Consider the following 57,671-nt stretch of genomic DNA (forward strand, 5'->3'; position numbering starts at 1 on the left):
TCAAGTAAGAAGACAGGATTTAGAAGCCAGTTACCTACCTACACGACATTTAAGAATTCCGGTAAACAAAGAAAACGCCTTAAAATCGGGTATTGTAAAACCAAAAGACGCCAATAAAATTGTACCATATATTGATATTAACATTACTGGCAACGCACTTTACAAAAACAGACTATTAATGCTAGATGTTATTGCCAACAACGATTGGAAACGACCTATATATTTTACGGGTGGAAGTTTTGGTGACGACGACTATATCTGGATGAAAGATTATTTACAATTAGATGGCCTCTGCTACAAACTGGTACCTATAAGAACGCCTGTTAGTAAATCTAACCCATTCGATATGGGACGTGTAGACACCGAATTAATGTTTAAAAAAGTCAAGCAATGGGATTGGGGTAATAGTGGAAGTCCTGATATTTATCACGATCCTGAAACTCGTAAAAATGCGATTACCTACAGAAGTAATTTAGCTCGATTAATTGAACAATTAATTAATGAAAATAAATTAGATAAAGCCGAAGAAGTAGCTGATATTGCCATGACCAATATGCCAGTTGATTACTTTGGCTACTACACCCTGTTAGAGCCTTACATAAGCGCTTACTATGAAGTTAACAGTAAAGACAAAGCTCAAAACCTATTTAAAGAGGTTGCAAACAAATACCAAGAAAGCTTAAACTATTACAGCAAGTTATCGATAGATAACCAGAACAGAATGTTTGAAGAAATCTACACTGACATTCAACGTTACAAGGCTTTAATTGATGTACTCGTGATATACGATCCTGAGTTTGCTAAAACCGAAGGAGAAATCTTCAACAACCATCTCATGTTATTTAAGCATTTTTATGGTGAGCAACCCGATGAAGACGTTTACACACCAGAACAGGATTCAACATTTCCTACGTTAGACAGTACGGCTGACATCTTAAATTAAGATATGCCGTTATCCTTAGTTAAAATACCAGAAGTTGTTAAAAAGATGTTCCCAAACTATGTTTGGGACATCCCGACTTCCGATAAGGTAATTTACCTGACTTTTGACGACGGACCAACCCCTGAGATAACCGATTGGACTCTAAAAATATTGAATGATTTTGAGGCAAAAGCCACATTTTTCTGTATTGGAAACAATGTTGAAAAACACCCTGAAATTTTTCAAAATATTATAAAAACAGGTCATGCTATAGGCAATCACACCCACAATCATCTAAAAGGCTGGAAAACAAAGAAGCAAGACTACCTTAAAAATATTAAGTCCTGCGACAACGCATTTAAATTGCATTTAGCCAATTCAAATCAGGTTGAAGAAAACGAAAAGGAAGACAAAAATAAAAACATAAAACTTTTTAGACCGCCTTACGGAAGACTAACTCCTGGTCAGGGTAAAGCGCTTTTAGCGATGCATTATAAAATTATTATGTGGGATGTATTATCGTTTGATTGGGACATTAAAACCAGCAAGGAAGATTGTTTAAGCCATGTTATTAATAACACAGAAAAAGGAAGCGTTGTGGTGTTTCACGATAGTATTAAGGCTTCTAAAAACATGCAATACGTCTTACCTAAAGTTTTAAAACACTTTACAAATTTAGGCTACAGTTTTGAATCAATACCTCATTAAATAAACTGCTGAACGATTCCAATAAGCGTATTGGCATCTTGCTCTCCGCTCTGTCGCCACTTCATTTCCCCTCCTTTGTAGATTATTAAAGTTGGAATCGCCTTTACACGTAAAGCTTCGGCAAGCTCCGCATTTTTATCAACATCTATTTTTATTACTTTAGCCTTATCGCCTAAGGCTGCCGCAACATCTCTTAAAACGGCATGCATGGTTGAAGACTGTTCATTCCAGTCGGTAAAAAAATCTAACAACACCGGAATTTCTACATCAATAAGTTCCCCAAATTTTGACATACTTTATTGTTTATGAGTCAAATATACTTTTACAAACCTACACATTTTTTTCAAATTTTTGATATACGTGTTTTTTTGTAGCATATTTTACCACGTCCTAATATAAAAATACGCAATTTCTATAGGAATTACAACATTTAATAAATAATAGAAATATTACCGTTCACGATTAAAAAAATAAGCGTTTTATTATTATGCCGTTACAGTACCCTTTTTAAGTTCTATAACGGTAATTTCTGGCCATATTCCAACGCGACCAGGAAACGCTAAATAACCAAAACCTCTATTTACATTAAGATATCTACCTGCTTCATTATACATTCCTGCCCAATATTTATAACGCCATTTAGCAGGACTCCATTTAAACCATCCCGGAATTTCGATTCCAAATTGCATACCATGAGTATGACCGCTTAGGGTTAAATGATAATGATTGTCGTCATTTTTAACTTTCTTTTCCCAATGGGTCGGATCATGACTCATTAAAATTTTAAAATCATTTGCTTCAACCTGTTTCGTAGCCTTTTGTAAATCACCAGCTTTTTTAAATCCGCCTGTTCCCCAATTTTCTACACCTACCAAAGCCAAACGCTGGCCGCCACGTTCTATAAATCGACTTTCATTTAACAATAAATCAAAACCTATTTCCCTTTGAAGTGCTTTTAAATCTTCTAAATTTTGATGTTTAGCTTCTTCCGATTCCCATGCCACATAATCACCATAATCGTGATTACCTAATACGGAATACAAACCGTCTTTAGCTTTTAGGTTACTAAATATTTTCTGGTAAGGCTTTAATTCATCAGCCTTGTTATTTACCATGTCGCCTGTAAACAAAATAACATCGCTATTTTGTTCGTTAATTAAATCTATCGCATATTCAACCTTATCAACATTATCAAAACTACCTGAATGCACATCACTTATTTGAGTGACTTTATACCCATCGAAAGCCTCTGGTAAATCTTCAAATGTCAAGGTATATTTTAAAACCTTAAAATTGTATTTTCCTTTATAAATACCGTATAATATGGAAGCAAACGGAATCGCTGATATACCTAAAGCGATTTTACTTATAAATTGACGACGCGACGCAAAATAATTGCCTTCGGCAGAATTTCCTTCTGTAAAATATCTATAAATTGCCTGTGGCACCCTGAAAATGTCTTCACCTAACATGGCTATCAACAAAATCATTTTTGGCACGAGTAGCGCGATAAAAAACCCAAATGCAAAAGCGTGTCGATGTGTAAAACCATCGCTTCGGTTAAACCCGTAATAATTATATACAAAATTACCGATAACCAATAAAGACACTACCCAATACAAGGCTTGCACCCAATGGTTTCTGGTGACAGTTTTTAATGCCTGGAAGCCGTAAATATCGACAACTAAATAAAGTATTAAAAAGATAGCCCAACGCAACATAAATGGTTTTTTACCAAAGATAAGGGATTTTAAAGAGTATTATAAGCACCACAATATATTTAACGGAACCTTAAGAACATACCATTCTCTGTTATTTCTCCTCCCCTTAAAGTGTGGTTGCTTTTAAAATACTTTGAATCGTCCTTATATCAGAATACGACTTAATGGTTTCATCAAAAAATTTAGAGCTGTTCATGGTAATTTTAGGTTGTTCAATAACCGTTTCAATAGTAGAAGCTGACACATGTATTTCATCAAAGCCAGCTTTTGCAAACAATGCAGCATTTTCTGGTTTTATGCCACCACCGGGTAAAACAGACAATTTTTGTTGTCCAAGTTCTTTAAGTTCTTTTAAAAAATGGAGTGCTAAAGCAGCCGATGTTTGTTGACCAGAAGTAAGCACACGATCAACTCCTAAACGCTTTAATTCTTCAATCGCATCTATCGGGTTTGGCACCCAATCAAAAGCGCGATGAAACGTAAATGGTAATGGTTTCGCGAGGTCTACAAGTTGCTTTGTTTTTTCAATATCTACTGTATTATCATCATTTAAAACTCCCGAAACAATTCCGGCACACCCTAGCTCCTTACACAGTTTAATATCGTGCTTCATAATATCCATTTCATCGTCGGAGAACGTAAAACTCCCACTTCTTGAACGAATTAAAACAAACACCGGAATGGACAAAGTTTCTATAACTTTTTTGATCAAACCAAAAGAAGGTGTTATTCCTCCAACAGCTAATTCCGAGCATAATTCGATACGATGAGCACCCGCTTTTTCAGCATTTAAAGCCGATTCAAAAGAGTTAGCACAAACTTCTACTATCATAATTTTCAATTAAAAAAACAAATATAGTAATACCTAGATAGAAATCATTCTTGTAAAAATATGCAACTTATTTAAATATATAATTCAATTCATTTTTTCGGCAGTAAAAACCTCTTTAAAACCATTTAATTACAACTTTATAACCGAATTATTTTGTTAATACTATAGTGCCTAAAAACATTTAAATCTCAATTATCGCGTAAGTTTTTGTAGTTTTGAAGTTCTTATCAAAACAACACATATGTCTGATCAAAAACGTCTTTTTTTAGTTGATGCTTATGCCTTAATTTTTCGCGGATACTACGCCTTTATTAAAAACCCCAGAATAAACAGTAAAGGCATTGACACCTCTGCTATTATGGGATTTATGAATTCGCTTTTAGATGTTATAAAACGTGAAAAACCAGATCATTTAGCTGTATGTTTTGACAAAGGTGGAAGTACCGACCGCGTGGAAATGTTTGAAGCTTACAAAGCGAATCGAGACGAAACACCGGAAGCTATAAAAGTAGCTGTACCCTACATTCAAAATATATTACAAGCCATGCATATTCCGATTATGGTAAAAGAAGGCTATGAGGCCGACGACGTAATTGGAACACTGTCCAAACAAGCCGAAAAACAAGGCTATCAAACCTACATGGTTACTCCCGACAAAGATTTTGCTCAGTTAGTAAGTGAAAACATTTTTATGTATCGCCCTAAGTCCTTTGGTGGTGGTTATGAAACCTGGGGTATTGAGGAAGTGAAGAAAAAATTTGAAGTTGAAAACCCATTACAGGTTATAGACTTTTTAGGTATGATGGGCGACTCGAGCGATAATATTCCTGGGCTTCCCGGAGTTGGAGAAAAGACAGCCAAAAAGTTCATTGCTCAATACGGTAGCATGGAGGGGCTTTTAGAAAACACGCATGAGCTAAAAGGTAAAATGAAGGAGAAAGTTGAAGCCAATAAAGAACTTGGTTTGCTATCTAAAAAACTAGCAACAATTATGCTTGATGTTCCTGTAGAATTCGACGAACACGACTTCGAAATGTCGGAACCAAACATAGAAAAAGTCACTGAAATTTTTCAGGATTTAGAATTTAGAAATCTGCTAACTAATTTCTTAAAAACCTTTTCCGCAAATACGGAAGCCGCGAAAGAATCTCCAAGTCCATCTAAAGCATCAGACACTAAAACGGAAACTATAAAAGAACCAACTTCAGCCGGAGCAGGTCAATTTTCACTTTTTGGAGGCGGCGATGAAACACAAAGCGAAAGCACAGCATCTTACACAAGAAAAACTGCCGAAACCACATCTCACTTTTACCAAAGTGTTGCATCGGGCATGGCTACAAAATTATTCGTTAAAAAATTAATGCAACAAACATCGGTATGTTTTGATACTGAAACTACCGACCTGAACCCACTCGCAGCCGAATTAGTTGGTATTGCTTTTTCATGGGAAACTGGCAAAGGATTTTATTTACCATTTCCGGAGGACAAAAGCGAAGCACAGAAACTTATCGAAGAATTACGACCGTTTTTTGAAAGCGAAAACATTGAAAAAATAGGTCAGAATTTAAAATACGACATAAAAGTATTAGCAAAATATAATATAGCCGTAAAAGGTAAATTATTCGACACCATGCTGGCTCATTATCTTATTAATCCAGATATGCGCCACAATATGGATGTTTTAGCTGAAACTTACCTGAATTACTCTCCGATTTCTATTGAAACTTTAATTGGCAAAAAAGGCAAGAACCAATTATCAATGCGCCAAGTACCTTTGGAAAAGCAAACAGAATATGCCGTAGAAGATGCCGATATCACGCTCCAACTTAAGGAACATTTCGAAAAAGAATTAGGCGAAGCCAGTACTCAAAAGTTATTCGATGAGATTGAAATTCCACTTTTACGGGTATTATCAGCCATGGAACTGGAAGGCATAAATCTGGACAAAGCCTTTTTAAACAGTTTATCTGATGCTTTAACCAACGATATCAAAACGCTTGAAAGTAAAATTTACGAAGCTGCCGGTGAGGAATTTAATATCGCCTCACCAAAACAGTTAGGTGTTATATTATTCGAAAAATTAAAACTGGTCGACAAACCTAAAAAAACCAAAACAGGACAGTATGCAACAAGCGAAGATATTTTAAGCTATCTGGCCAAAGACCATGATATCATTCAAAATATTTTAGACTTTAGAGGCTTATCGAAACTAAAGAGTACATATATTGATGCCTTGCCACTTCAAGTGGATCCTGTAAGTCATCGTGTACACACCGATTATATGCAAACGGTTGCCGCTACGGGTCGATTAAGTAGTAACAACCCTAACTTACAAAACATTCCTATTCGTACCGAACGCGGTCGTCAGGTGCGTAAAGCATTTATACCCCGTAATGATGACTATATTTTACTGGCCGCCGATTATAGCCAGATAGAATTACGTGTTATTGCAGCTTTAAGCGAAGAAGAAACCATGATTAATGCTTTTAAAAACGGTGAAGACATTCACGCCTCGACGGCATCGAAAGTATTTAATGTACCTATTAACGAAGTAACACGCGAACAGCGTAGTAATGCCAAAACGGTAAACTTCGGAATTATTTACGGGGTTTCTGCTTTTGGATTAAGTAACCAAACTAATTTATCGCGCAGTGAAGCCAAGGAACTAATTGATACTTACTACGAAACGTACCCGAAGCTAAAAAATTATATTAGCCAGCAAGTCGATTTTGCCCGCGACCACGGTTATGTGCAAACAGTTTTAGGGCGTCGTCGTTATTTAAAAGATATTAACTCACGTAATGCTGTAGTTCGTGGAGCTGCCGAGCGTAATGCAGTAAACGCACCAATTCAAGGTAGTGCTGCCGATATTATTAAAATTGCCATGATTAACATTTATAAAAAATTAGAATCTGGTGATTTTAAAACAAAAATGCTTTTACAAGTGCATGATGAATTGGTCTTCGATGTTTACAAACCAGAACTTGACAGCATTAAAACATTAGTAAAAACCGAAATGGAGAACGCTTACCAGTTGGCAGTACCTTTAGATGTAGATTTAGGCACTGGTAACAACTGGCTAGAGGCGCATTAAGTCAATGACACCCCTATAGTCCCCTCAAGGGGACAAGTCTTAATAATGTTGACTTTAGAGGAAATTTGAAAGTCCTCCCTTTGAGGGAGGATTTAGGTGGGTGTTTTTTAAATTGCTCGTATTTTCTTATATTTAAAAATATGAGAAATAAAATTATTCCTTATAACCCCGAATTAAGAGCATTAGCAAGACAACTTCGAAAAAATAGCACCTTACCTGAAATCCTGCTATGGCAAAATATAAAAAATCGAACTTTAGGGTTTCAGTTTCACAGACAAGTTCCTATGTTAAATTACATCGTTGATTTTTACTGTCATGAAATTGGTTTAGCTATTGAAATTGATGGCCGTAGCCATGACCATTCATTTTTATATGATGCTAAACGACAACATGAATTAGAAAAATATGGCGTACGCTTTTTAAGAATTTCAAACGAAGAAATCATGAAAAATATGTTTAGTGTTTTGTTGGTTATTGAAGAAAAAATTAAAGAAATACAAACGCCCCTATAGTCCCCTCAAGGGGACAGGTCTTAGTAATGTTGACTTTAGAGGAAATTTGAAAGTCCTCCCTTTGAGGGAGGATTTAGGTGGGTGTTTTAAAATACTTAAACAAAATTTTCTACACATCTAATTACATACCCATCCAAGATTTTATTTCGGATTGGTAACTTCTACCGCTTTTTAAAACTGTTTTAAACTTATCATCCATTGTAATATTATAACAACTATTAAAATGTGTAAACACTTCAGAAACCATATTCGTATTAATTATAAGGGAGCGATGAATTCTTAAAAACTCATTTGGAAGTTGACGACTTAACGCTGTTAAACTTTGGTCTGTGATATACTCTTCGCCTTGCTTTGTAAAAATAGACACATACTTGTCTGTTGCTTTAAAGTATGCCACCTCTGCAAGTTTGACGAAACTTATTTTCTTTCCTACCTTTATTGTTATTGAAGTTAATTGACGTTGTTCCTGTTGAACTCCATTAAAACTTCTCAAAATATTTAAAATTTGTTCAGACTGCTCTTCTTTATTAAAGAAAGCAAGCTTGTTTATTGTTACCTCTATACGCTCTTTTCTAACAGGTTTTAACAAATAATCCAAACTGTTGGTTTCAAAAGCCTGTAACGCATAGTCATCAAAAGCAGTACAGAAAACCACGATTGGTATTTCCTCTAGTTTTTGAAGCATTTCTAAACCATTCATTTCAGGCATTTGGATATCTAAAAAAATAACATCTGGTTTTAATTGGTTTATTTTCTCAATGCCTTCTACTCCATCACAAGCTTCATCAACGACTTGAAAAGTTTCTGAAAAATCCATCAATAATTCTTTTAAACGTTGTCTTGCCGGTGGTTCATCGTCAATAACAATAGTCCTATAAAGTTTCATTTTCAAATCGTTTCATATTATTAAATCCTTTTTTACTTATAGTAATCGAAATACGTTTTTCAGGTTCGTTTTCCCAATACAGGTAACCTTCGCCTTCAAAACTTAATTTTAAAATATCATTAATACTTTGCAACCCATAACCTGTAATAAATCCTTCAGGAAAATCAGGACCATTGTCTAATACATTAATTTCTACACTATCATCTTTCTTATAAATAATCACTTTAATTATACCTTCTCTTTTTATTTTTGAAATACCATGTTTAATAGCATTTTCTACTAGCGGTTGAATAATATTTCTTGGAATTTCAAATGATTCTAATCCTTTTTCAACTTCAATTGAGAACGTCATGCGTTCCCCAAAACGAATTTGTTCTATTTGTAAATATGCCCGAACGGCTTCAACTTCCTCTTTTATAGTTGAACTCAAGGCATTATTTCGATTAATGTTATAACGAAATAAATCGGACAAAGACAAAGCCATTTGCTCAGTCTTTTCGGGATTACTTCTTACCAAACCTGCTATCGAATTTAACGAATTGTATAAAAAATGTGGATTAATTCTAGCATTTAACGAAGCAATTTCAGCCTGCGCCTTTAAGGCTGTCATTTTAATGAGTTCTAAATCTTTTTTTCGTAATTGCATTTCAGTTTGTTCTCTTAGGTACAAAAATGCTACACGCATTAAAAAAACGGAAACTCCAATAAGACTCAAAATAAATTTAAATTTAGAATCAATATTAAAAACAAATAAAGCAATTAATATCCCTAAAATCACTAAAAATGTAAACCCTATTTTCAACTTTAATTGCTTTGCTATGGTCCATTCTTTATTAATAATATTCTTCTCTAAAACATAAAGTAAACTTAATACAATTAACCAAATTATCATATATACAATTAAAGTTACCAGCAATGGAGAAAGATAAAAACTAGGTTCTGCTGTACTCGTTAAATAATCAAATGAATGAAATACAACATATGATATAATCATTAAAACCATTCCTGGTACTAAATAGTTTAAATATCTAAATTGAAACTGTCTTGTAAAAACTTTTCGATAAGAAATCAAAAGAATTGAGAAAGCGATAAAAACGGATAAAATTGTAGCAAAAAATTTCATTTCATTTTTATAGAAAAAATTCAAATAATACCTTTTAGTATAATTGCTGAGTATATAACTTTTAGCTTCCTTAAGTAAGTCTTTTGAATATAATTTCTGAAGCAAAAACCTATCCGACAAACTAAATTTTGTTAAAATAGGATCAGGATCATAGTCATCAAATATTGCATTTCCCGTTTTTGTACGATATTTGACATTTTGAATACCACACAACGATCTTATCACAAAAAACTCCAATATTCGTTTTCTGCTCTCGACACTATCAGAATCATTAAAACCTATTTGATATTCCTTAAATACTATCCCAGATTTTCCTATTTTTGATCTACTTCCAAAACGAGTACCGTTAGCGACTATTTCAATAATAACATTTCCTTTTTTTTGAGTTGAGAAATTGATGTTATTAGGAATAATTCCCTTTAACTCTTGTATTAGATTGCAAATAATTATTGAATCATTCTCATTAATTGAATTTTTTAATTGGATACTGATATCACTACGAAACTTAATAACATCCCTGTTAACCCCGTTAAAAATTCTTTCTTTCGTCCAAAACCAAAAAGTTTTATAAAAAGGTGACGATTTATCAAACTGAACGTACTTTTCCCAGACTGTGTCTGTCATCATTTTTCGTATTTCTTCCTGAGCGTTTAATTTTAATAAACCAGCAAAGAGTAATAAAATAATTATTTTTTTCATTTATGTAAATTTAAAAGGTTGATTAACGTTCACAAATAAATAATTATCATTTGCACCAAAACAGTTAATTCTGACCAACTGCGAAACGAGCTGACGAACGCCACATTGTGTTAAACTTTACGCAATATCTACCTCAAATTGATAAGTTTAGTTATTTTTATCTCCTTTAAATTTTAAAAAATGAAATCTAGCTTTACCGCCTTATTTATTCTTATATCATTTTCTGTTATAGCTCAAAAAAAAACATTAGAATTTTCAGATATCCAACAATGGAATTCAATTAAAAATGAAGCTATTTCACCAAATGGCGCGTTCGTAGTTTACGACCTGACCCAGGATAATTCCGATAGTCATTTACATTTAACTTCTAATAAAGGTAAAACGATTTTAGACTATTTTAGAGCTACAAACGGACAATTTACCTACGATTCTAACTTTTTAACTTTCACTATAAAACCACTAAAAGATAGCATCGACGATTTACGAAGACAAAAGGTGAAAAAGGATAAATTTCCCAAAGACACTTTAGCCATCTACAATTTAAACTCAAATACATTAGACAAAATTCCTCATGTAAAATCGTATCAAATTCCAGAAAAATGGTCAGGATTTATTGCCTATTATTTAGAAGATTTAAAAAAGCCTAAACAAAAATCAGACAGTACCAACATTTCGAATGAAGACGAAAAACCAAAAGAAAAAAAGGTAAGTAGTAAAAATGGATTTCATCTTGTTATTAGAAATTTAAACACAAAAGCTCAGGATACGTTCAAATATGTAACACATTACACTTTCGCTAAATCGGGAAAAGCATTAGCTTTTACTTCAACAGGAGATAGTAGCGATAACGGTGCTGGGGTTTATATTTATAATTTTAAAAACCAACAATTAACTCAAATCTACCAGCAAGAAAAAGCAAAGTACAACAGACTTAGTTTTAGTGAAAGCGGTAACCGGTTTGCATTTATTGTCGATGCCGATACTACTAAAGCACAAATAAGACCCAATGAACTATACACATGGACAGCAGGCTCTAATTTAGCAACCAAGCTTTACGACAATTCCCAAACACCTGAGGGCTTTTTGGTTTCAGGTAATGGCAACATAAGGTTCTCGAAAGACGAAAACAAATTATTTTTTGGCTTAAGAACGCCGCCAATTGTTAAGGACACTACTCTTTTAGATGATGAAATTGTTAATGTTGAAGTTTGGACCTATAACGAACCACGACTATACACCGTTCAAGAACTACAAGTAAAAAATGACACCCTTAAATCGTATCAAACGGTTTACGATTTTAAAACAACAAAAACGTTTCAGATAGAAACTGAAGACTTCCCTGAATCTGAGTTAACCGATAATGGTAATTCCAACATTGCCCTAATCAACAACCCAACACCGTATGCTTTAGAAACGCAGTGGACAGGACAAAGCTATAAAGATTATGCTTTAATCAACATAGAAACAGGACATGAAAAACTGATATTAAAAAAGTTTACAGATGCTAAATTAAGTCCGAAAGGTGCATTTGTATTTGGCTACAAAACTCAGGACAGCACGTGGTTTACCTATAATACAAAAACTAACAATTATCTGGAAATCACAAAAGGAAAGGTGTTTTATGACGAACTAAACGACACACCTAATTTTCCACGTTCATACGGTTTTGCTGGCTGGACGGGAAACGATGAGCACCTAATAATTTACGATCGTTACGACATCTGGAAGTTTAATCCAATAACAGGCGAAGCAACAAATGTAACAAACGGCAGAGCTAACAACACGGTTTACAGATATATCAAATTAGATAAAGAAGAAGAGTATATCAACTCAAAAAACAAATGGCTTTTATCTACTTTTAATGAAACTTCAAAACAGGCTGGATTCGCTGAATTTAATCCAAACAATAATACCTTAAAACAAATTGAAATAGGTGATTATAAATATGGTAATCCTGTAAAAGCTGAATTAAGTGATGCCTTATTATTTACTCGTGAATCGTTTACCGAATTCCCAGATCTTAGGCTCACAAATTTAAGCTTCAAAAAACAGATTGTTTTAAGCCATGCCAATCCGCAACAAAACGATTATAATTGGGGAAGCATTGAATTAGTTAAATGGACTTCGTTAGATGGCGAAGAACTGGAAGGCCTTTTGGCAAAACCTGAAAACTTCGACCCAAACAAAAAATATCCCATGATTGTAAACTTCTATGAACGAAGCTCAAATACAATTCATTCACACCGACCACCTTCTTTTGTTCGCTCTACAATTAGTTACAGCTATTACACAAGTCGAGGATATGTTGTTTTCAATCCCGATGTAACCTATAAAATAGGATACCCTGGAGAAAGTGCCTTAAGCTGCGTTGTATCGGGTACAAATAGCATCATAAAAAAAGGATTTATTGATAAAGATCGAATAGGTTTACAAGGACACAGCTGGGGTGGTTATCAAATAGCTTACCTAGTCACAAAAACCAATATGTTTAAAGCTGCCGAATCTGGGGCGCCTGTAGTTAATATGATTAGTGCCTATGGCGGTATTCGTTGGTGGACAGGTTTAAGTCGACAATTTCAATATGAACATACACAAAGCCGTATAGGAGGAACACCATGGGAATACCCAATGCGCTATATTGAAAATTCACCAATTTTTAACATCGACAAAATTAAAACACCTTTATTAATTTTACACAACGATGCCGATGGCCATGTACCCTGGTATCAGGGCATCGAATTTTTTGTTAGTTTACGTCGTTTAGGAAAACCATCATGGTTTTTAAATTACAACAACGAACCACACTGGCCACTAAAGTATCAGAACCGAAAAGATTTCACTTTAAAAATGTCGCAGTTCTTTGATTATTATTTAAAAGATGCTCCTGTACCCCTTTGGATGGAACGTGGTATACCTGCAGTAGAAAAAGGAATTAGCACCGGCTATGAACTTATAAAAAGATAGTTACTATAAAAAAAAAGCCTTGTAATAATTACGAGGCTTTTTGATTTATTTAACGACGTTTACTTTTCTTAGACCTAAACTTCGCTTTATTTTTTCGTTGATTAAATGGCACGGCATCATCAAACGTGTGTTTAGTTTTTCCTGGTTTGTTTTTGCGCCATGAATCATTTTCGGGGAGCAAAACTTTTAACAAATCCTGACGCCCTAATTTATTTAAAGTATTTCTAATCCACGCTTTATTTTCGTCTTTATACCAAAAGAAAAAACGGTGTTGTTCATCTTTCTCTTTTCTGGTTTTTGGTGTTTTCACTTTCTTAAGCGTATATGGGTGGTAGCCACTGTAATAAATAACTGTCGCAACCGTCATAGGCGTTGGAGTAAACCCTTGTACCTGCTCTAACTGAAAGCCCATATCCTTAGTTTCAGCTGCCAGATTAGCCATATCTTCGGCTTCACAAGCAGGGTGATTTGATATGAAATAAGGAATTAACTGAAGTTTCAACTTATGTTTAACATTAATCTTATCGAAACGCTCCTTGAACTTATGGAAATAACTAAATGATGGTTTACGCATTAGTTTTAAAACCGGGTCGCTGGTATGTTCCGGAGCAACTTTCAACCGACCAGAAACGTGCTTAGTCATAACTTCTTCGGTGTAATCGTCTAATTCCTTCGGATCGGCATTCTTATTGAATTCAGGCACCAACATATCATGACGAATACCACTACCTATAAATGATTTTTTAACTTTCGGATGACTATCAACAGCCTTATACAATTCGGTTAACGGCTTGTGCGATGTATCGAGGTTACTACAAATTACAGGTGAAATACAGGAAGGCGCTACACACTTATCGCATATCGACTGAATTTTTCCCTTCATTTTATACATATTCGCACTCGGCCCGCCAATATCAGATAAATACCCTTTAAAATCGGGCATATTAGCCACGGTATCGACTTCTTTTAAAATAGATTCCTGACTACGTGAGGCAATAAACTTACCCTGATGTGCCGAAATGGTACAAAAACTACAGCCTCCAAAACAACCTCTATGAATGTTTATTGAAAACTTAATCATTTCAAAAGCTGGAATTGGTCCGCGCTTATTATATTTTGGATGTGGTAATCGTGTATACGGTAAATCGAAAGAAGCATCAATTTCCTCCTCGGTCATGGTTGGGTATGGCGGATTAATCATTAAGGTTTTATCACCCACCTTTTGAAAAATACGACGTGCAGCCAACTTATTAGACTCCTGCTCTATAACTTTAAAATTTGAAGCGTAAGCCTTCTTATCTTTTAAGCAGGTTTCATGAGAAGCAATTTCAACATCTTCCCAATTGCTATTTTTAGGAATACTTTCACCTTGTTTAACAAGAACTGCGGTTTGACTAATGGTATTTAAACTATCAAAAGGCACACCTTTTTGCAATAACCGTACAATTTCACGTAGTGGTTGTTCTCCCATACCATACACCAGCATATCGGCTTTAGAACTTTCTAAAATAGTAGGCATGAGTTTATCACTCCAATAATCGTAATGCGTAACACGACGTAAGGACGCTTCAATACCTCCAATTAACACGGGCACATCTGGCCATTTTTCCTTTAAGATATTAGAATAAACGGTTGTTGCATAATCCGGACGAAAACCAATATCTCCATTTGGCGTATAAGCATCTTTATCACGACGCTTTTTATTGGCGTTGTAATTACTAATCATAGGATCCATACAACCACCAGTAACACCAAAGAATAATCTGGGACGTCCTAGTTTAACAAAATCCTGAAGATTATCGTTAACATTGGGTTGCGGAACAATCGCTACCTTTAACCCGTAACTTTCTAAGGTACGCCCAATAACCGCAGGCCCAAAGGTTGGATGATCAACATAGGCATCGCCGCTAAACAGGATCACATCGAGTTCTTCCCATCCGCGTATTTTAACCTCTTTGTTCGTGGTAGGTAACCAATCTGAAAGTTGTAATTCTCGCATAATGCTGCAAAAATAGTCAATTTATAACTCTTGATGTTTATTTATGAAAGCTTTGTGATTTTTTTTACGAGTAAAATCGTTCATTTAACACTTTACAAATCCAATTAAAAATTGGGTTAAAAGCATCAAAAACAATTTACCTATTTATCCTTGAATCTCAAACCATTCATTTTAATATAATTAACACTAATTTTTGCAATACCTTAACAATTTAAAAAGCTGTATAAAAATAACTTAGCGCACTATTTGGTAAGTAAATAATTAATCGTAAATTTGCAAACTCTTTTTGAGAGAGGAATGTTTAATAAAAATTAATTAAAAACGTGGACACATTAAGCTACAAAACAGTATCAGCTAACAAAGCTACTGCAGATAAGCAGTGGGTTTTAGTTGACGCCGAAGGACAATCTTTGGGTCGTTTAGCTTCAAAAGTTGCAAAACTTTTAAGAGGTAAACACAAGCCTAGCTTCACACCTCACGTTGATTGTGGTGATAACGTAATCGTTATTAACGCTGAAAAAATCAACTTAACCGGAAACAAGTGGAACGATAAAACGTATATCCGTCACACAGGTTACCCAGGTGGACAAAGAAGTTTAACAGCTACAGAATTGTTTGGAAAAGATCCAGCAAGAATCGTAGAAAAATCAGTAAAAGGAATGTTACCTAAAAACAAATTAGGTGCAGATTTATTCCGTAATTTAACAGTTGTTGTTGGTACAGAGCACGCTCATGCGGCACAAAAGCCAGCTACAATTAACTTAAACGAATTCAATTAATGGAAGTAATTCACAAAATTGGCCGTAGAAAAACGGCTGTTGCTCGTGCGTATGTTGCCCCAGGAAGTGGTAACATCACTATTAACAAAAAAGACTTAGCTAGCTACTTTACTACTGCAACATTACAGTATAAAGTTAAGCAACCTTTAGCTTTGACTAACAATGAAAGCAACTTTGATATTACCGTAAATGTATATGGAGGTGGTATTACTGGTCAAGCAGAGGCTATCCGTTTAGCAATTTCTCGTGCTATGTGCGAAGTAGACGCAGAAAACAGATTAACTCTTAAACCAGAAGGTTTATTAACAAGAGACCCAAGAATGGTAGAGCGTAAGAAATTCGGTCAGAAGAAAGCTCGTAAGAAATTCCAGTTCTCTAAACGTTAATATTATTGTTGAATTTATTTCAACGCAATTAAAAAAATTAATAACAGTTATTGTTGTATCCTAGTAAGTAATACAGGATTTAGTTTAGCATCTAAATGCAGCCTAGGGCTAAAACCTTAGCCAAAAGGAACATTGCTAATTCAACAGAACGTAAACTATTACAAAAATGGCAGTAGAAGTAAAAGAATTACTTGAAGCAGGTGTACACTTCGGACACCTTACTCGTAAGTGGGACCCAAACATGGCTCCTTACGTATACATGGAGCGTAATGGCATCCATATTATCAACTTATATAAAACTGCAGCTAAAATTGACGAAGCTGGAGCAGCGTTAGCAAAAATCGCCGCTTCTGGTCGTAAAATTTTATTTGTAGCTACTAAAAAGCAAGCGAAAGATATCGTTGCTGAAAAAGCAGGTGCTATCAACATGCCTTACATCACCGAAAGATGGCCAGGTGGTATGTTAACAAACTTCGTTACTATTAGAAAAGCTGTAAAGAAAATGGCTTCTATCGATAGAATGAAGAAAGATGGTACATTCAACACATTATCTAAAAAAGAGCGTTTACAAGTAGATCGTTTAAGAGCTAAGTTAGAGAAAAACTTAGGTTCTATTAGCGACATGACGCGTTTACCAGGTGCTTTATTTGTAGTTGATATTAAACGTGAACACATCGCGATTAAAGAAGCTCAAAAATTAAACATTCCTATCTTTGCTATGGTAGATACCAACTCAGACCCACGTCAAGTTGATTACGTTATACCAGCAAACGATGACGCTTCTAAATCGATCGATAAAATCTTAACTCATGTTACCGCTTCTATCTCTGCTGGTTTAGCAGAAAGAAAAGCTGAGAAAGCCGAAGGTGATGCACCTAAAGCTAAAAAAGCAGCAGCTAAAACAGTTGCAGCTAATGAGGAAGAATAATTAACATTTACACAATACAACTAAGTCGTTTAATTATTTTCTTTGTTAAAATATTTGAACGACTTTTTTTTAAAAATTATAATACATGGAATCTACAGTAAAAGTTACAGCAGCAGAGGTTAACAAATTAAGACAAGCTACTGGTGCAGGAATGATGGATTGTAAAAAAGCTTTAGTTGAAGCTGGTGGAGATTTTGATAAAGCTATTGAAGTTTTACGTAAAAAAGGACAAAAAGTAGCAGAAAAAAGAGCCGACAGAGATTCTTCTGAAGGTGCTGCTGTTGCTAAATTAAACGCCGATCAAACTGCTGGTGTTGCTATCGTTTTAGGATGTGAAACTGATTTCGTTGGTAAAAACGAAAACTTTGTAAAATTAGCTAACGATTTAGCTGATCTTGCATTAAACTACAACACAAAAGAAGAATTTTTAGCTGCAGACTTTGGTGGTTTAACAGTTGCTGATAAATTAGTTGAGCAAACTGGTGTTATCGGTGAGAAATTAGACATCACAGCTTTCGAAAAGTTAGAAGCTCCTTACGTTGGTGCTTACGTGCACATTAACAAAATTGCTGCTTTAGTAGGTTTATCTGCAAAAGTAGATAACGCTGAAGTATTAGTAAAAGATGTAGCTATGCAAGTAGCATCAATGGGTGCAACTACTTTATCTTATAAAGATTTCGATCCTGCTTATGTGGCTTCTGAAACTGAAGCTAGAATCGCAGTTATAGAAAAAGATAACGAAGAGTTAGCACGTTTAGGTAAAACACTTAAAAACGTTCCTAAATATATCTCTATGTCTCAATTAACTCCTGAAGTTTTAGCTCAAGCTGAAGAAGATGCTAAAGCAGAATTAAAAGCTGAAGGTAAACCAGAACAAATTTGGGATAAAATTTTACCAGGTAAAATGGATCGTTTTGTTTCTGATAACACAACTCTTGATAAAGAGAAATGTTTATTAGACCAAAATTTCATTAAAGATGAAAAATCTACTGTTGCCAAATATGTAGCATCTTATGGAGAAGTTGAAATCACTGATTTTAAACGTGCTTCTGTAGGGTAACCATTACGTTTATTTAAATATTACAACAACCACTAAGATTTAAACTTGGTGGTTTTTTTTGTTATAGAAATTAAAAAACATATCTTCTTTTAATTTCATTACAATTCCAAAACATTTAGTTTCTCGTTTCTTCATTAACTTTTTTAAGTTGAAATTCTTTAAAACACATTCATTATTATCTTTAGTTAAATAAAAGCAGTCTTTTAAAATAAAAAAGCAACTTAAGTTTTGATATTTTTAAATTACAAGACAAAAAAACAATTCAAAAAGAAAAGACAAATCAACGCTATGACTAATAATGGATTTGTTATAAAATTAATACTGTATATAATACCATTCTAAATCAGACATGTTGTCTAAAATTGAAGACTTGGTTTAGTTAATTTACTAACAACTCATTGAACAATATATCCTTTTTTTTGAATGATTTACCCCGAGCAAAATTAACTTTTCAACATAAATTGCTCAAACCAATAAAACTAAACAAACAATTATGAGAAACCTTATTTATTTAATTACATCTGTAATACTTACAATTTTTTCATGTTCAAACCTAAATGACGAATTATTTAATGAAGAAGCCACCACCATTAAGGAAGTCAAAGATATGGGAAACAGCTTATCCTTAATAGACCCTAACACTCCTATCAAGGCAATGCCTACCATTAAAAGTACCGGAACATTATCCAAGAGTTCTCTCAATGGACCTTCTGGTTATTGGGATTTAGTTTGGAGTGATGAATTTGACGGCACAACGCTTAACCCCTCTAAATGGATAAAAAGTGTTAGTACAAGTAGTAGAAGTTTAAATGGCAGAGACCCTGCTTTAAAAGATTGGAGATGGGTTGAAGACCACGCATTTTTAGATGGTAACGGAGAACTTACTCTAAGAGCTTCAAAAAAGAATATGAAGACCATGAAATGTGGAGCTATAGAGTCTAAAAATTTATTCGAACCCCTTTATGGTTTTATAGAAGTCAGAATGAGAGTTGCTGAAACAACAAAAGGAAACCACACAGCATTTTGGCTTCAAGGTCATCATCAAGGTATTGTAGATGGCACTGCAAATGATGGTGCAGAAGTAGATGTTTTCGAATCTGCTTGGATAAATGACACAACAAAATCAGTTGTTCATATTGATGGCTATAGCACAGACCATCAAGCAAACACAAAGCCCTGGTCTGCACCAAATATTCATTCAGGATATCACACCTATGGTCTTAACTGGACTCCAACTAAATTAGAAATTTATTACGATGGTGTATTAAAAGTTCAATACACCGACAGCAAATGGATTCCTATGGTTCAAGAATGGATATGGTTATCTGTAGGGGCAAGTTTCGCTGATGGTGATTTTGGAAGCCAACCGATAGGAATACTTTCCGACGCTAAGGTAGATTATGTAAGAGTATGGGCACCTACTCCTATTGATCCTACAGTAGATTACTTCAGACTTGTTAACAAACAAACCAGCAAATGGATTAAAACTTACGGTAGTGTCGATGATTCATATATTAAACAAAGTTCCCTATCCAGCATTGGTAATTGGACAACTTGGAAGATCCAATATACCACACCTCCATACTTTTATTTTGTAAATGAAGGTACAGGAAAATATTTCCGCCCTATTTCGAATTCAGAAGGATCGTATATACAATTAAAATCCACATCATTTAACGGTTCGTGGAGCCAATGGGAAATGATAGATTCCAACGATGGGTATGTGTATATTAAAAATAGAGAAACTCGAAAATACTTAAGACCCTATTCAACTAATGACGATGACTATTTGATTCTTACCTCAACAAACACAGAGAATTGGGAAAAGTGGAAACTTGAACTCGCATATTGAATTAACCCTAAAAGTTAATATAGAAGTTGAAATCACTGATTTTAAACGTGCATCTGTAGGTTAATCTACTTTTAACAGTAAATCATAAAAAACCATTGCACTTTATAAAGTACAATGGTTTTTTTTATACCCAAAATTCAACGTTATTAAATTGACTTAAAAATTAGCTTTAGCAATTTAGTATAATGATTATATTTGCACAATCTGAGTAAACAAACAATGAAATACAAAAGAATACTCCTTAAATTATCTGGCGAAGCACTCATGGGAGAACGCCAATACGGAATAGACCCGGAACGTTTAGCCGAATATGCAAAAGACATTAAAGAAATTACCGAGAAAGGTGTTCAAGTAGCCATTGTAATTGGTGGTGGAAACATTTTTAGAGGTGTTGCTGGTGCAAGTAATGGTATGGACCGTGTACAAGGAGACCACATGGGAATGCTTGCTACTGTAATAAATGGCTTGGCATTACAAAGTGCCCTAGAAGATGCTGGTATACCAACACGTTTGCAATCGGCCATTAAAATAAATGAAGTTGCCGAACCTTTTATTAGAAGACGCGCTATGCGCCACTTAGAAAAAGGACGTGTAGTTATTTTTGGTGGTGGCACAGGTAACCCATACTTCACCACTGATTCTGCAGCAGTTTTAAGAGCCATTGAAATTGAAGCTGATGTTATTTTAAAGGGAACTCGTGTAGATGGCATTTACAATGCCGACCCGGAAAAAGATGCTAAAGCAACTAAATTTAATTTCATATCTTTCGATGACGTTTTAAGAAAAGGTTTAAAGGTAATGGATACTACAGCATTTACGCTTAGTCAGGAAAACGAATTACCTATTATCGTTTTCGATATGAACAAAAAAGGAAACTTACTTAAAGTAGTTTCAGGAGAAAAGGTTGGTACCGAAGTAAATTTATAACTTTTGGCGTAATTTTTGAAACTTGCATTCCGACTAAGGAATACATCACAAATCATAATATTTTCACTCATTTAACCTTTTTGATTAAACATAAAGGTGGTTTATAAAAAACTAAGAACATGAACGAAGACATTCAATTTATTCTAGACACTGCAAAAGAATCTATGACCAATGCAATAAAGCATTTAGAGAAAGCATTTGTAAATATTCGTGCAGGTAAAGCAAGTCCTGCGATGCTAGGAAGTGTTATGGTAGATTACTACGGCTCTCAAACACCTTTAAATCAGGTAGCAAACGTTAGTACACCAGATGGTAGAACCATTAGTGTTCAGCCTTGGGAAAAAAATATGCTTCAAGAAATTGAACGTGGTATTATGATTGCTAATTTGGGTTTCAACCCTATGAATAACGGTGATACCATAATTATAAACGTACCTCCATTAACGGAAGAACGCCGACGCGATTTAGCCAAACAAGCTAAAGCTGAAGCAGAAGATGCTAAAGTGAGTATTAGAACCGCTAGAAAAGACGCTAACAACGATATTAAAAAGTTAGAAGACGTATCGGAAGATTTGCAAAAAAATGCAGAAATTGATGTGCAACAAATGACCGATAATTACGTTAAAAAGGTTGATGAAATTTTCAGCGTGAAAGAAAAAGAAATTATGACCGTATAATTTAAAAGCGACAATTAGTCGCTTTTTTTGAACATCTGAAATTATTAAAAGCTATATCGGCAGGCTTAAGCTTTAACAACAAGATATAGCATTTTTTAAAACCTAAGTTATTTAGTTTTTTAATTATACTAAACCTATAACTTTTCAGATGAAATCGGTTCATCAACTTTTTGTGAGTCTGAAGCTTTTAAAAATATTTATGTTAAAACATTGTTTTCTGTTTCTATATGTTTTTGCTTCATTTTTGTTGCAGGCTCAGGTATCTCACCTCGAAGCGCAGTCGGCTACGAAAGATTCTCTAAAGCGCAAAGCGTTTATACAACATCTTGGTAACGGATATTTCCCAACGAAATACTTTAATTTTGATTTACGCTATCTCGTAAAATATAATCAATACGAAGCATTAAGAACAGGACTCGGCGGCATTACAAACGATGCGCTTTCTAAATCCTTTAAAATTAACGGGTATTTGGTGTATGGTTTTGGTGATGATAAATTTAAATATAGTGTTGGCGGCGCTTATCGGGTAGCCGAAAAAACAAACACCTGGATAAGCGTGTCTTACACCGACGATTTACAGGAAACAGGAAGCACGAAATTTTTAACAGATAAGCGATTCTTTCAATTTTTTGAACCTCGTTTATTAAATATCAACCTATTTCATGAACACCTTACCAAAAGTCTTGAAATTGAACACCAATTTACCCCAAAATTAATTTCTGAAACAGAGTTCTCAGTAATTAATATCGACCCCACCTATAATTACACTTATATTGGCGAGAATAGAAATTATTCTGAATACAATATTAGTTCAAGTAAATTTGCTTTGCAGTGGAGCCCCTTTAGCACATTTAATAATACCGATCATGGTTTAAAAGAAGTTAAAAAAGGGTTCCCTAAATTTACCATTCAATACACAAAAAGCTTTAAGGATGTTTTTAAAAGTGATTTTAATTTTTCTAAAGTAGATTTTAGAACCATTTATCAATTTGGTAATGAAAAAACAAATCATACACAAATCATAGTAGTGGCAGGCATCGCTAATGGCGACATTCCTCTATCCCATTTATACCACGCTTACCCCAATAATATAAATAAAGAAACCGTATTACAACGCTTTTCGGTAGCAGGTATAAATAGTTTTGAAACCATGTTTTTTAACGAATTCTTTTCCGATAAATTCACCACCCTCCAAATAAAACACTATTTTAAACCGTTTAACATATCCCAAAGTCACAAACCTCAAATGGTTCTTATTACGCGTTATGCATTAGGGAGTATGACCAATCCGCAACGTCATCAAAATATTAGTTTCAATACGCTCGATAAAGGGTATACCGAAACGGGTTTTGAGCTTAACAAATTACTTTTTGGTTTTGGTTTAAGCTTTACTTATCGCTATGGCGCCTATCACCTTCCAGATATAGAAGATAATATTGCTTTAAAGTTTACATTTAACGTCACTTTATGACGTAATACACTTGTTTTTTCTACCTTTGCCCAACTTTTATTTAAGGCATGCTTAAACTTTTTACAAAACACTTTTGGGATGTTGTTGCGCGACTAATTTTACGTAACAAAATAGGAATACTAATTGGCATTGTTGCCATTACCCTTTTATTTAGTACGCAATGGAAAAACATGCGCTTTACCTACACCGAAGCCAACTTGTTACCCGACGACCATGAGGTTAATATTAAGTATAACGAATTTTTAAAAATATTTGGAGAAGAAGGCAACCTTATTATTCTTGGTGTTAAAGACAGTACATTATTAACGGTTGAAAAACTAAATGCCTGGAACAAGTTAGCGCAAGATTTTAAAAAATTCGATGAAGTTGAGACGGTTGTTTCTATTAAAGACCTCCAGAAACTGGTGAAGGATAATAAAAATGAAAAATTCGTTTTGCAGCCTTTCATCAAAGATTCCATTCATTCTACTAAAGAAATAAAAGCCTTAGAGTACGAATTATTTAATAAATATCCTTTTTACGATAATTTTCTGTTCAATAAAAACACCCAAACAGTTAGGACAGCGATTTACATGAAAAAGGACATCGTTAATACCGCTGCAAGAAAAGACTTTGTAGTAGACATACTTGAACCAACGATTATTAAATTTGAAGACCAAACAGGATTAGATGTTCGTGTTTCGGGAATGCCTTATATAAGAACCCTAAACGCCCAAATTATTGTAGATGAAATAGGTTGGTTTGTAGGTGCCGCACTACTGGTTACCTCACTTATTTTCTTCTTTTTCTTCAGGTCGTTTAGAGCAACATTTATTTCACTTATTGTTGTTTGTATTGGCGTTATGTGGACGCTTGGTATTTTAGGTACTTTAAACTACGAAATTACAGTACTAACAGCGTTAATTCCACCACTAATAATTGTTATCGGAATACCTAATTGTATTTTCCTTATCAACAAATATCAAAACGAAGTAAAGAAACACGGTAATAAGGTAAAATCGCTCCAACGCGTAATCACAAAAATCGGTAATGCTACCTTAATGACTAACGTGACTACAGCTTCAGGATTTGCCACATTTATTCTTACCGAAAGCACCCTGCTAAAAGAATTTGGTATAGTCGCATCGTTAAGTATCATTGCTATATTTATTCTGTGCTTATTAATCATACCAATTATTTATACCTTTCTACCATTTCCAAAAGATCGTCATTTAGAGCATCTTAATAAGCGATGGATTGGCGGATTTGTAGACTGGATGGAACGCATGGTAAAACATGAACGTATAGCTATTTATTGTACGGGATTAGTTTTACTAATTGTTAGTATTATTGGTATCTATCAAATTAAAATTACGGGAAGTTTAATTGAAGATATGCCTCAAAATTCGGACTTTGTTAATGATATCCGATTTTTTGAAAAGGAATTTGACGGTATTATGCCTGTTGAAATTATGATTGATACCAAACGTAAAAAAGGCGTTATGAAACTGACTACTTTAAAACGTATGGATGCACTACAGGAAGCCATTAACGAAATTCCCGAGTTATCTAAACCAATATCAGTAGTAGACTTGGTAAAATACTCCAAACAAGCTTACTATAATGGTAATACAAAATATTATCAATTACCTACGAGTCAGGAAAACAGTTTCATTTTATCGTACGCTAAAAATTCGTCATCAAATGTTGATTTACTTAAAAACTTTGTGGACAGTACAGGGCAATACGCCCGAATCACCACGTTTATGAAAGACATTGGTACCGAAAAAATGGAGCGAATTGAAGAAAATCTTCAAACTAAAATTGATAAACTTTTTCCAGGTGAACGTTATCAAGTGACGATGACCGGAAAAGCTGTGGTGTTTCAAAAAGGAACTAAATACCTAGTTAAAAACCTTGTCATATCATTATCACTCGCTATTCTTTTAATTGCTGTTTTTATGGCATACATGTTTAGGTCGGTTAGAATGATTGTCATCTCGTTAATTCCTAATTTATTACCATTGCTTGTTACGGCAGGATTAATGGGATATTTAGGTGTTCCTATTAAGCCTTCAACCATTTTAGTGTTCAGTATTGCCTTCGGTATTTCGGTAGACGATACGATTCACTTTTTGGCTAAATACCGTCAGGAATTACAGGCCAGACACTGGAAAATTAAACCATCGGTGTATGGGGCTTTGCGCGAAACAGGTGTGAGTATGTTCTATACCTCAATTGTTCTGTTTTTTGGTTTTTCGGTTTTCACCATATCCAGTTTTGGTGGTACGGTAGCTTTAGGCGCTTTAGTTTCTGCTACTTTATTGTTTGCTATGCTATCAAACTTATTGCTGCTTCCATCGTTATTATTATCATTAGAACGCAGTATTGCTAATAAAGAAGTTTTAAAAGAGCCTTCAATAAATATTATCCCAGAAGAAGACGACAACGAAGAATAAAACGTACTTCTTTTAATATAAGCAGGCTAAATTTTATATTTACACTAATAATTTTAATACCTATGAAATCATATACCGTTTCAGAATTATTATCACAACATATAACACCTAACTCAGAAGTAGAAATTAAAGGCTGGGTAAGAACATTTAGAGCAAACCGGTTTATTGCTTTAAACGATGGTTCAACATTAAATAACATTCAATGTGTTGTAGATTTTGAAAATTTTGATGAAGCACTATTGAAACGTATCACCACAGGTGCAGCGATTCATATAAAAGGCGATTTAGTTGAGAGTCAAGGTAAAGGCCAATCTGTAGAAATACAAGCCAATTTTGTAGATGTTTTAGGAGATTCTGATCCGGAAACATATCCGATTCAACCCAAAAAACACTCTTTCGAATTCTTAAGAGAAAATGCGCACTTACGTACTAGAACTAATACCTTTAGTGCAGTTATGCGCTTACGTTCGGCGTTATCGTTTGCTATACATAAATACTTTAACGAGAACGGATTTTATTACATGCATGCGCCTATTATTACTGGAAGTGATGCCGAAGGGGCTGGTGAAATGTTTAGGGTAACCAGCTTAGACTCTAAAAAACCACCATTAAATGAAGCCGGCGAAGTAGATTACAGTAAGGATTTCTTCGGAAAAGAAACAAACTTAACAGTATCAGGGCAATTAGAAGCCGAAACCTACGCCATGTCTTTAGGTAAGGTTTATACTTTCGGACCTACGTTTAGAGCTGAAAACTCGAATACATCAAGACATCTGGCCGAGTTCTGGATGATTGAACCAGAAGTAGCTTTCATGGATTTACCTGGCAATATGGATTTAGCTGAAGATTTCATGAAATCGGTAATAAAATACGTTCTGGAAAACAATAAAGAAGATTTAGAATTTTTAGATAAACGCTTACAGGACGAAGACAAGAAAAAACCACAGGCCGAACGTAGCCCAATGACGTTAATTGAAAAGTTAAAATTCGTTACCGACAACAACTTTAAACGTGTAAGCTACACTGAAGCCATTGATATTTTGCGCAACAGCAAACCTAATAAGAAAAAGAAATTTAAATATATTATCGACGAGTGGGGTGCCGATTTACAAAGTGAACACGAGCGTTACTTAGTAGAAAAACACTTTAATTGTCCTGTTATATTATTTGATTATCCTGCAAACATTAAGGCATTTTACATGCGTTTAAACGACGATGGAAAAACCGTACGTGCCATGGATATCCTATTCCCTGGTATTGGTGAAATTGTAGGAGGTGCGCAACGTGAAGAGCGCCTGGACGTTTTAAAAGAAAAAATGGCTGCAATAAATATCCCTGAAGAAGAACTTTGGTGGTACTTAGATTTACGTAAATTTGGTACGGCAGTTCACTCTGGTTTTGGTTTAGGCTTTGAGCGTTTGGTTATGTTCGCTACAGGTATGAGCAATATTAGAGATGTAATTCCGTTTCCTAGAACACCACAAAATGCAGAATTTTAAAAACATCAAACAAATGGTTACACATCAGTAAAAGTTTTTTTACTTTTATCTAAATCCCAATCGCAACATGCTCAAGCAACATTTACAATTTAAATTATCGCAAAAGCTGTCTCCGCAACAAATTCAATTAATGAAATTGATACAGTTGCCTACGCAGGCTTTTGAGCAACGCGTAAAACAAGAATTAGAAGAAAATCCAGCTCTAGATAGTGGTAAAGAATCTTTAGATACAGATTTTGATTCGGATTTTGACAATTCTAATGATGAGTATAACGATAGTGAAACCATAGGGAATGATGAGATAAATGTTGATGAATACCTGAGTGACGATGAGATTCCAGATTATCGTATGCAGGCTAATAATTACAGCAGCGACGATGAGGAAAAAAGTATGCCATATGCAGCAGGAACATCGTTTACGCAACATTTAATTAATCAGCTAAATACTTACCGCCTTGACGAAGAAGAACGGGAAATAGCCGAATTTTTGGTAGGTAGCGTTGATGAAAGTGGATACATACGTCGATCACTTTCTGATATCATGGACGATTTAGCATTTACCCAAAACGTCTATACATCCGAAGAAAAAATAAATAAAGTTTTAAAAATTGTTCATCAGTTAGACCCTGCGGGTGTAGGGGCACGTAATTTGCAAGAATGTTTAAGTATTCAATTGCACCGCAAGGACAAAACACCAGATACGGAGTTGGCAATAGACATTATTGATAATGCTTTTGAGCAGTTTACAAAAAAGCATTACAAAAAACTATTACAAAAATTTGATGTTACTGAATTGCAACTAAAAGACGCCATTCACGAAATTGAACATTTAAATCCAAAACCTGGCGGTTCTTATGCGGGTAACAACCGTATAGTGGAACATGTTGTTCCCGATTTTGCCATTAAAATTGTAGATGGAGAACTAGAGCTCACTTTAAATGGTCGAAATGCCCCGGAACTTCACGTGTCTCGAGGTTATAACGACATGCTTAAAGGCTATAAAGAATCAAAGGAAAAATCGAAATCTCAAAAAGATGCCGTTATCTTTATAAAACAAAAGCTAGATGCCGCCAAATGGTTTATTGAAGCTATAAAGCAACGTCAACAAACCTTGTTTGTTACCATGAGTGCCATTATGCATTATCAGGAAGAATATTTTTTAACGGGCGACGAGCGCAACTTAAAACCCATGATTTTAAAAGATATTGCCGATGAAATTAATATGGACGTTTCAACGGTATCGCGGGTAGCCAACAGCAAATATGTAGATACACCGTACGGCACTAAACTGATCAAGGAGTTCTTTTCGGAAGCTATGAAAAATGATCAGGGAGAAGACGTATCAACCCGAGAAATCAAGAAGATTTTAGAAACTGTAATAGAAGAAGAAAATAAGAAAAAACCATTAACCGATGAAAATTTAGCTTCTATTTTAAAAGATAAAGGCTATCCAATTGCACGACGTACAGTCGCAAAATACAGAGAACAGCTCGATATACCAGTTGCTCGGTTACGTAAAAAAATATAATGGGTAAGATTTTAAAGAGTATTTCGTTTATATTTCATCCGTTAATAATGCCTATTCTTGGTGTTATTTTTTACTTTTCAAAATCGCCACGATATATACCAAGAGAAATTATTCAGGCAAAATTAATAGCCCTTTTTATTCTAACAGTACTGCTTCCAATTATATTTTATTTCTTGCTTAAAACATTAGGAAAGGTATCATCTATTTACATGCCCGACGTTAAAGAACGCGTTTTACCTTTAGCCATAAACTGTATTGTTACAATTGTTATTTTACAGCGCATATTAACCCCTAACCAAATTATTGAGCTTTATTATTTCTTTTTAGGTATTTTAATATCATCAATGACCTGCCTTATGCTTGCTGTTTTTAAATTCAAGGCCAGTATACACATGATTGCAATTTCGGGAGTTTTTATGTATTTCATAGCTCTAAGTATCCATTTTAACATAAATATTAATGGAACTTTAGCTTTAATGAGTATTATTACTGGAGCAGTAGCTACATCCCGATTACACGTAAATGCGCATACGAATATTGAACTGATTTTAGGATTTTTCGTAGGATTAATTCCGCAATTAATTTTGGTCCCTTATTGGCTATAATACATAAAAGATTAACCCCACCTTTATACTGTTTAAATCGATATTTTCTCCATTTATTTTTGTGTCTTCAGAGATAATTGGGGTTAAGGCATAATATAGGTGTAAATTCCAGGTATTATAACCAGTGCTCAGTGTTAAACCATACTGAAACTTTTCGAATAATTTCAGATTCTGATACTCTACATTACCTAAATCACCTCGATATTTAAATCTGTTATTAAACATATAACCAAATTTTATTCCTGGGTAAACCCTCCAGAATTTATAAACTTCTGGGGTAGACGTCCGCCACCGAAATTCAAAAGGTATTTCTACGTAATGATTCGTATACTTGTTTCTAGTATAGGTATCACCGTCTAATATAATATTATCGTCTAAGCTCTGATTATTGTCTCTACTTAAATATAAATTATTATTGTAGGTATTCGTGCCATACCCCAGTCCTAAAGCAATAGCGACGTTCCTACGCTTGTTTAAGGGCATATCTTTCATAATGCCAATAAACAATCCATTGGAAATTCCATTTTGCTGAAAATCTTCTGGTGTTTTCCCAAAGAAATTATAAGTAACTCCAAGATAGAATTGGTCTTCTTTATACAAGGAATCTATAACTTTGGTCTGCTCTAAAACCTGAGCCTGAACCACACTAACCACTTGTGAAATTATAGCAACCAATAAAATCAGATGTCTTTTGTACACGTTGGTAAAGATTTAATTATTGACTATAAATTTATCATTTAATTTTATATCCTATAAAAAATAAAAGCGTTTTGATTTCTCAAAACGCTTTTACTATATAAAATTAAGAATTAAAATCTATTGTTCTACTACACTTCCTTTTTTGGTGGTGTAGTTAATTTTTAGCGCATTTACTTTACGCAATTCTTTCTTAATATCACTTACCAGTCCCATATTAGCATCACTATCTACTTTTAATGCCGTAGTTAAAAAAGGAACTAGTTCTTCTCTTTTGGATGCGCGCTCTGCTGCAATAAAGGCAGCAATTTCACTTACATCGGCAAACTTATCGTTTAGCTGTATTTTGGCTGAACTACCATATTGCTTAGCGTAGTTTTCACTAGGCTTACCTGCATAGATATACATAACCAAATCTTTCTTATCAAGTTTTTCAACCTGATCAGCAAAAGGAAGATTATTTTCAACCATTAACGTATTTTGCCTCATTACAGTTGCAACCATAAAGAAGAATAATAACATGAATACAATATCTGGAAGTGACGCCGTTGATATTGCGGGCATATCGCCGCTTTTTTTCTTATTAAATTTAGCCATAAAATGTTAAATTTTAATTATTGTACTTCCGAAAGCTTTTGAGGATATTCTAATTTTATCTTCTCAATTTGCTCTTTCAATTTAGTCTTATTTCCTGGCCAGTTAACATCGTCGTAATTTGCTTCCATTTCTGCAAATGTTATACCGTATAAATCTGTGGCTCTACGATCTCTTAAAACGTTGTATGCAGCAACTAATTCATTTTGTACTGCGATATACGTTTTATAAGTCGTTTCACGTTCATTTTTCAATGAAATAATAGCCTTATCCGGATTATCAGAAGATTCAGAATCTTTTGCACCTTTACAGTAATCGCAAGAACCGTCTCCTCCATTATCTAAGAAATCGATTGCCGCCTGACGAAGATCTTTAAGTTCCATACGTTCATCTTCAACAAGAAGCTCATCTTTACCATTTAATAAAACCGTAAAAATATTCTTCTTTTTAATTACAGGAGGCTGTACGTTTTCATCTTCCATAGGTGGTAACTTACGGTTGATTCCTGCATCTGTTTCAATAGTAGTTGTTACTAAGAAAAATATTAACAGTAAAAACGCGATGTCGGCCATGGAGCCCGCATTTACTTCAGGAGCTGCTCTTTTTGCCATATCTTATTTTTTTATTTATGTAACAATTTTTTTATACTTGAAAGCAGTGTTGCCCCAATTGCCGTAGCTGAAAGGATATAGAAAGCAATTAACCCAGCACCTACATTTTTAGAAATACTTTCGGTTATACCTAATCCTTTTGCGTTAAATGGTTCTAAATTTAAATCTGTACCTGATGATATCATGTAAGAAATAAAAATAACGGCTAAAAATAGCCCCACGGTTAATAACGTCTTTTTAATATTGCCTGCAAACAGACCTTTTATCACGTATATAACAATTAATGCTAATACAATGAAAAGCACAGTATAGGTAACATATAAAATGTTATCTATTAGCCCTTCAGAGTCTGAGGTCATAATCATTAGTGCTAATATGGCACCAACAATACCCAGAGCATAAGCTATATACTTAAGTATTTTATGTAATTTCATAATTCGTGTTTTGTTTTATTATTACTTTTTGTTTCTGATTAATAGGTCCATTAACGTAATAGAAGCATCTTCCATATTGTTAACGATACTATCAATCTTAGCAATAATATAGTTGTAGAATACTTGAAGTATCATCGCTACAACAAGACCGAATACTGTTGTTAAAAGTGCTACTTTAATACCACCAGCTACAAGAGACGGTTGCATATCACCAGCTGCTTCAATTTTATCGAATGCTGCAATCATACCAATTACCGTACCCATGAATCCTAACATTGGAGCTAAGGCAATAAATAAAGAAATCCAAGACACGTTTTTCTCTAACTGTCCCATTTGTACACCTCCGTAAGCTACAACAGCTTTTTCTACAGCGTCTAAACCTTCGTCGGTTCTGTCTAAACCTTGGTAATAGATAGAAGCAACAGGTCCTTTAGTATTTCTACAAACTTCTTTAGCAGCTTCAACACCTCCAGAGTTTAAGGCATCTTCTACTTCTTGAGTTAATTTTTTAGTGTTTGTAGTTGAAAGGTTTAAAAAGATAATTCTCTCGATAGCAATTGCTAAACCTAAGATTAAACATAAAAGTACAATCCCCATAAATCCAGGACCACCTTCAATAAATCTCTTTTTTAATTCTTGATGAAACCCAAGTTCTTCTGCAGGAGCATCAGCACCATCATCTTGAGTTGTTGTTACTACAGTAGTTGCAGCTGCAGTTGTGCTTGCGTTTGTAGTTGCATTAACAGTTCCAAAAGCCATCATTCCAGTAATGGCAAGGATAGAAAATAATCTTTTCATGTTCTAGATCTTAATTTTATTAGTTAAAGTGTTAAAGATATAAAAAAAATACAATTTAAAAATATATTTCAGCAGAGAGGAAGGGATTCGAACCCTCGATACGCTTTTGGCGTATACACACTTTCCAGGCGTGCGCCTTCGACCACTCGGCCACCTCTCTGTATTTTTCCCTGTACTTTTTTCGGGGGCTCAAATAACAAAAAATTCTTTGAACGCTAAAATTTTAGGGGTTATTTTTAAGTCAAATTACCTAATAGTATTATTTCTTACGTTGATTTAACATATTTTCGGTAATCGATTATATTTTTTCCGACATAATTATCATTATATATAATGATTTTATTTGATAGCCCTGAATTATTTATGTAAGGTTAAATGAATTTCTTGTTGTGGTTTTGTTTTTATAATGATTAACCCTGAATCCATTTGGTATTCGGCATCTATTTTAAATTCATTATTCCCAAATGGATTTTGCAGTTTCAATGTTCCTCCTTTTTCCGAAATAATATTAACGTTGGTAACTTGATTACCCACCTGCTGTGCCGAAACTAAAAACGCACCTTCGGTTCGCAAGGTATTAAAATGAACATCGCTCCAATAATCGGGAATCGCAGGAAATAATTTAATAACGCCAGTATGACTTTGAATTAACATTTCCTGAACGGCCGCGGCAAAAGCAAAATTACCTTCTAAAGTAAACGGGCGATATTTAAATTTGGAATAACCTTTATTATGTTGTTCTCCATTAACATGAAATGAATTTGGCAAACAAAAATTTTCGGCAAATATTTTTAATGTTCTACTCGCAGCATCACCATTAAAAACTCGTGCCTGTAAGTTGGCGAGCCAACTAAAAGAATAGCCCGTAAAAAAATCGGAACCTTTATTCTCTAAATGACGAATTGTATTGTCAATTATAGTTTTATCAGCTTCACCTTTACTGTAATCTATTAATCCGAGAGGGTGAAAAGCTAATAAATGCGAAAAATGACGATGTGAATTTTCATAATGATGTTCGGGCGCTAACATTAGACCTTCATTTTCGTCTATCGCAAAAAACGGCCATTCTAATAATAAGGCTTGCCATTGTTTTGCTTCTTCTGTTTTACCAAGTTCCAAGGCCAACTCAGCTGCTTTTTCGTAAGTCCAACGAATTGCAGCCAGATCAAAATTGGTTGTTTCGCCAAACCAGGCATCTCTAGAATTATTATGAACTTCAGGACTGGCACTAATAGGTAATTTTCTATACCCATTTTCATTTTTCACAGATACTTCTTTAAAAAATAACGCCACATCTTTAATCCATGGATACGCTTCATTTTTTAAGAATGCTCTATCCATACTGTAACGCCAATGCAAATAAAAATGCTGACTTAACCATCCAGATACGGTTGGCCCAAATGCATACTGAATCCATCCTCCCATGGGCTGTCCGGTTAAAGTGGTTACTCCTGGCACTGCAAGTCCGTCAGATTCGTAGTAGGTTTTAGTATAAGTTTTAAAATTATCTTTATTCTTTAACAACCAAGCCAAATAACCATTTTCCAAGTCGAGATGATTAGCTGAATATGCTGGCCAGTAACTTAACTGCGTATTTAAATCGTGATGAAAATCACCTTTCCATGGTGGTAATTTACCATTATCGGCAGTCCAAACGGCTTGTAATGAAATTGGAGGAGCTCCGTCTCGCGCCGCCGAACCGAATTTATACTGTTCTAAATACCATTGCTTTTCTATAATTCTGTCCGGAACACTTATTGATGATTTAGACCAATAATCTTCCCACCACACTTTATGCGAAGCAAAGTCCTTATTAAAACCACGCTCCAAAGCCCGATTGGTTACGATATTTGAAGTCGGTACTTTATCCAAATCAGGAAAATGTGCACTAATACTCCAACACCCGACTAAGGTGCTTTCTTTATATTCCCAGGATACATTAACATCATATTTAAAGCCACCCCACCCGTTTTGAGTATAAGTTATGCTATTGGAATCATCTGCTATATCACCCATTTTATACCCTAAGCGTCTTAAGTCCTGTCCTGCTACTGGTGAATCTTCACCAGCTTCACCCTCTAAACTATAAGCTGGAGGAACAAGTACTGGCTTAAATTTATCTGAAACCCCTTTAAACATAAACCATCCTACTTTTTCAGTAGCATGAACAAAAGAGGTGAGTTCTGTACCATTTTTCCATTTAACAACACCAACAGCATTCGCCACTGATAATCTCGTTGTATCTACCTCGCCAAAATCGTTTATATTAAATTCTAACGCTGCCCCTGGTATTTTAGAAGGCGCAGGCGATTTGTCGTAAGGGGCATCGAATCGATTTTGAACTGCCTTATAATTATTGTTTTTCCACTGCTCATAAACCCATGAAAATTTATAATCAGGGGTATTCAGGTTTTCCATCGGGCGAAGATCCCACAAATTAACATTATCTAACGACATTCGTAATCGTCCTTCTTTTTCCCATAGCAGGGAACCAATTACACCATTACCAAGAGGCATAGCTTCATCCCAGGAAGTTGCTAATGTTTTTGAAATTAAATCATTCTCCGTAAAAGTAATTTCAGGTGCTTTTGAAGATTTAGAACAGGATAATTGAAATAAAACAACAAGACAGAGTAATAGATTTTTCATATTGAAATGCTAATATCTTTTTAAGTTAGTCTTCAAAAAAACGATATTATGCTCAATAATTGAAATAAACGATTAAGTTTTTACTTATTAATAATGACAAGTTATACGTATTTAAGACATTTCACCTCTTAGAGGTGTTTCAAAAATGGTTTTGAATACTTTGCTTGAAACACGCTGCCCCAACATATACATTAGTTTACTTATGGCAGCTTCGGTAGTCATATCTTTTCCTGAAATAACACCAATTTCTTTTAATCTATTACTTGTATCATAGTGTCCCATAATAACACTACCCCCTGCACACTGCGTTACGTTTACCACATGAATTCCTCGATTTACTGCATTTTCAAGCGCATTTAAAAACCAAGATTCGGTAGTAGCATTTCCTGCGCCGTAGGTTTCAATAATTACTGCCTTCAAGCCAGCTGTATTTAAAATATTTTCTAGAACAACCGCAGACATCCCTGGAAATATTTTAATTAATGCAATTCGAGTATCAAGCGTTTTGTTGACTTGAAACCCTTTCTTTGCATTTGGTTTAAAAAGATAATTCTTATTCACTTTTAAATGCACACCAGAAGTAATTAATTCTGGGTAATTTGGTGATGTAAATGCTTCAAAATGTTCGGCATTTATTTTTGTGGTTCGGTTGGCACGATATAATTTGTACTCAAAATACAAACACACTTCCTTTACAACTGGTTTACCATTTACTTGAAGTGCTGCCACCTGAATAGAAGTGATTAAATTTTCTTTAGCGTCGGTACGCAAATCACCAATAGGCAATTGCGACCCTGTAAATATCACAGGTTTTGCTAAATTTTCTAACATAAAACTTAAAGCGGAAGCAGTATAACTCATGGTATCGCTACCATGTAAAACAACAAACCCATCAAATTGTTTATAATTTGAAGCAATGATATCTGCTATTTTAACCCAATAATCAGGATTCATATTACTGGAATCTATAGGGTCGTTAAAAGAAACTGTGTCTATCTCACAATCTAAAAGCTGTAATTCTGGTATTTGCTTTAATAGATTTTTAAAATTAAACGCTTTTAATGTTCCTGTTTTAGCATCCTTTACCATACCTATGGTACCGCCCGTATAAATAAGTAATATGTTAGGTTTTGTTGAACTCATAAACGTTTTAAACTTCAAATTAAACTCCAAATATTTCTTTCGAATTCTTGGTCGTTATATTGGCAATCTCTTCCTTTGAAATACCATAAATATCAGCTAACTTTTCCAATACTTTAATAATGTATGCACTTTCATTACGCTTTCCACGATAAGGCACTGGCGAAAGGTATGGCGCATCGGTTTCTAAAACAATGTGTTTCAATGGAATTTCATTTAAAAATTGATCGATTTTACCATTTTTAAACGTAGCAACCCCACCAATACCAAGTTTCATATTGTAAGACATGGCTTTGTGAGCTTGTTCCAACGTGCCGGTGAAGCAATGAAAAACACCAAAAAGCTCATCCCCTTTAACCTCTTCAAGTACTTCAAAAATCTCATCGAAAGCCTCCCGACAATGAATTACGATCGGTAATTTATAATGTTTAGCTAATTCAATTTGATATTTAAATGCCTCTTTTTGAATTTCCAAAGTACTTTTATCCCAGTACAAGTCGATTCCTATCTCACCAATTGCATAGAAATGATGCGCAGAAAGCATAGCTTCAATATGTTTCAACTCTTCTTTATAGTTTTCCTTTACATGCGTTGGGTGCAATCCAGACATTAAAAACACATGGTTGGGAAAATCCTTTTCCAATTGCAACATAGCTTCGGTATACGTTGAATCTATAGCAGGAACAAAAAATCTGGATACGCCTTCATTAATGGCGCGATGAATCATTTCGTTGCGATCTTCATCAAAAGCCTCACTATATAAATGGGTATGTGTATCGGTAATTATCATGGGGTAAAAATATAAAAGTCAATAGTTTTAATAGCCTTGTTTCACATATTTTTAGGGAACTCTTATATTAGATAATATATGACTTTTACGTTTTTTTTAACCTCAGTCTAATGGTTATTATATTACTTTTATCATCAAATATTTAGCTATGGAAAATTCTTTAAGCACTTTTCTTCTAGAAAAAGGTTACACCCGCGTAAAATTACACTTTACAAAAACCAATCATTTTGAAATAAAAGCTTCTATTAATGGTGTTAAAGGATTATTTATTTTGGACACAGGTGCGTCTAACTCCTGTGTTGGCTTTGATGCTGTAGACACTTTTAAACTTAAGGTAAAAGACTCGGAAATTTTGGCCGCAGGAGCAGGTGCCATAAATATGGAAACCAAAATGTCTAAAAAGAATAAATTAAAGATTGGTAAATGGAAAAAAAACAAGGTGGTTTTGGTTTTGTTTAACTTAAGCCATGTAAATTCAGCGCTTATCAATCACAACTCAAAACCCGTTGATGGCATTATTGGTGCCGACATTTTAAAAAAATCGAAAGCCGTTATCGACTACGAGAAAAAATACCTATACTTAAAATTATAAATTACTATATTTACTCTATATAAATAGTAGTTTATAATACTCCCATAGTTTAATGAAACCTTCAATTATAATTGCGGACGACCATCCGCTGATGCTTCGTGGTTTGTCCGATTTTTTAATATCAAAAGGATTTGAAATAGTTGGTAGTGCACAAGATGGCAATGCTGCCTATAATCTTATTGTTAAACTAAAACCAGATATCGCCGTTTTAGATATAAGAATGCCACATAAAACAGGACTAGAAATTGCTGAAGCCTGTTTAAAAAACAACATCGACACCAAAATTATTTTAATAACATTTGACAAAGAAGAAGAACTGTATGACCGTGCTAAATCGCTTCACGTTTACGGTTACATACTAAAGGAATTTGCCATTGAGGAAATTGAGCAATGTATTAGTCAAGTCGTACAAGGAAAACCTTATTTCAGTGAAGAGATTGCTTCTTATTTAGACATGAATACCAACGGTCATAAACCCAAAAATTTAGACCTTCTAACCAAATCCGAATTAAAAATTGTAAAATTAATTTCAGAAAATAAAACAAGCCAGGAAATAGCAAACGAACTTACCATATCGGTAAGAACCGTAGACAAACACCGTAGTAACATAATCAATAAATTAGAACTCAACGACAAACCAACATCTTTAAGTATTTGGGCCAATAATAACCGGGAGTACTTGCAAAATAAGTAATACTGCTTATTTTAAATGATAGCATAATTGCCTAAATTTATTTTGCTATTAATTAAAGTTTTTGAGTGGATGATAAATAAGCCTTAAGCATTTATGTTTAGGGCCTTTTTTTATCCCAAAAATGAAATTATCTCAAAAAATACGTAGAACTGCGTATTTTTTTTAACAATAACACGCCTTACCTTTATCATGCTATTAATTAATTCTTAGGGAGGATTATAAGAAGGGCTCTGGACTGTATGGTTTGGAGCTTCTTTTTTTTCCGCTAGAATACAACCCTCAAATAAAATACGTAGAACTGCGTATTTTTTTTAACAAGAATATACTATACCTTTACAAGGCTATTAATTAATTCTTAGGGAGGGTTATAAAAAAGGCTCTAAACTGTATGGTTTGGAGCTTCTTTTTTTCTGCTAGAATACAACCCTCAAATAAAATACGTAGAACTGCGTATTTTTTTTAACAAGAATATACTATACCTTTACTAGGCTATTAATTAATTCTTAGGGAGGATTATAAAAAAGGCTCTAAACTGTATGGTTTGGAGCTTCTTTTTTTCTGCTAGAATACAACCCTCAAATAAAATACGTAGAACTGCGTATTTTTTTTACTACCAGAGCTTATTACTTTTATTCTATTAATTATCAACCTATTATTTAATTATCATATTTTACCCCAATGAAAAAAGAAAACGAGCAACTAGACAAATACTTTATAATAGGCTTGTCAGCCCTTGTAATCATTGTAATCGCAATAAATATTTTAGTTTTATTTTAGTTAGTTTCAAAAAAAAAGTACCAACACATCTATTGGTACTTTTTTTATTGACTTTACTGAAGTTATTATAGTTCTAATGCTTTCTTAACATCGTTGTCCATTAACAACTCCACTGGGTTCTCTATAGCCTCTTTAATAGCAACTAAAAACCCTACACTTTCTTTCCCATCGATAATTCGATGATCATATGACAATGCTACATACATCATTGGGTGAATTTCAACATTACCATTAACTGCTATAGGACGCTCGATAATATTGTGCATTCCTAAAATTCCACTTTGAGGAGGGTTAATGATTGGTGTAGACAACATACTTCCAAAAACACCTCCATTAGTAATGGTAAATGTTCCTCCGGTCATTTCATCAACAGTAATTTGACCATCACGCGCACGTAACGCCAAACGCTTCACTTCAGATTCCACACCTCTAAAACTTAAATTCTCCGCATTACGAATAACAGGAACCATTAAGCCTTTAGGCCCAGAAACCGCAATACTAATATCACAGAAATCATAAGATACCATTTCCTTTTCGTCGATCATAGAATTTACTGCCGGATACATTTTTAATGCTCTCACTACAGCTAAAGTAAAGAAACTCATAAACCCTAAGCCAACACCATGTTTCGTTTTAAAAGCTTCCTTATATTCGTTTCTCAAATCGAAAATTGGCGTCATGTTAACTTCATTAAACGTTGTTAACATGGCTGTTGTGTTTTTGGCTTCAACTAAACGCTCTGCTACTTTACGACGTAACATAGACATTTTAGTTCTTGAAGTACCACGACTGCCTCCAGCCGGTGTTCCCATTGAAGGCACAGCCTTAACAGCATCTTCTTTTGTAACACGACCATCTTTTCCGGTTCCAGAAACAGATGCCGCTTCAATACCTTTTTCAGCTAATATCTTTTTCGCTGCCGGACTCGCCGTACCCGTAGCATAAGTTTTAGTTTCCGACGCAGCAGGAGCAGGAGTTTCTGCTTTGGGAGCTTCTGCTTTTTCCTCTGCTTTAGGCGCATCGCTACCCTCAGGTTTCTCGGCGCTCGTATCAATTAAACAAACTACTGCGCCAACAGCTACAGCATCGCCTTCTTCAGCTTTTAATGTAATTATTCCACTAACCTCAGCAGGTAATTCCAGGGTAGCTTTGTCACTATCAACCTCTGCAATGGCTTGGTCTTTTTCTACATAATCACCGTCTTCAACCAGCCATGTTGCTATTTCCACTTCTGTGATGGATTCTCCTGGCGAAGGCACTTTCATTTCTAAAATCATTATTTTATAATTTTAATTGAATTTTTTAATTTTTAATATCACTAATTGTTATCGAAAACAGCATCAATAACGCGTTTTTGTCTACGTTTATCTCGTGTACTTGAACCAGGTGCAGGCACCGAGTTGTATGGTCTTGCATAACATTCTAATTTAACCAATTCCATACGCTGTGCCATGTGCATCCAAGCGCCCATATTTTTAGGTTCTTCTTGTGCCCAAGCATATTCTTTAACGTTTGGATAACGGTTAATAACCTCCTGAATCCTGTCTAAATGTAACGGGAATAATTGCTCGAAACGCACAAGGGCAACATCATCTCTTTGAAGTTCTTCTCGTTCCGCTAATAAATCGTAATAGAATTTACCGGTACAGAACACCAGCTTTTTAACATTCTCTGGTGCTACAGTATCATCTATAACTTCTTGAAATGCTCCAGTAGCCAATTCATTGATACTCGACACGGCTTTTGGATGACGCAATAAACTTTTTGGAGTAAATACAATTAATGGCTTTCTAAAATTACGTTTCATTTGGCGACGTAATAAGTGGAAGAAATTGGCTGGCGTTGTACAATCTGCAACTACCATATTGTCTTCACCACATAACTGTAAGTAGCGTTCTATTCTAGCTGAAGAGTGTTCAGACCCTTGACCTTCATATCCGTGAGGCAATAAAACTACAATACCATTTTGTGCTTTCCATTTATCTTCAGCAGCCGATAAATACTGGTCGAAAATAATTTGTGCTCCATTACTAAAATCACCAAACTGAGCTTCCCAAATAGTTAACGTGTTTGGGTTTGCCATAGCGTAGCCATAGTCGAAACCTAGCACACCATATTCTGATAAAAAGGAGTTGTAAATGTACATCTCTCCTTTATTTTCAGGGTTAGTATTTAATAAATTTATACGATCTTCTGAAATTTCATCACGTAAAATAGCATGTCTGTGACTAAAGGTTCCACGCTCCACATCCTGACCTGAAATACGCACATTAAAACCTTCTTCCAGTAAACTTCCGTAAGCTAAGGTTTCGGCCATTCCCCAATCCAAAGTATCTGTTTCAAATACCATCTTGGCCCGACCTTCTAAAATACGCTCTGCTTTACGAACAAACTTCACACCATCAGGAACTGTTGAAACTATTTTAGAAATGCCTTCCAATTTATCTTTGGTATAGCTTGTGTCAACAGGCTTAAGCATCCCTTCCAGTTCAGATCGCTCAAAACCTTGCCAGCGTTCCTGCATAAACTCTCTTACCTTTGATGATTCGGCTTCTCGCGCTTTAGCATATTCGGATTCCAGAGTATCCTTAAACTCGTTAACAATCGCTTTCTTATAACCTTCATCAATAGTATTTTCGGCAATTAATTTACTTGAATATATATCGAACGGATTTTTATGTTTAGCGATAGCTTTATACAGCTTAGGTTGTGTAAAACGGGGCTCATCACCTTCGTTATGTCCGTATTTACGATATCCTAATAAATCGATATAAACATCTTTTTTGTATCGCATTCTGTAATCCAATGCCAACTCAACGGCATGTACAACCGCTTCGGCGTCATCGGCATTTACGTGCAATACCGGCGATAAAGTTACCTTTGCCACGTCGGTACAGTAAGTACTTGATCGGGCATCTAAATAGTTAGTTGTAAATCCAATTTGGTTATTTACCACGATATGCACCGTACCTCCGGTTTTATATCCTGCTAATTGGCTCATTTGTGCTACTTCATAGGCAATACCTTGTCCAGCAATAGCAGCATCACCATGCACAACTATTGGAATGATTTTAGAATCATCGCCATTGTAATCATCATCGATCTTAGCTCTTGTAATACCTTCGGCCACAGAAGCTACAGTTTCCAGATGCGATGGGTTTGGCACAAGATTCATTTTAATATTCTTGCCATTTTGGTACGTTTTATCTAATGTTAAACCTAGGTGGTACTTAACATCACCATCGATATTTTCATCTTCGAAATCCTTACCATCAAACTCACTAAAGAGCTCATGCATTGGTTTTCTGAAAATATTAACCAATGTACTTAAGCGACCACGGTGCGCCATACCAAGCACACATTCTTTTACACCATATTTTTCTACAGCATAAAACAACACATTACTAATGGCTGGAATTAACGACTCGCCTCCTTCTAAAGAAAATCGCTTTTGCCCAACATATTTAGTTTGCAAAAAGTTTTCGAAAGTAACAGCCTGATTTAATTTAGAAAGAATGTATTTTTTCTTATCTGCATCAAAATTAGGTTGATTATCGTTTAAATTCAATTTACTCTGCCACCACGAAATAACTTCAGGGTTACGCAGGTACATATACTCGACACCAACTGAACTACAATAAATTCTGTCTAAATGCCCCAATATTTCACGTAGAGGTTTAGCACCAATACCTAAAACATCGCCTGCATTAAATACAGTATCTAAATCGTTTTCGGATAAACCGAAATTTTCTAAATCTAAAGTAGGTGTGTAAGTTCTTCTGTCACGCACCGGATTTGTTTTAGTAAACAAATGCCCTCGCATTCTGTATCCGTCAATTAGCTTAAGAACCTGAAATTCTTTTTGAAGGTACTCAGGCATTTGCGCCGAAACACCTTCTACAATTTCTCCGTTTACCCCATAGTTTTCACTTCCAAAATCGTAACCTTGAAAAAAGGCCCTCCAACTCGGTTCTACGGCATCAGGATTTTGTAAATATTGATCGTATAAATCGGCAAAATAAGCTGTATGCGCTGCGTTTAAAAAGGAATATTTATCCATTATAATATTTAAATCACTATCTATTAGTCAAATTTACCGGCAAAAATACAACTTTTGCGAAAATTAGATGTTTATTTTACTATATTTATCAGTATCACTATAACGTTATCATTAAATATTAAGTTTTAACGTTAATTTGTTAAAATATTCTAAGAAACTAAGTATGATTAATTTCAGAAACAAAAAATCTTTACTGCTTTTATTAACAATTATTTGGAGTTTTAACACTTTATCGGCACAGGACATTGAAAACGACTTCTGGAAACATGTTCGCTTTGGAGGCGGGATTGGTTTAAGTTTTGGAAATGGCTTTTTTAGTGGCACATTAGCGCCCAGCGCACTCTATCAGGTTAACAATAATCTGGCTTTGGGTGTTGGCTTAAATGGCACCTATAACCGAAGCCGGGACTTTTATAAATCGACCATTTTTGGCGGGAGCCTTATTGGCTTATACAATCCTATTAATGCGCTTCAAATTTCAGCTGAGTTCGAAGAACTTCATGTAACTAGAAAATTTGACAATAATAATTTCCGATCTGAAAATTATTGGTATCCCGCTCTATTTTTAGGTGCAGGATTTAGAAACCGAAATGTAACATTTGGTGTTCGTTACGATGTTTTATACGATAGAAATAAGAGCATTTACGCCGATGCCTGGGCTCCCTTTGTGCGGGTGTATTTTTAACAATATTTAAACTATCTATATTTATATCTAAACCAAACTTTTTGCCATTCTCGTTTTAAAATTAAAAACGACACCGCTTCAGATAATTGTAATACATCCGTTCCATCTAGTGCCTTTACCTGTTGCTCTGAAACATCTACGATGTAAAGCAAGTTTAAATAATCGATAAATTTTTCCTGAATAAGTTTATAAACCGTTTCATGTAAGATTAATTTGAGGCTGGAAGGCAATATATCTTCATCAAAATCTAAATCGATATTTGCCAACAAAAAATCTTTGTTCAACTGATTCACCAGATTATGATATAATTCCAATTGGTTAGCTTCAGCTATCAGGTCGTCGAAGTTAGAAGGCAGCTGCATTATACGTTTCTATGCATTAAACTTAACCCAAAAGCTTTTAATATTTCCTTTTTACTAGCAGGGATATTTAAAGTTTCTAAAACACCAAATGCTTTGTTTGTATAATTTTCAATTTCTTTTCTAGTAGCATCGGCCGCTCCACTGGATTTAAAAATTTGCTTGGCAGTTTCTATTTTATCGGTTGGATCGGGTGGTGTTAAACTAAACAAATGCTGAAGCTCCAATGTATTATCTTCTGAAGCAAATTCAACTGCTTTTATGTATAAATAGGTCTTTTTATTTTCAATGATATCGCCACCTACTTGCTTACCAAAACTTTTGGGATCACCAAAAGCATCTAGATAATCATCTTGTAACTGAAACGCAATTCCTAAATTTTTACCAAATTCATAAATACCATTCTGATCGGCTTCGGAAGCCTTTGCCACTATAGCTCCCATTTTCATAGCAGCACCAACAAGTACAGCAGTTTTATATTCAATCATTTTTAAATATTCCTGAATAGTCACATCGTCTCGAATTTCGAAATCGACGTCATACTGCTGCCCTTCGCATACTTCTAATGCTGTTTTACTAAACAATTTAGCCAACGCCTGAAATACTGACGGTTCGTAATTTTCAAACAACTGATACGCCATAATTAACATAGCGTCGCCAGACAAAATACCGGTATTAATATCCCATTTTTCATGCACAGTTTCCTGACCTCGCCTAAGTGGGGCATCATCCATGATATCATCGTGAATTAATGAGAAATTATGAAACACCTCAATACTCAAGGCCGCGTCTAATGCATTCGTATAGTCGGAATTAAACGCTTCGGCTGTCATTAAAGTAAGTACAGGTCGCAATCGTTTACCGCCTAATTGTAGAATATAATTAATAGGATTATACAAAGAAACAGGTTCGCGCTGCGTCGCAAATCCTTCCAAATACTTTGTTACCGCGTCTTGGTAAAATTTAATGTTTTGCATGCAACAAAAATAAAGCAATTGACTTAACTAATGCAACCAATTTAAACCCAATATTAAAAAACTGTTAATACTTAGGAAACTTTTTTTGTTTTTAAAGTTTCTTGCCTTAGATTTGCATCCTATTATGAAAGAGGATATTTTAAAAACAGCAGCAGATTTATTCTTAAACTATGGGTTTAAGAGTGTGACGATGGATGATATTGCCAACACTTTAGGCATGTCGAAAAAGACAGTATATCAGTATTTTAAAAATAAAAATGTATTAGTTGAAGAAACCACACTATTTATGTACCACATTATTCAATCGGGAATTGATGACATTATAAAAGAAAACATGTCTCCCATTGAAGAGTTGTATGAAATAAAGCGTTTTGTTATGAAGCATCTTAAAGATGAGAAGTCGTCTCCTCAATTTCAGCTTCAAAAATACTACCCTAAAATTTACGAAGATTTAAAAGAAAAACAGTCTTGCGTTATGGGCGACTGCGTTATTAGCAATTTAGATCGCGGCATGCAACTGGGCTTATACCGAGATAATCTTAACAAAGAATTTATTTCTAAAATATATTTTAATTCCATGATGTCTTTAAAAGATAAAACTCTTTTTCCTTTAAATCATTTGTCCATGCAGTCCTTAATGAACAATTATTTAGAATATCATTTAAGAGGCATTTGCACCCCTAAAGGACTTCAACACTTAACAGAATACCTAAACACTAATCAACAATAATAATGAAACAAAATCTTATACTGGTTTTTGGTTTATTGCTTTCAACCGCTTTGTATTCGCAAGAGCAATCGTATACTTTTAATTTACAGGAAGCTATCGATTTTGCAATTGAAAACAATAGAACATCTATAAATGCTGCTAAAGATATTGAGGCTGCTGAAAAGCAAAAATGGGAAACCACAGCAACGGGTTTACCCCAACTCAATGCTACGGTAGATTATCAAAATTTCTTAAAACAACAAGTGTCTTTAATTCCTGCCGAAGCTTTTGGCGGCACTCCGGGAGAATTTGAAGAAGTTATTTTCGGTACCAAACAAAACATGGTTGCTCAGGCCACAATAACTCAAAAAATATTCGACGGTTCTTATATTGTTGGTTTACAATCGGCAAAAGTATATCTTGATATATCGAAAAACGCTAAAGAAAAAACCGATTTAGAAATTAGAAAAAGTGTTATAAATGCTTATGGCAATGTCCTTCTTGCTGAGGAAAGTTTAGCCTTGCTAAATAAAGACCGTAAAATACTGGAGGACAATATAAGAGAAACCACCAAAATTTATGAAAACGGATTAGGCGAAGAAGAAAGCGTTGAGCAACTTCAAATTACGTTATCGAGCCTTAATAGTAATCTTAATAAAACAGAGCGCTTAAAGGTTTTAGCATATCAGATGCTAAATATCACTTTAGGTTTAAATATAAATACCGAAGTTACCTTAAGTGATCAATTAGAAAGTTTAACTGTTCAAAACATAAACTTAAATCTATTAAGCACTGAAGAAAATATAGAAAATTCTGTAGATTATAAAATTGCTGAAAATGCTAAGGTCTCTCAAGAGCTTCTTTTAAAATTAGAAAAAAGTAAGGCGCTTCCAACACTAAATGCTTTTGTTAATGGTGGGTATTCGGCATTTTCAAACAACTTCGATTTTGCCAGTAGTGACCAAAAATGGTTTGGCTCGTCGTTGTTAGGCGTAAGTTTAAACATTCCTATTTTTAGTTCTTTAGGAAGAACAGCAGCTACTGCAAGAGTAAAAATAGAATTAGAAAAGGCAAAAAACGATTTACTGGAAACCGAGCAGCAGCTTAAACTACAAGTGGCTCGTGCTAAAAGCGAATATCAATTTGCTATTGAAGACTACGAAAACAAAAAGTTAAATCTAAATCTTGCTGAACGTATTGAACGTAAAAACCAGACTAAATTTTTTGAAGGTATTGGTTCCAGTTTCGACTTACGTCAGGCACAAACGCAACTTTACAATGCGCAACAAGAGTTTCTGCAAACCATGCTCGATGTGATAAACACAAAAGCAGAATTAGAAACCATACTTAATACTGTTCAATTCAATTAATCAAAAAACGAAAATTTCCCATACCAAAATGAAACATATATATTCATTATTCATCGCAAGCATTCTAATCGTCTCATGTGGAGGCGAAAAGAAAAGAAACTCTGTTGAAAAAGTTTTAGAAAGTAATAATTTAGAATCTATTCGCGAAAAGCGCGGCGAACTCGTTAATGAACAAGAGGCTATTAACGATAAGATTAAACTTTTAGATGCTGCAATCTCAAAGTTAGACACTGTAAAACACATTCCGTTAATTACAACCTTTGTAGCTAAAGAACAGGTATTTAATCACACTTTAGAAATTCAGGGAAATGTAACCACCAAAAACCTTCTGGTGATCACCCCTGAATACAACGGTATATTAACCAATGTATATGTAAAAGAAGGACAACGTGTAAGCAAAGGACAATTGTTAGCTAAAATTGATGACGGTGGTTTAAGTCAGCAACTAGCTCAACTTAAAATACAAACCGATTTAGCAAAAACCACATACGAACGCCAAAAGCGTTTATGGGAGCAAAATATTGGTAGTGAAATTCAGTTCTTACAAGCTAAGTCAACTTACGAATCGCAACAAGAAGCTGTAAATCAATTAGAGCAACAAGTCGCTAAAACAAACGTTAGAGCGCCTTTTTCTGGAACTATAGACGATGTGATTACCGAACAAGGTAGTGTAGTTGCGGCAGGACAATCGCCTTTAATGCGTATTGTGAATCTCGACGATATGTATATTGAAACCGATGTGCCTGAAAACTATATCTCAGATGTAACTAAAGGTAAACATGTTGTTGTAGAATTTCCTGTATTGGGTACTTCGGTAGAAACCAAAGTGCGTCAGGCAGGAGATTTTATCAATCCCGATAACAGAACATTTAAAGTAGAAGTCGGATTACCAAACAAAGACAAAACCATTAAACCTAATTTAACGGCCAGACTTAAAATTAACGATTATTCTAACGAAAAAGCACTTTTAGTACCACAAAGTATTATATCTGAAAATGCCAATGGCGAACAATATATCTATGTTATTTCTAATAAAAATAGCGATAATACAGGTGTAGCTAATAGGGTGATCATTAAAACTGGCAAAACCCAAGGTGACAATATTGAAGTATTAGAGGGTATTAAAAACGGTACTGAGATTGTAAAAGAAGGTGCTCGTAGTGTAAAAGATGGTCAAACTGTTGAAGTAATCAACTATTCTAACGACTAAAAAACCGAACTAATGACTAAAAAATCGAATAATAAAAAAGTCGACAAAGAATTTGGTTTGTCCTCGTGGGCAATTAACAACAAAACCACAATGTACGTGCTTATTGTGGTTATTTTCTACCTTGGGGTATCGGCATTTTTTAGTATGCCAAGAGAAAATTTCCCCGAAGTTAATGAGACCAAAATTTATGTAAGCTCAATATTTCCAGGTAATACCGCCGAGGATATTGAAAAATTAATAACCGACCCGCTTGAAGATCGTTTAAAAACGGTAAGTAATGTGGTTGAAATTACCTCAACATCTCAAGAAGATTACGGGATGCTTATGGTAGAATTCGATGAAAATATTACCGTAGAACAAGCTAAGCAAAAGGTAAAAGATGAAATCGACCAGGAAACATCGAGTGAAGACTGGCCAACCTTTAACGGGGCAAAAGTAGAACCAGATGTTTTCGAATTAAGCCTTTCGGAAGAAATGCCAATTCTAAACATTAACATCTCAGGCGACTACACCGTTGAAAAATTAAAGGAGTTTGCAGAGCATTTTCAGGACGAAATTGAAGACCTGCCAGAAATTAAAAAAGCAGATATTCGTGGTGCCCAAGAAAAAGAAGTTGAAGTTGCTGTAGACATCTACAAAATGATGGCTGCCAAAGTAACCTTTAACGATGTCATTGGCGCCATTAACAATGGTAATGTAACCATGTCTGCCGGTAATTTAAAAGCCAGTGGACAACGCAGAACCATTCGCATAATTGGTGAAATAGAAAAACCTTCGGAACTCGAAAACTTTGTAGTTAAATCGGAGAACGGTAATGCCATTTATTTAAAAGATATTGCTAAAGTTAGCTTTAAAGAAGAAGACAAAACCACCTTTGCCAGAGAGTATGGAGAGCCCGTAGTAATGCTAGACGTAAAAAAACGTGCTGGCAAAAACATGGTGGCCGCTGCAGAACAAATTAGAGCAATTGTTAAAGATGCCAAAGACAATGTTTTTCCAGCCGATTTAGAAGTAAGTATTACTAACGACCAATCTGAAAAAACTATTGGCCAAGTAGACGATCTGGTAAACAACATTATTTTTGGAGTTTTACTGGTGGTTACAGTACTTATGTTCTTTTTAGGTTTTAAAAATGCCATTTTCGTTGGGTTTGCCATACCTATGTCGATGTTTATGTCTTTAATGATTTTAAATATTATAGGCTACAGCTTAAATACTATGGTTCTATTTGGTTTAATTATGGGACTTGGTATGCTGGTGGATAACGGTATTGTGGTTGTTGAAAATGTTTACCGACTGATGGATGAAGAAGGCATGACCCGCATCGAGGCTGCTAAAAAAGGTATCGGTGAAATTGCTTTTCCTATTATCATATCTACAGCAACCACGGTTGCCGCCTTTATTCCCTTAGGACTATGGCCAGGTATAATGGGTGAATTCATGAAAATATTACCTATTACTTTATCCGTTGTACTGGGTTCATCGCTATTTGTAGCCATCTTTTTTAATTCCGTTTTGGTGTCTGAATTTATGAGCACCGAAGACAAAGACATGCCGTTAAAACGCATCATAAGAATGACCATAATTATGGTAACCTGTGGAATCCTTGTATTTATAATTGGAGGCGACTATCGTGCCCTGGGAACACTTATGGTGGTAACAGCAATTTTACTATGGATTTACCGTCTGTTTTTACGACGTTGGGCAAACATCTTCCAGACTAAAACCCTTGTTAAATTGGAGCGTTGGTATGAACGCCAGCTACGCTGGGCATTGTCTGGAAAGAAACCTATAATAATCACTGTTGGAACGTTTGGATTATTAATTCTATCTTTTGTTGGCTTTGGCGCTTCATTAGCTTCCCAACGTACCAAAGTAGAATTCTTTCCCGACAATAGACCTAACCAAATTATTGTATACATAGAATACCCACAAGGTACGGCTATTGAAAAAACCAATGCCATTACCAAACAAATCGAAAAAAGGGTTTACAAAGTATTGGATGATAATCAATATAAAGATGGTAACTATAATTTCCTTGTAGAAAGTGCTGTTTCGCAAGTGGGCGAAGGTGCCGGAAACCCACAAACAGACGGAGGTTCGGCAGCCGAAATGCCACATAAGGCAAAAATTACAGCATCTATGCGGGAGTATAAATACCGTCGTGGTGCCGATAGTGAATTGCTGCGTCAAAAAGTACAGGAAGACCTTGTTGGTATTTATCCTGGAGTTTTGATTTCTGTTGAAAAAGATGCGCAAGGACCTCCAGCAGGAGCACCTATTAATATTGAAATTGAAGGTGATGACTACAACGAACTTATTGCTACTGCCGAAAATATGCGTCGTTTTATTAACACGAAAAATATTCCAGGTATCGACGAACTAAAAATTGATGTTAACAAAGATAAACCATCAATGAAAGTGGTAATTGACCGGAAAAAAGCTGGTGAGTTAGGAATTAGTGCTGCCCAAATAGGACAACAATTGCGTAATTCTATCTTCGGTTCAAAAGCTGGGATTTATAAACAAGATGGTGACGATTACGATATTTATGTACGATTCAATGAGGAAAACAGATACAATACCAGTGCCTTGTTTAATCAGAATATAACTTTTAGAACCAATACCGGGCAATTAAAGGAAATACCTGTTTCGGCAGTTGCCCGACATGAAAACAATTCCGGGTTCAGTGCTATTAAACACAAAGACACCAAACGTGTAGTAACAGTGTACTCCGCATTATCGCCAGGATATACCGATGCCGGAGCTATTGTGACTCAAATTCAAAATGAAATGAAAAGTTACAAAGGCTTACCTCAAGGCATTAAAATTGATTACACCGGACAAATTGAAGAGCAAAATAAGCAAATGGCTTTCTTAATGGGTGCCTTTTTCACAGGGCTTGGTTTAATTTTCTTTATTTTAATCTTTCAATTTAATTCGGTTTCTAAACCAGCCATAATTATGTTGGCCATCTTTTTGAGTTTTATAGGTGTATTTGGTGGATTGGTTATTTCAGGAAGTGCCTTTGTTATTATGATGACTATGGTGGGAATCATCTCGCTCGCTGGTATTGTAGTAAATAATGGCGTGGTACTCCTCGACTATGCACAACTATTAATAGATCGAAAGAAAAATGATTTAGATATTGACCAGTCGGAATATCTGGAAACTCAAGATTTATTTGAGAGCATAGTAAAAGCAGGGAAAGCCCGTTTACGTCCGGTATTACTAACTGCCATTACAACTATATTCGGGTTAATTCCTTTAGCCATTGGTTTAAACATTAACTTCTTTACCTTGTTTAGCGAATTTAATCCACACATCTATATGGGTGGTGATAACGTTGTGTTTTGGGGGCCGTTAGCTTGGACTGTAATTTATGGTTTATTTGTTGCAACCTTCTTAACACTAATTGTAGTTCCTGTTTTATTCTTTTTAAGTATGAAATTTAAAATGTGGTTACGCAAAAAAATGCGTGCTAATGATGCACAAGACACCGCACTTGAAATGAATGCACAAACTGAAAGCTAATAGCATTTCAGATTTAAAACATAATGAGGCTAAAAAGATAAGTTCTCGTCAAACTGAAATTGATTCAGAATGATGAGAACTTTTCAGGAAGCCTCTTTTTATTTCAATCTATTTCCATTCGAAATCGCCGTTTTCAACAGACCAGTCGTTACCAAAAAATCCAGCACATTTTACTGCCGACGTTCCATTTAATAACACCTCATCATCAAACAACAAAACATCTGGAAAGGTAGTTCCATTAACAAGATAATGATTCATATATGCTGCTTTCATACCTTTTACTCCTGTTGCCGTAACAACACCAACACTTGCCAAATTGCTATCGTTTCTTGGAACTATAAAATACATGCCCCATTGCTGCCCTGGTAACTTTTTACCATTAAAATCCACTTCATTATTTTTGACTTGTATTGGCGAATTTTTCATTAAGGTATTCCATGCGGCATTATTAGTTTTATTCCCATATAAAACCACATTTCTATCTGGATATTTTGATAATGAAAAATCAACATCTCTAATAACATCTACAGAACCATTGGCACGGTACCACATGGTTTCCGCATCAAATCTTGCACGATTATAATACCAGTCATTTTCTTCATCTGTACCTTTGGTAGCATAAACGAACAAAACATTATTTTTAAATACATCTTTAAATCCACCATTTCTATGCGGTCCTTTTTCTTTTAAGCTGGGCGAAGCTACTTTTTCCCAGTTATTATCTACCTTTTTTAATAAAAATGCGTCATTACCTTCTACTGCAAGGGTGTCATTATCTATAACAAGGTGATTTTTAAGATTGTCTAAAGCACTAAAATCTATTTCGATCATACTTACATTTTCAGTTTTCAAATCGTATATCTCTTCGCCTTTGGTAAATTTGAATGAACTAACTTCAAAAGGTATTTCCTGTTGATGAATGGTAACAAAATGTGATTTAGAAGATACCCCTGGAGATCCTGTAAAAAATTCCATATCGTCTATGTCATTTTGCTTAGGAATTAAACGATTTTTAAACAAATTGAAAATCGGAGGCCAATCTACGCTATGGTCGCCATACCAGTGCGTTCCGTCAGGATATTCATAGTAAGTAAAATCCGGATGAAATTTACCCAACCGCTCGCGCATATCTCTGGCAATGTAGGTTGGAACTACATTGTCTTTTTCTCCATGCAATATATAAACGCCTTGTTGTAAATAATTTCTAATTAATTCTAGGGTTCTGCTTGGTGTTCCTGCTCTTTCTATTAAGGTCTCTACCGGATTCAATTGTGGTTCCAGTTGCATACGCTTTAATAGTTTTGGAGTTATACCAAAAGCATTTAATTGCTCTTCAGACATATTTGAAAGTCGTTTTAAAAACATATCTCTATACAACAACAAATCGGGGTAACCGGCACATGGTGCAATAGCTGCAAAGTGATCGGGATATGTAGCTCCTAAATACCAAGAGCCATGACCGCCCATAGAATGCCCTGTTAAATATATTTTTTGAGGATCTGGCTGATAAATACGTTTTGCATCAGATAATACTTCTAAGGCATCCAATCTGCCTAGATCTTCCCAGGCATAACCAAAGGGACGTCGGTTTGTGGGTGCTATTAAATTTCCCCAGTCTTTTTGTTTATAAGCATTCGCCTGATTAACAGCTTCAACGGAAGCGCCGTGAACGGATAAAAATAGTGCGCCATTTGCTAAAGTATCATTAGAAGAAGGTGCTACACTGTAATATTGCAAACTTCCGTCTATATCACTTATAAAAGTACGTTTATGGTGGCTATGTTTAGATTTTCCTAATAACGGAATACGCTTCTCATCAAGATCGATTTTGTCCTTACTAAACAAATTCAATTTTAATTCATAAGCACCTGTCTCCTTATTAGAACCCAAAGCTCCTAATGAAAATGGTAATTTCCTAATACTCATTGGAGGAATATTGGGTAAATCGGTATACACTTCCTTACCCAACCAGTGCGCTTTTATTGTATAACCTTTAAGCCAATCATTTGTTGCATTTATTACTCGAATTGCAGCTTTAAATTCTATGGGCTCATCAATTAAAATGGTGGGTATAGTTAAATCTCGTGTGGTAAACTGTACGTCAGTTTTCGGTTCTATTAAGCGTGCGCGTATTCTGGGAAAGCGCCCTACTTTTAAAACGAACATATTCCATCCTTTTTTTAAGGTTACAGGAATAAGATTCCAGCCATAATCGTAATGATCACCTTCATGAGGCATACCATTAATTAAAACCAAAGAATGCCCGGATGCATCGAATAAAACGTTCTTTTCTGTGTTCGATTTATATTTTAGGCATACATAGCTCGATAGTAAATCCCTATCATTAAATGAATTTGTAGTATCTACAGAAATGGATTTCCAGACCATAGGCTCTCCAGTAAAATCTACATCAAAAACATCACCTTCGTTAGGATCGTATTCCGAGTTCATTAAAATTTTGCTAAACACTGGATCCTCTGGAAACGTCGACGAATTAAACCTCATGCTCCTAACATGTAACATGAGGGCTTCTTTAAACACATGCATTAATTTACCTTCTTCAATTGCGGTTACTTTTTCCTTGCCAAAATATTCTACAATATTACCCGTACGCTGTTGCGCAGTAATTGAAGATGAAACATAAAATAAGAATAGTATAAAACTTAACTTTCTAACCATAATCACCTATTTTTTAATCGTTTATTTAAATCTAATTTATTATTTCTTGAATAAAATAACTTTTCGACTAACAACAACCGTGTTACAGTAAACAACCTACTTAAAATTCAGTATAAACAATTAAAGTTTAACAAATTAAGGACAAAGCCTTCAGGCGCTTTTAAAGACTCAAAAAAAAACCTTAAATAATTTATACTCCATAGTATTTAATTAAATTTGCAACTCTAAAATTTCATTATGTACAGAAGTCATAATTGTGGTGAGTTAAACGCATCACATATCAATACAGAAGTAACCCTTGCAGGTTGGGTTCAAAAATCTAGAGATAAAGGATTTATCGTGTGGGTCGATTTAAGAGACCGCTACGGTATTACGCAATTGGTTTTCGATGAAGAACGCACATCTAAAGACATGATGGAGCAAGCCCAAAACCTAGGTCGCGAATTTGTTATTCAGGTAAAAGGAACGGTTATTGAGCGTGCATCAAAAAACCCAAATATTCCAACTGGAGATATCGAAATATTAGTTTCTGAATTAAATATTTTAAACGAAGCTAAATTACCGCCATTCACTATTGAAGACAAAACCGATGGTGGTGAGGATTTACGTATGAAATACCGTTATCTTGATATTCGTCGTAATCCTGTAAAAAACAATTTAATTTTCAGACATAAAGTAACACAAGAGGTTCGCAACTATTTATCGAGAGAAGGATTTATAGAAGTAGAAACACCGTACTTAATAAAATCGACTCCTGAAGGTGCCCGCGATTTCGTGGTACCATCACGTATGAACGAGGGTCAGTTTTACGCCCTTCCCCAGTCGCCACAAACCTTTAAGCAATTGCTTATGGTTGGCGGTATGGATAAATATTTTCAGATTGTAAAATGTTTTCGTGATGAAGATTTACGTGCCGACAGACAGCCAGAATTTACACAAATAGATTGTGAAATGGCGTTTATCGATCAGGAAGATATTTTAAATGCTTTTGAAGGCTTAACACGCCACTTATTAAAAGAAGTTAAAGGCGTTGACATTGATAAATTCCCAAGAATGCAGTATGACGATGCCATGCGTTTGTACGGAAACGACAAACCCGATATTCGTTTTGGTATGCAATTTGGCGAATTAAATGCCGTGGCCCAACATAAAGATTTCGGCGTATTTAACAGTGCCGAATTAGTTGTTGGTATTGCGGTTCCAGGCGGAAATGCATATACAAGAAAAGAAATTGATAAATTAATCGACTGGGTTAAACGACCTCAAGTTGGGGCGTTAGGTATGGTTTATTGCCGTTGCAATGACGATGGAACTTATAAATCATCGGTAGATAAATTCTACGATCAGGAGGACTTAGCAAAATGGGCCGAAATTACGGGAGCGAAAGCTGGCGACTTAATTTGCGTGCTTTCCGGTGACACTAATAAAGTACGTGCGCAACTTAGTGCCTTACGTATGGAATTAGCCGAGCGTCTAGATTTACGTAAACCTGACCAATTTGCTCCGCTTTGGGTTATGGATTTCCCTTTATTAGAATGGGATGAAGACACCGAGCGTTACCACGCCATGCACCACCCGTTCACATCGCCTAAACCAGGCCAGTTAGAATTATTAAAAACCGACCCTGGTGCAGTTAAAGCCAATGCTTACGATTTAGTATTAAACGGAAACGAGATTGGTGGCGGTTCGATTCGTATTCACGATAAAGAAACACAATCTTTAATGTTCGATTATTTAGGCTTTACGCCAGAAGAAGCTAAAGCACAATTTGGTTTCTTAATGGATGCTTTCCAATACGGAGCACCGCCACATGGTGGCTTAGCTTTTGGTTTAGATAGACTGGTTTCTATTTTAGGCGGACAAGAAACGATTCGCGATTTTATTGCATTCCCTAAAAATAATGCAGGTCGTGATGTAATGATTGATGCTCCTGCTCCAATTGATGACACACAATTAACAGAGCTTAATTTAAAACTTAACTTAAAATAACATTCTTAAAAAAATCCTGCTCATCGCAGGATTTTTTCATATTCATTTTTTTAATCTACCATGCCCAAAAAAACAATATTAAAGCAGATCTTAATTTGGAGAGCAAAACACATCTCACATAGACAGTTTCTTTATATTTTAAGTATTGTTATTGGATTTACTGCAGGGGTAGGCGCCGTAGTTTTAAAAAATTTAACCCACTTTATACAACATTTATTAGAAGGTAAATTAATAAATGAATACCATCATGCCTTTTACTTTTTATTTCCCGTATTGGGTCTCGCGTTGGTTTTTCTAATTATTAAATACGTTATTAGAAATAAAGTAAGTCATGGTATTCCATCCACGCTTTATGCCATGGCCAAACGTAAAGGCATCATGAAACGTTACCAGATGTTTGGTTCTATTTTAACTGCACCGCTAACGGTTGGTTTTGGTGGATCGGTGGGTCTGGAAGGCCCTACAGTTGCTACTGGAGCGGCTTTGGGGTCTAACATTTCGAGGATATTTCATATGAATCAAACCTCCAGAAACCTGTTAATAGGATGTGCTGCCGCTGGTGCCATGAGCTCCATCTTTAAAGCCCCTATTGCGGCTATAATTTTTGCTATAGAAGTATTTAGTTTAGACCTAACCATCGCTTCTATGTTGCCTCTTTTACTCGCATCGTTATCGGCCGTTTTAACATCTTATTTTTTCTTCGGAGAAGATATT

General features: G+C 34.9%; 45 protein-coding genes and 1 tRNA gene (2 of these 46 cut by a window edge). 26 read left to right on the forward strand and 20 right to left on the reverse strand.

The window, feature by feature from the left end; all coding sequences use genetic code 11:
* A protein-coding gene (locus ICJ83_RS15320; protein WP_188231288.1) for a glycosyltransferase family 117 protein crosses the window boundary here: on the forward strand, positions 1-943 show its 3' portion. The gene continues 2,366 nt to the left of window position 1, outside the view; the window shows 943 of its 3,309 coding nt (coding positions 2,367-3,309); the start codon falls outside the window, past its left edge; it ends in the stop codon at positions 941-943.
* Positions 944-946: 3 nt separating this feature from the next.
* The gene (locus ICJ83_RS15325) at positions 947-1,630 is read left to right on the forward strand and encodes a polysaccharide deacetylase family protein (RefSeq protein ID WP_188231289.1); all 684 of its coding nucleotides are present in this window, start codon (positions 947-949) and stop codon (positions 1,628-1,630) included.
* Here ICJ83_RS15325 and ICJ83_RS15330 read toward each other — a convergent pair.
* From ICJ83_RS15330 to ICJ83_RS15340, 3 genes are all read right to left on the reverse strand, one after another.
* Complete coding sequence (locus ICJ83_RS15330; protein ID WP_188231290.1) at positions 1,627-1,923, reverse strand: thioredoxin family protein; 297 nt, start codon at positions 1,921-1,923, stop codon at positions 1,627-1,629. The genes ICJ83_RS15325 and ICJ83_RS15330 overlap by 4 nt on opposite strands.
* A 192-nt stretch (positions 1,924-2,115) precedes the next feature.
* The gene (locus ICJ83_RS15335) at positions 2,116-3,351 is read right to left on the reverse strand and encodes a metallophosphoesterase (protein WP_188231291.1); all 1,236 of its coding nucleotides are present in this window, start codon (positions 3,349-3,351) and stop codon (positions 2,116-2,118) included.
* Positions 3,352-3,457: 106 nt separating this feature from the next.
* Positions 3,458-4,183, reverse strand: a complete 726-nt coding sequence (locus ICJ83_RS15340) for a copper homeostasis protein CutC (protein ID WP_188231292.1) — start codon at positions 4,181-4,183, stop codon at positions 3,458-3,460.
* A 241-nt stretch (positions 4,184-4,424) separates the two neighbouring features.
* Here ICJ83_RS15340 and polA point away from each other — a divergent pair, with 241 nt between their 5' ends.
* Positions 4,425-7,277, forward strand: a complete 2,853-nt coding sequence (gene polA, locus ICJ83_RS15345; RefSeq protein ID WP_188231293.1) for a DNA polymerase I — start codon at positions 4,425-4,427, stop codon at positions 7,275-7,277.
* 140 nt (positions 7,278-7,417) lie between these two features.
* Positions 7,418-7,789, forward strand: a complete 372-nt coding sequence (locus ICJ83_RS15350; RefSeq protein WP_188231294.1) for an endonuclease domain-containing protein — start codon at positions 7,418-7,420, stop codon at positions 7,787-7,789.
* 121 nt (positions 7,790-7,910) lie between these two features.
* Here the strand turns inward: ICJ83_RS15350 and ICJ83_RS15355 are convergent, their stop codons facing one another.
* Both ICJ83_RS15355 and ICJ83_RS15360 read right to left on the reverse strand, forming a co-directional pair.
* On the reverse strand, positions 7,911-8,675 hold the full coding sequence (locus ICJ83_RS15355) for a LytR/AlgR family response regulator transcription factor (RefSeq protein ID WP_188231295.1): 765 nt from the start codon (positions 8,673-8,675) through the stop codon (positions 7,911-7,913).
* A complete protein-coding gene (locus ICJ83_RS15360; RefSeq protein ID WP_188231296.1) occupies positions 8,662-10,497 on the reverse strand; it encodes a sensor histidine kinase in 1,836 nt (611 codons plus the stop codon). The genes ICJ83_RS15355 and ICJ83_RS15360 overlap by 14 nt, the downstream gene beginning before the upstream one ends.
* 180 nt (positions 10,498-10,677) lie before the next feature.
* Here ICJ83_RS15360 and ICJ83_RS15365 point away from each other — a divergent pair, with 180 nt between their 5' ends.
* Complete coding sequence (locus ICJ83_RS15365) at positions 10,678-13,461, forward strand: S9 family peptidase (RefSeq protein ID WP_188231297.1); 2,784 nt, start codon at positions 10,678-10,680, stop codon at positions 13,459-13,461.
* A gap of 49 nt (positions 13,462-13,510) precedes the next feature.
* Here the strand turns inward: ICJ83_RS15365 and ICJ83_RS15370 are convergent, their stop codons facing one another.
* Entirely contained in the window at positions 13,511-15,460 is a 1,950-nt protein-coding gene (locus ICJ83_RS15370; RefSeq protein ID WP_188231298.1) for a YgiQ family radical SAM protein, read from the reverse strand.
* A 323-nt stretch (positions 15,461-15,783) separates the two neighbouring features.
* Here ICJ83_RS15370 and rplM point away from each other — a divergent pair, with 323 nt between their 5' ends.
* The 12 genes from rplM (at position 15,784) to ICJ83_RS15430 (ending at position 29,610) form a co-directional block, all read left to right on the forward strand.
* Positions 15,784-16,239, forward strand: a complete 456-nt coding sequence (rplM, locus tag ICJ83_RS15375) for a 50S ribosomal protein L13 (RefSeq protein ID WP_188217125.1) — start codon at positions 15,784-15,786, stop codon at positions 16,237-16,239.
* Complete coding sequence (rpsI, locus tag ICJ83_RS15380) at positions 16,239-16,625, forward strand: 30S ribosomal protein S9 (protein WP_188231299.1); 387 nt, start codon at positions 16,239-16,241, stop codon at positions 16,623-16,625. The genes rplM and rpsI overlap by 1 nt, the downstream gene beginning before the upstream one ends.
* 166 nt (positions 16,626-16,791) lie before the next feature.
* Positions 16,792-17,553: a 30S ribosomal protein S2 gene (gene rpsB, locus ICJ83_RS15385; protein WP_188224101.1), complete on the forward strand. Its 762-nt coding sequence runs from the start codon at positions 16,792-16,794 to the stop codon at positions 17,551-17,553.
* Between the two features lie 85 nt (positions 17,554-17,638).
* A complete protein-coding gene (gene tsf / locus ICJ83_RS15390; RefSeq protein WP_188231300.1) occupies positions 17,639-18,613 on the forward strand; it encodes a translation elongation factor Ts in 975 nt (324 codons plus the stop codon).
* A gap of 493 nt (positions 18,614-19,106) precedes the next feature.
* On the forward strand, positions 19,107-20,465 hold the full coding sequence (locus tag ICJ83_RS15395; RefSeq protein ID WP_188231301.1) for a family 16 glycosylhydrolase: 1,359 nt from the start codon (positions 19,107-19,109) through the stop codon (positions 20,463-20,465).
* A gap of 219 nt (positions 20,466-20,684) precedes the next feature.
* The gene (pyrH, locus tag ICJ83_RS15400; protein ID WP_223154808.1) at positions 20,685-21,392 is read left to right on the forward strand and encodes a UMP kinase; all 708 of its coding nucleotides are present in this window, start codon (positions 20,685-20,687) and stop codon (positions 21,390-21,392) included.
* Positions 21,393-21,511: 119 nt separating this feature from the next.
* A complete protein-coding gene (gene frr, locus ICJ83_RS15405; protein WP_188231302.1) occupies positions 21,512-22,069 on the forward strand; it encodes a ribosome recycling factor in 558 nt (185 codons plus the stop codon).
* A gap of 199 nt (positions 22,070-22,268) precedes the next feature.
* Positions 22,269-23,540, forward strand: coding sequence for a hypothetical protein (locus tag ICJ83_RS15410; RefSeq protein ID WP_188231303.1), 1,272 nt, complete (start codon positions 22,269-22,271; stop codon positions 23,538-23,540).
* A 47-nt stretch (positions 23,541-23,587) separates the two neighbouring features.
* Positions 23,588-25,978, forward strand: coding sequence for an efflux RND transporter permease subunit (locus ICJ83_RS15415; protein WP_188231304.1), 2,391 nt, complete (start codon positions 23,588-23,590; stop codon positions 25,976-25,978).
* 62 nt (positions 25,979-26,040) lie between these two features.
* Positions 26,041-27,477, forward strand: a complete 1,437-nt coding sequence (gene asnS / locus ICJ83_RS15420; RefSeq protein ID WP_188231305.1) for an asparagine--tRNA ligase — start codon at positions 26,041-26,043, stop codon at positions 27,475-27,477.
* 67 nt (positions 27,478-27,544) lie between these two features.
* The gene (gene rpoN / locus ICJ83_RS15425) at positions 27,545-29,005 is read left to right on the forward strand and encodes an RNA polymerase factor sigma-54 (RefSeq protein WP_188231306.1); all 1,461 of its coding nucleotides are present in this window, start codon (positions 27,545-27,547) and stop codon (positions 29,003-29,005) included.
* Entirely contained in the window at positions 29,005-29,610 is a 606-nt protein-coding gene (locus ICJ83_RS15430) for a hypothetical protein (protein ID WP_188231307.1), read from the forward strand. The genes rpoN and ICJ83_RS15430 overlap by 1 nt, the downstream gene beginning before the upstream one ends.
* On the opposite strand, the gene ICJ83_RS15435 is transcribed toward ICJ83_RS15430, so the two are convergent.
* From ICJ83_RS15435 to ICJ83_RS15475, 9 genes are all read right to left on the reverse strand, one after another.
* Complete coding sequence (locus ICJ83_RS15435) at positions 29,605-30,309, reverse strand: porin family protein (protein WP_188231308.1); 705 nt, start codon at positions 30,307-30,309, stop codon at positions 29,605-29,607. The genes ICJ83_RS15430 and ICJ83_RS15435 overlap by 6 nt on opposite strands.
* Positions 30,310-30,426: 117 nt before the next feature.
* Positions 30,427-30,903: an ExbD/TolR family protein gene (locus tag ICJ83_RS15440; RefSeq protein WP_188231309.1), complete on the reverse strand. Its 477-nt coding sequence runs from the start codon at positions 30,901-30,903 to the stop codon at positions 30,427-30,429.
* Positions 30,904-30,920: 17 nt separating this feature from the next.
* On the reverse strand, positions 30,921-31,511 hold the full coding sequence (locus tag ICJ83_RS15445) for an ExbD/TolR family protein (protein WP_188231310.1): 591 nt from the start codon (positions 31,509-31,511) through the stop codon (positions 30,921-30,923).
* Positions 31,512-31,522: 11 nt separating this feature from the next.
* Positions 31,523-31,945 carry a hypothetical protein gene (locus ICJ83_RS15450; RefSeq protein ID WP_188231311.1) on the reverse strand — a complete coding sequence of 141 codons (423 nt, stop codon included), beginning with the start codon at positions 31,943-31,945 and terminating at the stop codon, positions 31,523-31,525.
* A 21-nt stretch (positions 31,946-31,966) separates the two neighbouring features.
* On the reverse strand, positions 31,967-32,743 hold the full coding sequence (locus tag ICJ83_RS15455) for a MotA/TolQ/ExbB proton channel family protein (protein ID WP_188231312.1): 777 nt from the start codon (positions 32,741-32,743) through the stop codon (positions 31,967-31,969).
* Between the two features lie 72 nt (positions 32,744-32,815).
* Positions 32,816-32,903 (reverse strand) — tRNA-Ser (locus tag ICJ83_RS15460).
* A 197-nt stretch (positions 32,904-33,100) separates the two neighbouring features.
* Positions 33,101-35,392, reverse strand: a complete 2,292-nt coding sequence (locus ICJ83_RS15465; protein ID WP_188231313.1) for a glycosyl hydrolase family 95 catalytic domain-containing protein — start codon at positions 35,390-35,392, stop codon at positions 33,101-33,103.
* Between the two features lie 111 nt (positions 35,393-35,503).
* Positions 35,504-36,535, reverse strand: a complete 1,032-nt coding sequence (locus ICJ83_RS15470) for an asparaginase (protein ID WP_188231314.1) — start codon at positions 36,533-36,535, stop codon at positions 35,504-35,506.
* A 19-nt stretch (positions 36,536-36,554) separates the two neighbouring features.
* Complete coding sequence (locus ICJ83_RS15475; protein ID WP_188231315.1) at positions 36,555-37,322, reverse strand: TatD family hydrolase; 768 nt, start codon at positions 37,320-37,322, stop codon at positions 36,555-36,557.
* 148 nt (positions 37,323-37,470) lie between these two features.
* Between ICJ83_RS15475 and ICJ83_RS15480 the strand changes: the two genes are divergently transcribed.
* Together ICJ83_RS15480 and ICJ83_RS15485 are read left to right on the forward strand one after the other, a co-directional pair.
* Positions 37,471-37,914 (forward strand): retropepsin-like aspartic protease, encoded by a 444-nt coding sequence (locus ICJ83_RS15480; RefSeq protein ID WP_188231316.1) that lies wholly within the window; start codon positions 37,471-37,473, stop codon positions 37,912-37,914.
* Between the two features lie 52 nt (positions 37,915-37,966).
* Positions 37,967-38,608: a response regulator gene (locus ICJ83_RS15485; protein WP_188231317.1), complete on the forward strand. Its 642-nt coding sequence runs from the start codon at positions 37,967-37,969 to the stop codon at positions 38,606-38,608.
* An 842-nt stretch (positions 38,609-39,450) separates the two neighbouring features.
* On the opposite strand, the gene odhB is transcribed toward ICJ83_RS15485, so the two are convergent.
* Together odhB and ICJ83_RS15495 are read right to left on the reverse strand one after the other, a co-directional pair.
* The gene (gene odhB / locus ICJ83_RS15490; RefSeq protein WP_188231318.1) at positions 39,451-40,662 is read right to left on the reverse strand and encodes a 2-oxoglutarate dehydrogenase complex dihydrolipoyllysine-residue succinyltransferase; all 1,212 of its coding nucleotides are present in this window, start codon (positions 40,660-40,662) and stop codon (positions 39,451-39,453) included.
* A 41-nt stretch (positions 40,663-40,703) separates the two neighbouring features.
* The gene (locus tag ICJ83_RS15495; protein WP_188231319.1) at positions 40,704-43,445 is read right to left on the reverse strand and encodes a 2-oxoglutarate dehydrogenase E1 component; all 2,742 of its coding nucleotides are present in this window, start codon (positions 43,443-43,445) and stop codon (positions 40,704-40,706) included.
* A 163-nt stretch (positions 43,446-43,608) separates the two neighbouring features.
* Here ICJ83_RS15495 and ICJ83_RS15500 point away from each other — a divergent pair, with 163 nt between their 5' ends.
* On the forward strand, positions 43,609-44,130 hold the full coding sequence (locus tag ICJ83_RS15500; RefSeq protein ID WP_188231320.1) for an alpha-ketoglutarate decarboxylase: 522 nt from the start codon (positions 43,609-43,611) through the stop codon (positions 44,128-44,130).
* Between the two features lie 11 nt (positions 44,131-44,141).
* On the opposite strand, the gene ICJ83_RS15505 is transcribed toward ICJ83_RS15500, so the two are convergent.
* Entirely contained in the window at positions 44,142-44,492 is a 351-nt protein-coding gene (locus ICJ83_RS15505) for a hypothetical protein (RefSeq protein WP_188231321.1), read from the reverse strand.
* Positions 44,492-45,466, reverse strand: coding sequence for a polyprenyl synthetase family protein (locus ICJ83_RS15510; protein ID WP_188231322.1), 975 nt, complete (start codon positions 45,464-45,466; stop codon positions 44,492-44,494). Before ICJ83_RS15510 ends, ICJ83_RS15505 begins: the two co-directional genes overlap by 1 nt.
* A gap of 124 nt (positions 45,467-45,590) precedes the next feature.
* Here ICJ83_RS15510 and ICJ83_RS15515 point away from each other — a divergent pair, with 124 nt between their 5' ends.
* From ICJ83_RS15515 to ICJ83_RS15530, 4 genes are read left to right on the forward strand one after another with little or no spacing between them, the layout of a single operon-like run.
* Complete coding sequence (locus ICJ83_RS15515; protein WP_188231323.1) at positions 45,591-46,196, forward strand: TetR/AcrR family transcriptional regulator; 606 nt, start codon at positions 45,591-45,593, stop codon at positions 46,194-46,196.
* Positions 46,197-46,198: 2 nt separating this feature from the next.
* Entirely contained in the window at positions 46,199-47,545 is a 1,347-nt protein-coding gene (locus ICJ83_RS15520; protein ID WP_188231324.1) for a TolC family protein, read from the forward strand.
* A gap of 28 nt (positions 47,546-47,573) precedes the next feature.
* Positions 47,574-48,755 (forward strand): efflux RND transporter periplasmic adaptor subunit, encoded by a 1,182-nt coding sequence (locus tag ICJ83_RS15525; protein WP_188231325.1) that lies wholly within the window; start codon positions 47,574-47,576, stop codon positions 48,753-48,755.
* 12 nt (positions 48,756-48,767) lie between these two features.
* A complete protein-coding gene (locus ICJ83_RS15530) occupies positions 48,768-52,289 on the forward strand; it encodes an efflux RND transporter permease subunit (RefSeq protein WP_188231326.1) in 3,522 nt (1,173 codons plus the stop codon).
* A 108-nt stretch (positions 52,290-52,397) separates the two neighbouring features.
* Here ICJ83_RS15530 and ICJ83_RS15535 read toward each other — a convergent pair whose 3' ends face one another.
* Positions 52,398-54,968: a carboxylesterase family protein gene (locus tag ICJ83_RS15535; protein WP_188231327.1), complete on the reverse strand. Its 2,571-nt coding sequence runs from the start codon at positions 54,966-54,968 to the stop codon at positions 52,398-52,400.
* Positions 54,969-55,205: 237 nt separating this feature from the next.
* On the opposite strand from ICJ83_RS15535, the gene aspS reads away from it, so the two are divergent.
* Both aspS and ICJ83_RS15545 read left to right on the forward strand, forming a co-directional pair.
* Positions 55,206-56,957 carry an aspartate--tRNA ligase gene (aspS, locus tag ICJ83_RS15540; protein WP_188231328.1) on the forward strand — a complete coding sequence of 584 codons (1,752 nt, stop codon included), beginning with the start codon at positions 55,206-55,208 and terminating at the stop codon, positions 56,955-56,957.
* A 60-nt stretch (positions 56,958-57,017) separates the two neighbouring features.
* Positions 57,018-57,671, forward strand: the beginning of a protein-coding gene (locus tag ICJ83_RS15545) for a chloride channel protein (RefSeq protein WP_188231329.1). The gene runs 1,140 nt beyond the window's last position; the window shows 654 of its 1,794 coding nt (coding positions 1-654); it begins with the start codon at positions 57,018-57,020; its stop codon lies beyond the right edge, outside the window.

This window comes from Aestuariibaculum sediminum, assembly GCF_014596945.1.
GTDB lineage: Bacteria > Bacteroidota > Bacteroidia > Flavobacteriales > Flavobacteriaceae > Aestuariibaculum > Aestuariibaculum sediminum.

Coding starts and splice junctions, on each gene's coding strand:
- ICJ83_RS15325 (WP_188231289.1), top strand. CDS start 947: ATGCCGTTATCCTTAGTTAAAATACCAGAAGTTGTTAAAAAGATGTTC.
- ICJ83_RS15330 (WP_188231290.1), bottom strand. CDS start 1,923: ATGTCAAAATTTGGGGAACTTATTGATGTAGAAATTCCGGTGTTGTTA.
- ICJ83_RS15335 (WP_188231291.1), bottom strand. CDS start 3,351: ATGTTGCGTTGGGCTATCTTTTTAATACTTTATTTAGTTGTCGATATT.
- ICJ83_RS15340 (WP_188231292.1), bottom strand. CDS start 4,183: ATGATAGTAGAAGTTTGTGCTAACTCTTTTGAATCGGCTTTAAATGCT.
- polA (WP_188231293.1), top strand. CDS start 4,425: ATGTCTGATCAAAAACGTCTTTTTTTAGTTGATGCTTATGCCTTAATT.
- ICJ83_RS15350 (WP_188231294.1), top strand. CDS start 7,418: ATGAGAAATAAAATTATTCCTTATAACCCCGAATTAAGAGCATTAGCA.
- ICJ83_RS15355 (WP_188231295.1), bottom strand. CDS start 8,675: ATGAAACTTTATAGGACTATTGTTATTGACGATGAACCACCGGCAAGA.
- ICJ83_RS15360 (WP_188231296.1), bottom strand. CDS start 10,497: ATGAAAAAAATAATTATTTTATTACTCTTTGCTGGTTTATTAAAATTA.
- ICJ83_RS15365 (WP_188231297.1), top strand. CDS start 10,678: ATGAAATCTAGCTTTACCGCCTTATTTATTCTTATATCATTTTCTGTT.
- ICJ83_RS15370 (WP_188231298.1), bottom strand. CDS start 15,460: ATGCGAGAATTACAACTTTCAGATTGGTTACCTACCACGAACAAAGAG.
- rpsI (WP_188231299.1), top strand. CDS start 16,239: ATGGAAGTAATTCACAAAATTGGCCGTAGAAAAACGGCTGTTGCTCGT.
- rpsB (WP_188224101.1), top strand. CDS start 16,792: ATGGCAGTAGAAGTAAAAGAATTACTTGAAGCAGGTGTACACTTCGGA.
- tsf (WP_188231300.1), top strand. CDS start 17,639: ATGGAATCTACAGTAAAAGTTACAGCAGCAGAGGTTAACAAATTAAGA.
- ICJ83_RS15395 (WP_188231301.1), top strand. CDS start 19,107: ATGAGAAACCTTATTTATTTAATTACATCTGTAATACTTACAATTTTT.
- pyrH (WP_223154808.1), top strand. CDS start 20,685: ATGAAATACAAAAGAATACTCCTTAAATTATCTGGCGAAGCACTCATG.
- frr (WP_188231302.1), top strand. CDS start 21,512: ATGAACGAAGACATTCAATTTATTCTAGACACTGCAAAAGAATCTATG.
- ICJ83_RS15410 (WP_188231303.1), top strand. CDS start 22,269: ATGTTAAAACATTGTTTTCTGTTTCTATATGTTTTTGCTTCATTTTTG.
- ICJ83_RS15415 (WP_188231304.1), top strand. CDS start 23,588: ATGCTTAAACTTTTTACAAAACACTTTTGGGATGTTGTTGCGCGACTA.
- asnS (WP_188231305.1), top strand. CDS start 26,041: ATGAAATCATATACCGTTTCAGAATTATTATCACAACATATAACACCT.
- rpoN (WP_188231306.1), top strand. CDS start 27,545: ATGCTCAAGCAACATTTACAATTTAAATTATCGCAAAAGCTGTCTCCG.
- ICJ83_RS15430 (WP_188231307.1), top strand. CDS start 29,005: ATGGGTAAGATTTTAAAGAGTATTTCGTTTATATTTCATCCGTTAATA.
- ICJ83_RS15440 (WP_188231309.1), bottom strand. CDS start 30,903: ATGGCTAAATTTAATAAGAAAAAAAGCGGCGATATGCCCGCAATATCA.
- ICJ83_RS15445 (WP_188231310.1), bottom strand. CDS start 31,511: ATGGCAAAAAGAGCAGCTCCTGAAGTAAATGCGGGCTCCATGGCCGAC.
- ICJ83_RS15450 (WP_188231311.1), bottom strand. CDS start 31,945: ATGAAATTACATAAAATACTTAAGTATATAGCTTATGCTCTGGGTATT.
- ICJ83_RS15455 (WP_188231312.1), bottom strand. CDS start 32,743: ATGAAAAGATTATTTTCTATCCTTGCCATTACTGGAATGATGGCTTTT.
- ICJ83_RS15465 (WP_188231313.1), bottom strand. CDS start 35,392: ATGAAAAATCTATTACTCTGTCTTGTTGTTTTATTTCAATTATCCTGT.
- ICJ83_RS15470 (WP_188231314.1), bottom strand. CDS start 36,535: ATGAGTTCAACAAAACCTAACATATTACTTATTTATACGGGCGGTACC.
- ICJ83_RS15475 (WP_188231315.1), bottom strand. CDS start 37,322: ATGATAATTACCGATACACATACCCATTTATATAGTGAGGCTTTTGAT.
- ICJ83_RS15480 (WP_188231316.1), top strand. CDS start 37,471: ATGGAAAATTCTTTAAGCACTTTTCTTCTAGAAAAAGGTTACACCCGC.
- ICJ83_RS15485 (WP_188231317.1), top strand. CDS start 37,967: ATGAAACCTTCAATTATAATTGCGGACGACCATCCGCTGATGCTTCGT.
- odhB (WP_188231318.1), bottom strand. CDS start 40,662: ATGATTTTAGAAATGAAAGTGCCTTCGCCAGGAGAATCCATCACAGAA.
- ICJ83_RS15495 (WP_188231319.1), bottom strand. CDS start 43,445: ATGGATAAATATTCCTTTTTAAACGCAGCGCATACAGCTTATTTTGCC.
- ICJ83_RS15500 (WP_188231320.1), top strand. CDS start 43,609: ATGATTAATTTCAGAAACAAAAAATCTTTACTGCTTTTATTAACAATT.
- ICJ83_RS15505 (WP_188231321.1), bottom strand. CDS start 44,492: ATGCAGCTGCCTTCTAACTTCGACGACCTGATAGCTGAAGCTAACCAA.
- ICJ83_RS15510 (WP_188231322.1), bottom strand. CDS start 45,466: ATGCAAAACATTAAATTTTACCAAGACGCGGTAACAAAGTATTTGGAA.
- ICJ83_RS15515 (WP_188231323.1), top strand. CDS start 45,591: ATGAAAGAGGATATTTTAAAAACAGCAGCAGATTTATTCTTAAACTAT.
- ICJ83_RS15520 (WP_188231324.1), top strand. CDS start 46,199: ATGAAACAAAATCTTATACTGGTTTTTGGTTTATTGCTTTCAACCGCT.
- ICJ83_RS15525 (WP_188231325.1), top strand. CDS start 47,574: ATGAAACATATATATTCATTATTCATCGCAAGCATTCTAATCGTCTCA.
- ICJ83_RS15530 (WP_188231326.1), top strand. CDS start 48,768: ATGACTAAAAAATCGAATAATAAAAAAGTCGACAAAGAATTTGGTTTG.
- ICJ83_RS15535 (WP_188231327.1), bottom strand. CDS start 54,968: ATGGTTAGAAAGTTAAGTTTTATACTATTCTTATTTTATGTTTCATCT.
- aspS (WP_188231328.1), top strand. CDS start 55,206: ATGTACAGAAGTCATAATTGTGGTGAGTTAAACGCATCACATATCAAT.